Origin of the sequence: Variovorax sp. M-6 (assembly GCF_052114385.1) — a bacterium.
Lineage (GTDB): Bacteria > Pseudomonadota > Gammaproteobacteria > Burkholderiales > Burkholderiaceae_C > Variovorax.
In genome coordinates, this window is sequence record NZ_JBFREQ010000027.1 from 55,733 (window position 1) to 97,496 (window position 41,764).

30 protein-coding genes and 1 rRNA gene (1 of these 31 only partly in view) are annotated in these 41,764 nt (G+C 69.8%); 20 read left to right on the forward strand and 11 right to left on the reverse strand.

Annotated features, from left to right (window positions below; translation table 11 throughout):
- The 3 genes in view from AB4Z46_RS25955 to hemC are tightly spaced (at most 19 nt apart) and all read right to left on the reverse strand, a layout consistent with a single transcriptional unit that may run on beyond the window.
- Nucleotides 1-853, reverse strand: the 5' portion of a protein-coding gene (locus AB4Z46_RS25955; RefSeq protein WP_442286428.1) for a uroporphyrinogen-III C-methyltransferase. Its footprint begins 227 nt before the window's first position; the window shows 853 of its 1,080 coding nt (coding positions 1-853); the start codon lies at nucleotides 851-853; its stop codon lies off the left edge, out of view.
- On the reverse strand, nucleotides 850-1,608 hold the full coding sequence (locus tag AB4Z46_RS25960) for a uroporphyrinogen-III synthase (protein ID WP_442286429.1): 759 nt from the start codon (nucleotides 1,606-1,608) through the stop codon (nucleotides 850-852). Before AB4Z46_RS25960 ends, AB4Z46_RS25955 begins: the two co-directional genes overlap by 4 nt.
- A 19-nt stretch (nucleotides 1,609-1,627) precedes the next feature.
- Entirely contained in the window at nucleotides 1,628-2,521 is an 894-nt protein-coding gene (gene hemC, locus AB4Z46_RS25965) for a hydroxymethylbilane synthase (protein WP_442286430.1), read from the reverse strand.
- Nucleotides 2,522-2,616: 95 nt separating this feature from the next.
- On the opposite strand from hemC, the gene ppc reads away from it, so the two are divergent.
- The 3 genes from ppc to AB4Z46_RS25980 all read left to right on the forward strand — a co-directional run bounded on the left by ppc (nucleotide 2,617) and on the right by AB4Z46_RS25980 (nucleotide 14,000).
- A complete protein-coding gene (gene ppc / locus AB4Z46_RS25970) occupies nucleotides 2,617-5,463 on the forward strand; it encodes a phosphoenolpyruvate carboxylase (RefSeq protein ID WP_442286431.1) in 2,847 nt (948 codons plus the stop codon).
- Between the two features lie 150 nt (nucleotides 5,464-5,613).
- Nucleotides 5,614-5,832, forward strand: a complete 219-nt coding sequence (locus AB4Z46_RS25975) for a hypothetical protein (RefSeq protein ID WP_442286432.1) — start codon at nucleotides 5,614-5,616, stop codon at nucleotides 5,830-5,832.
- Complete coding sequence (locus AB4Z46_RS25980; protein ID WP_442286433.1) at nucleotides 5,829-14,000, forward strand: GH36-type glycosyl hydrolase domain-containing protein; 8,172 nt, start codon at nucleotides 5,829-5,831, stop codon at nucleotides 13,998-14,000. The genes AB4Z46_RS25975 and AB4Z46_RS25980 overlap by 4 nt, the downstream gene beginning before the upstream one ends.
- 13 nt (nucleotides 14,001-14,013) lie before the next feature.
- Here AB4Z46_RS25980 and AB4Z46_RS25985 read toward each other — a convergent pair whose 3' ends face one another.
- The 3 genes from AB4Z46_RS25985 to AB4Z46_RS25995 are packed head-to-tail and all read right to left on the reverse strand — an operon-like array spanning nucleotide 14,014 to nucleotide 17,020.
- Nucleotides 14,014-15,180 (reverse strand): AI-2E family transporter, encoded by a 1,167-nt coding sequence (locus tag AB4Z46_RS25985; protein WP_442286434.1) that lies wholly within the window; start codon nucleotides 15,178-15,180, stop codon nucleotides 14,014-14,016.
- On the reverse strand, nucleotides 15,177-15,929 hold the full coding sequence (locus AB4Z46_RS25990) for a LytR/AlgR family response regulator transcription factor (protein WP_442286435.1): 753 nt from the start codon (nucleotides 15,927-15,929) through the stop codon (nucleotides 15,177-15,179). The genes AB4Z46_RS25985 and AB4Z46_RS25990 overlap by 4 nt, the downstream gene beginning before the upstream one ends.
- Before the next feature lie 2 nt (nucleotides 15,930-15,931).
- Nucleotides 15,932-17,020 (reverse strand): sensor histidine kinase, encoded by a 1,089-nt coding sequence (locus AB4Z46_RS25995; protein WP_442286436.1) that lies wholly within the window; start codon nucleotides 17,018-17,020, stop codon nucleotides 15,932-15,934.
- Between the two features lie 52 nt (nucleotides 17,021-17,072).
- Between AB4Z46_RS25995 and argH the strand changes: the two genes are divergently transcribed.
- The 5 genes from argH to AB4Z46_RS26020 all read left to right on the forward strand — a co-directional run bounded on the left by argH (nucleotide 17,073) and on the right by AB4Z46_RS26020 (nucleotide 22,766).
- A complete protein-coding gene (gene argH / locus AB4Z46_RS26000) occupies nucleotides 17,073-18,470 on the forward strand; it encodes an argininosuccinate lyase (protein ID WP_442286437.1) in 1,398 nt (465 codons plus the stop codon).
- A 182-nt stretch (nucleotides 18,471-18,652) separates the two neighbouring features.
- Nucleotides 18,653-19,495, forward strand: a complete 843-nt coding sequence (locus tag AB4Z46_RS26005) for a glycosyltransferase family 2 protein (protein ID WP_442286438.1) — start codon at nucleotides 18,653-18,655, stop codon at nucleotides 19,493-19,495.
- 22 nt (nucleotides 19,496-19,517) lie between these two features.
- Nucleotides 19,518-20,492, forward strand: a complete 975-nt coding sequence (locus tag AB4Z46_RS26010; RefSeq protein ID WP_442286458.1) for a UDP-glucuronic acid decarboxylase family protein — start codon at nucleotides 19,518-19,520, stop codon at nucleotides 20,490-20,492.
- A gap of 4 nt (nucleotides 20,493-20,496) precedes the next feature.
- A complete protein-coding gene (locus AB4Z46_RS26015; protein ID WP_442286439.1) occupies nucleotides 20,497-21,870 on the forward strand; it encodes a UDP-glucose dehydrogenase family protein in 1,374 nt (457 codons plus the stop codon).
- A 149-nt stretch (nucleotides 21,871-22,019) separates the two neighbouring features.
- Nucleotides 22,020-22,766, forward strand: a complete 747-nt coding sequence (locus tag AB4Z46_RS26020; protein WP_442286440.1) for an SGNH/GDSL hydrolase family protein — start codon at nucleotides 22,020-22,022, stop codon at nucleotides 22,764-22,766.
- On the opposite strand, the gene opgC is transcribed toward AB4Z46_RS26020, so the two are convergent.
- Nucleotides 22,743-23,891 (reverse strand): OpgC domain-containing protein, encoded by a 1,149-nt coding sequence (gene opgC, locus AB4Z46_RS26025; protein ID WP_442286441.1) that lies wholly within the window; start codon nucleotides 23,889-23,891, stop codon nucleotides 22,743-22,745. The two genes, AB4Z46_RS26020 and opgC, sit on opposite strands and share 24 nt — an antisense overlap.
- Nucleotides 23,892-24,019: 128 nt before the next feature.
- Between opgC and AB4Z46_RS26030 the strand changes: the two genes are divergently transcribed.
- From AB4Z46_RS26030 to pbpC, 7 genes are all read left to right on the forward strand, one after another.
- The gene (locus tag AB4Z46_RS26030) at nucleotides 24,020-29,995 is read left to right on the forward strand and encodes an alpha-2-macroglobulin family protein (protein ID WP_442286442.1); all 5,976 of its coding nucleotides are present in this window, start codon (nucleotides 24,020-24,022) and stop codon (nucleotides 29,993-29,995) included.
- 77 nt (nucleotides 29,996-30,072) lie between these two features.
- Nucleotides 30,073-30,348, forward strand: coding sequence for a DUF2277 domain-containing protein (locus AB4Z46_RS26035; RefSeq protein WP_442286443.1), 276 nt, complete (start codon nucleotides 30,073-30,075; stop codon nucleotides 30,346-30,348).
- Between the two features lie 18 nt (nucleotides 30,349-30,366).
- Nucleotides 30,367-30,771: a PaaI family thioesterase gene (locus tag AB4Z46_RS26040; RefSeq protein WP_442286444.1), complete on the forward strand. Its 405-nt coding sequence runs from the start codon at nucleotides 30,367-30,369 to the stop codon at nucleotides 30,769-30,771.
- 12 nt (nucleotides 30,772-30,783) lie between these two features.
- Nucleotides 30,784-31,128 (forward strand): TfoX/Sxy family protein, encoded by a 345-nt coding sequence (locus AB4Z46_RS26045; protein WP_442286445.1) that lies wholly within the window; start codon nucleotides 30,784-30,786, stop codon nucleotides 31,126-31,128.
- On the forward strand, nucleotides 31,125-31,721 hold the full coding sequence (locus AB4Z46_RS26050) for a class I SAM-dependent methyltransferase (protein WP_442286446.1): 597 nt from the start codon (nucleotides 31,125-31,127) through the stop codon (nucleotides 31,719-31,721). The genes AB4Z46_RS26045 and AB4Z46_RS26050 overlap by 4 nt, the downstream gene beginning before the upstream one ends.
- A gap of 91 nt (nucleotides 31,722-31,812) precedes the next feature.
- On the forward strand, nucleotides 31,813-32,439 hold the full coding sequence (locus AB4Z46_RS26055) for a LysE family translocator (RefSeq protein WP_442286447.1): 627 nt from the start codon (nucleotides 31,813-31,815) through the stop codon (nucleotides 32,437-32,439).
- A 38-nt stretch (nucleotides 32,440-32,477) separates the two neighbouring features.
- Nucleotides 32,478-34,628, forward strand: coding sequence for a penicillin-binding protein 1C (gene pbpC, locus AB4Z46_RS26060; RefSeq protein ID WP_442286448.1), 2,151 nt, complete (start codon nucleotides 32,478-32,480; stop codon nucleotides 34,626-34,628).
- Here pbpC and AB4Z46_RS26065 read toward each other — a convergent pair.
- Complete coding sequence (locus AB4Z46_RS26065; RefSeq protein WP_442286449.1) at nucleotides 34,579-35,271, reverse strand: TetR family transcriptional regulator; 693 nt, start codon at nucleotides 35,269-35,271, stop codon at nucleotides 34,579-34,581. The two genes, pbpC and AB4Z46_RS26065, sit on opposite strands and share 50 nt — an antisense overlap.
- 138 nt (nucleotides 35,272-35,409) lie before the next feature.
- On the opposite strand from AB4Z46_RS26065, the gene AB4Z46_RS26070 reads away from it, so the two are divergent.
- From AB4Z46_RS26070 to AB4Z46_RS26085, 4 genes are all read left to right on the forward strand, one after another.
- The gene (locus tag AB4Z46_RS26070) at nucleotides 35,410-36,357 is read left to right on the forward strand and encodes a tripartite tricarboxylate transporter substrate binding protein (RefSeq protein WP_442286450.1); all 948 of its coding nucleotides are present in this window, start codon (nucleotides 35,410-35,412) and stop codon (nucleotides 36,355-36,357) included.
- Nucleotides 36,358-36,374: 17 nt separating this feature from the next.
- The gene (locus AB4Z46_RS26075) at nucleotides 36,375-36,947 is read left to right on the forward strand and encodes a cupin domain-containing protein (RefSeq protein WP_442286451.1); all 573 of its coding nucleotides are present in this window, start codon (nucleotides 36,375-36,377) and stop codon (nucleotides 36,945-36,947) included.
- Nucleotides 36,948-37,110: 163 nt separating this feature from the next.
- On the forward strand, nucleotides 37,111-37,263 hold the full coding sequence (locus AB4Z46_RS26080; protein WP_442286452.1) for a hypothetical protein: 153 nt from the start codon (nucleotides 37,111-37,113) through the stop codon (nucleotides 37,261-37,263).
- Between the two features lie 130 nt (nucleotides 37,264-37,393).
- Nucleotides 37,394-38,551 carry an alpha-hydroxy acid oxidase gene (locus AB4Z46_RS26085; protein WP_442286453.1) on the forward strand — a complete coding sequence of 386 codons (1,158 nt, stop codon included), beginning with the start codon at nucleotides 37,394-37,396 and terminating at the stop codon, nucleotides 38,549-38,551.
- Nucleotides 38,552-38,607: 56 nt separating this feature from the next.
- On the opposite strand, the gene AB4Z46_RS26090 is transcribed toward AB4Z46_RS26085, so the two are convergent.
- Entirely contained in the window at nucleotides 38,608-39,168 is a 561-nt protein-coding gene (locus tag AB4Z46_RS26090; protein WP_442286454.1) for a putative glycolipid-binding domain-containing protein, read from the reverse strand.
- Between the two features lie 43 nt (nucleotides 39,169-39,211).
- Between AB4Z46_RS26090 and AB4Z46_RS26095 the strand changes: the two genes are divergently transcribed.
- Nucleotides 39,212-40,501, forward strand: coding sequence for a Y-family DNA polymerase (locus AB4Z46_RS26095; protein ID WP_442286459.1), 1,290 nt, complete (start codon nucleotides 39,212-39,214; stop codon nucleotides 40,499-40,501).
- On the opposite strand, the gene AB4Z46_RS26100 is transcribed toward AB4Z46_RS26095, so the two are convergent.
- Nucleotides 40,498-41,442, reverse strand: coding sequence for a purine-nucleoside phosphorylase (locus AB4Z46_RS26100; RefSeq protein WP_442286455.1), 945 nt, complete (start codon nucleotides 41,440-41,442; stop codon nucleotides 40,498-40,500). The genes AB4Z46_RS26095 and AB4Z46_RS26100 overlap by 4 nt on opposite strands.
- Before the next feature lie 229 nt (nucleotides 41,443-41,671).
- Nucleotides 41,672-41,764 (reverse strand): 5S ribosomal RNA (gene rrf, locus AB4Z46_RS26105); the annotation flags it as partial.

The window sequence follows — 41,764 nt, forward strand, 5'->3', positions numbered from 1 at the left end:
TGAGCTTGAGGTTCTCGCGCAGGAAGAAGGTCTGCTCGGGGGTCAGCAGCACCGCCTCGGGCCGCTCGATGCGCCCGACGCGCAGCAGCGAGCGGGCCTCGGTGCGCACCATCACCAGGAAGCGCTGCCACCAGGGCGCATCGGCCGGCAGCGGTTCGGCCTGCAAGGTGTCCGACCCGCCGCGACGCAGCGCCACGGCGTTGAGCGCCGGCAGGTCGTCCACGCCGCGCATGAGTTCGTCGAGCTTCTGCAGCGCATCGCTGTTGTCGACGCTGGCGCTGCTGCGAAGGCGGTCGGCGTCGTGCTGCATGGCGCGCTGCAGCGGCGCGAGGCGCGGTTGCGCCGCGCGCGCAATACGCAGATCGCCGGCCTTGAGCGCGGCCAGCAGCGGCTGCACATTGCCGGTGACCTGCGCCTGCTGCAGCGCCAGCCGCACGGCGGCCTCGATGTCGATCACCAGGTTCTCGTCGCGCGAACGCGAAAGGCTCTGCATCAGTTCTTCGAGCTGGGAGCGTTGCAGTGCGACCTCGCCGACCCGGGTTTCGGCCAGCGCCAGACGGGCTGCGGTGTCGCGCACGACTTCCTGCGCCTGGCGCGCCAGGGTGCGGGCCTCCAGCGACTGGGCCAGGGCATCGGCGCTCTGGCGGGCCAATTGCTCCTGCATGCCGCTGACCTTCTGCCAGAGTGCCAGCGCGATCAGCAACGCGACCACCGCGACGATCGCAAGCAGGCCGAACGCCAGCCGCGCCAGCAGCGCCGCTGCGGCCGAATGGCCGGCCGGCACAGGGGTCGGGGTCGGCGCGCGCAGCGCGGGTTCCGGCACGGGCTCGTTGAAGACGGGAGCGTCGCTCATGCGAAGGATTCTATCGACGCGATCAGCGCCGCAAGCGTTGGCCGCGAGACCTGGACGCGGCCGAATCCCGCGTCGCGCGCGGCATCGGCAATGCGATCGTGCGTGACGAGCGCGCGTGCCGCCCCCCAGCCGACGCCAGGCATCAGCTGGCGCAGGTTGCCGATCGCCTCCGAACTGCTGAAGAGCCAGGTCGCGGCACCGCTGGCGCCGTCGATGGCCAGCCTGCGCTCGGCCTCGCCGAAGGGCGGCGGCAGCCGCCGGTAGGCCGCCACGGCATCGCAGGCGCCGCCGGCGGCCGCGATTTCGCGGGCCAGCCAGTCGCGCCCCGTGGCTTGGCCCGCGGCGTTACCGCCCCGGACGATCAGGATCCGCACGCCCGGACCCACCTGCGCGCGGGCGAGAGCCCACAGGTTTTCGGAATCGAACTGCGCCGCATCGGCCGGTGGTGCGTCGATCGCCGATGCCGGCACCCCGGCCTCGCGCAAGCCGCGGGCGGTGCCCGGGCCGGTGGCCCAGAAGCGCAGGTGCGTCGGCAGGCGAAGGTCGATGCCGCGAAAGAAATGCTCGGCCGCGGCAGCGCTCACGAACATCAGCGCGTGGTAGTCGGAAAGGCGCCGCCAGGCGGCGTGAAGCGGCGCCGGATCTTCGAGCGGCTCGATCGCGATCAATGGCAGCGCCACGGCCTCCAGCCCCGCCGCGTGCAGGTCGTCCACCCATCGCGCGGCCTCTCTGGCCGGCCGTGTGATCAACAGCATGGGCAAGCCTGGCGACGCCTCATGTCTGGAGCAGGCGCGCCACCGCTTCGCCCAGCGCCGTCGCTTGCGCGGCGTCGGCGGCCTCGGCCACCCGATGCACGCGCACCAGCGGCGCCACGCCTTCGGGATCGCCCAGGGCGGCGTCAATGCGCAGGCGGCCGTCGGCCTGCCAGCGCGCGTGCGCGGCCAGCGGCATCGAGCAGCTGCCGCCGAGGGCGCGGCTGACGGCCCGTTCGGCCGCGGTCGCGAGGCCGTCGCCGCCGCTGGCCAGGGGCGCCAGCAGCGTAAACAGGTCGGCGCGGTCGGACCGGACCTCGATGCCCAGCGCGCCCTGCCCGGCGGCGGGCAGCATCGTGTCGGGTTCGAAGCACTCGCGGATGCGGCTCTCCAGACCGAGCCGCTTGAGCCCGGCGGCGGCGAGCACGATCGCGTCGTACTGGCCCTCGTCGAGCTTGCGCAGCCGGGTGTCGAGGTTGCCGCGCAGGGGCTCGATGCGCAGATCGGGCCGCAGCGCGCGCAGCAGCACGACGCGGCGCAGGCTGGAGGTGCCGACCACCGCACCCTGCGGCAGGGCGGCCAGCGAGGCATGGCGCGGCGACACCAGCGCGTCGCGCGGATCTTCGCGCTCGAGCACGCAGGCCAGCGCGAAACCCTCGGGCAGATCCATCGGCACATCCTTGAGCGAATGCACCGCGATGTCGGCGCGCCCTTCCTCGAGCGCGAGTTCGAGTTCCTTGACGAACAGCCCCTTGCCGCCGACCTTGCTGAGCGAGCGGTCGAGGATCTGGTCGCCGCGGGTGGTCATGCCGAGCAGTTCCACCGCATGGCCCTGTTCTTGCAGCAGCGCCTGAACGTGTTCGGCCTGCCACATGGCCAGGCGGCTTTCGCGCGTGGCGATCACGATGTTGCTCAAGACCGTTTTCCGTATGAAAGAGAGACCCGTGGGATGCTAGCATGTTGCGCCGCAGCAACGTCGGCATGTCCCCTGTCCACGAGGAGAAGTTTCGAATGAAGACGAGCCCCGCACCGGTTGCCGCGAAGCGCCGGACCCGTGACGAAGACCTGCCCCTGGTCGCCGACATCCGGCTCCTGGGCCGCATCCTCGGCGACGTGATCCGCGAACAGGAGGGGGAGGACAGCTACGCGCTGGTGGAGAAGATCCGCACCCTGTCGGTGGCCTTCCGGCGCGATGCCGACCATGCGGCGGACCGGGCGCTGAAGAACCTGCTGAAGGGACTGAGCGCGGCCGAGACGGTGAGCGTGATTCGCGCCTTCACCTATTTCAGCCACCTGGCCAACCTGGCCGAGGACCGGCACCAGATCCGCCGCCACACCGAGGCCGAACGCGCCGGCGAGAGCGCCGAAGGCAGCCTGGAGACCGCGCTGGCGCGCATCCGCAAGGCCGGCATCAAGCCCGAGGCGGTGGTCGAGTCGCTGGCCCGCAGCTACGTCTCGCCGGTGCTCACCGCGCACCCGACCGAGGTCCAGCGCAAGAGCATCCTGGACGCCGAGCGCGCCATCGCGCAGCTGCTCGCCGCGCGCGACGAGATCGCATTGCGGCAGCGCGCCTTCGCTGCGGCCAAGGATGCCCTGACGCCGCTGGAGTACGCCGACAACGAGCGCCAGATGCGCACGCGCGTCACCCAGCTCTGGCAGACGCGGCTGCTGCGCTTTTCCAAGCTCACGGTGGCCGACGAGATCGAGAACGCACTGAGCTACTACGAGGCGACCTTCCTACGCGAAATCCCGCGGGTCTATGCCGAACTCGAGAAGGCCCTGGCCCAAGGCGCCAGCGTGCCCTCGGTGGCCCCCTTCCTGCGCATGGGCCAATGGATCGGCGGCGACCGCGACGGCAACCCCAACGTGACCGCCGACACGCTGGAGTACGCACTGCGCCGGCAGAGCGAACTGGCGCTGCGCCACTACCTGACCGAAGTGCACTACCTGGGCGGCGAGCTGTCGCTGTCGGCCACGCTGGTGGACGTGTCGGTCGAGATGCAGGCGCTGGCCGAGCGCTCGCCCGACAGGAACGAGCACCGGGTCGACGAGCCCTATCGCCGCGCGCTGACCGGCATCTATTCGCGGCTGGCCGCCACCCTGCGCGAGCTGACCGGCGGCGAAGCCGCGCGCCATGCGGTGGCGCCGCAGAACCCGTATGCCACGGCCGAGGAGTTCCTGGCCGACCTGCACACCATCGAGGAGTCGCTGGCCGACAAGCACGGCACCGTGCTCGCCGCCCCGCGCCTGCATCCTCTGATCCGCGCGGTGGAGGTGTTCGGCTTCCACCTCGCGACCGTCGACCTGCGCCAGAGCTCCGACAAGCACGAGGCGGTGGTCGCGGAGCTGCTGGCCACGGCGCGCATCGAGCCCGGCTATGCGGCGCTGGCGGAAGAGGACAAGCAGGCGCTGCTGCTGCGCCTGCTCGACGATGCGCGCCCCTTGCGCGTGCCCGACGCCGACTACTCGGCGCTCGCCAGGAGCGAACTCGCGATCTTCGCGGCCGCACGCACCGCCCGCGCGCGCTTCGGCGCGGCGGCGATCCGCCACTACATCATCAGCCACACCGAGACCGTGAGCGACCTGTTGGAGGCGCTCCTGCTCCAGAAGGAAGTGGGATTGCTGCGCGGCACGTTGGCCGACAACGCCACCTGCGACCTGATCGTGGTGCCGCTGTTCGAGACCATCGAGGACTTGCGCAACGCGGCGCCGATCGTGCGCGCTTTCTATGCGCTGCCCGGCATCCATGCGCTGGTCCAGCGCTCGGGCGCCGAGCAGGACGTGATGCTGGGCTACAGCGACAGCAACAAGGACGGCGGCATCTTCACCAGCAACTGGGAGCTGTACCGCGCCGGGCTGGCGCTGGTGACGCTGTTCGACGACTTGAATGCCCATGGTGGCGTGGCGATCCGGCTTCGCATGTTCCATGGCCGCGGCGGCACGGTGGGACGCGGCGGCGGCCCGAGCTACCAGGCGATCCTGGCGCAGCCACCGGGCACGGTGCGCGGCCAGATCCGCCTGACCGAGCAGGGCGAGGTGATCGGCTCGAAGTACGCCAACAGCGAGATCGGGCGGCGCAACCTCGAGACGCTGGTGGCCGCGACGCTCGAGGCCACGCTGCTGCCGACCGCCAAGGCGGCGCCCGCCACCTTCGTCGCCGCAGCGGCCGAGTTGTCCGCAGCCAGCATGGCGGCCTACCGGGCACTGGTCTACGAGACGCCGGGCTTCGGCGACTACTTCTTCAGCGCCACGCCGATCCGCGAGATCGCCGAGCTCAACATCGGTTCGCGCCCGGCCTCGCGCAACCCGAGCCGCAGCATCGAGGACCTGCGCGCCGTGCCCTGGAGCTTCAGCTGGGGCCAGTGCCGCCTGACGCTGCCGGGCTGGTACGGCTTCGGCTCGGCCATCGAGCGCTTCCTCGCCCAGGCCGCCAACCCGGCCGCGCGCAAGGAGCGCCAGGCGCTGCTGCAGCGCATGTACGCGCAATGGCCCTTTTTCCGCACGCTGCTGTCGAACATGGACATGGTGCTGGCCAAGAGCGACCTGGCGCTGGCCTCGCGCTACTCGGAGCTGGTGGCCGAGAAGAAGCTGCGGCAGAAGGTGTTCTCGATGATCGAAGCGGAATGGCACCGCACCTCCGAGGCGCTGACGCTGATCACCGGCGCGAAGCAGCGCCTGGAGGGCAATGCCGACATGCAGCGCTCGATCCGGCATCGCTTTCCCTACATCGACCCGCTGCATCACCTGCAGGTCGAACTGATGCGCCGCTACCGCGCGGGCCAGGTCGACGAGCGGCTGCAGAAGGGCATCCACATGTCGATCAACGGCGTGGCGGCGGGATTGCGAAACACCGGCTAGCGGATCGGCGCAGGAGATGTACGCCATCTCCTACACCAATTCACGGCGAAGGCGATAAAAAGGCCATTGGCGCAAGAGTACCCTGTCCCCTACGTTCACAGCTCTCGCGATCGCGCGGCGGCTCGAGGGTCGTTCACAGGAATCTTCGCCATGTCTTCCCCGCAATCGCTTGCCCGTTCCCAGATCGACTTCGTCAGCGGTGACTTCGAAGCGCTGGCATTGCACATGCGACATTGCGCGCTCGCTCAGGGACGGTGGTTCGCGCTACGGAACAGCCTGCAGCGGGTGCGCTCGGTCGCCGCTGGCCGCATCGTGACGATGGCGTGCGTCGCCGTGGTGCTCGCCATCGGACTGTTCGCGTTCGCTTGAGCGCCGCGGCGGTCGTCGACCGGCTCGACTCCCTCAGCCAGTACGCGCGCAACCTTCTCCTCGCTCCGCACGAACCGGTCGAAGCACCGATCCGCGCCGAGTTGTTCGGCGCGCAACGCTTCGAGCAGCACGGCCACAGCCTGGCGCGCGCGCAGGCGGTGCATCAGGGCCCCTCCGGCGGCGACAGCACACCCTTCTTCCCGCGGGTCCACGAGAACCTGGAATCGCTGCGCGACGCCTTCGACTACATCGCGCTGATCTCGCAGAGCGGCCGCTACGTGACGCCGGCCGCCGAATGGCTGCTCGACAACTTCCACCTCGTGGAGGCGCAGCTGCAGCAGATCCACGAAGGCGTGCCGCGCAGCTACTACGCGCGACTGCCCAAGCTCGCGGCGGCGCCGCTGGCAGGGCTGCCGCGCGTGTACGGCATCGCCTGGGCCTATGTGGCCCACACCGACAGCGTGCTGAACAAGGCGCTGTTCACCGCCTTTCTCAACGCCTACCAGGACATCGACGAGCTCACCCTCGGCGAGCTGTGGGCACTGCCGACCACGCTGCGCGTGGTGCTGCTGGAGAACCTGCGGCGAGTGGCCGAGAGCATCGCCGTGAACAAGGTGGCGCGCGAGGTCGCGCATGCCGTCTGGGACACGGCCGACACCCTGTCTGCGCAGGACCTCGACGTGCTCTACCGGGCGCTGCAGAGCCGCGGCATGCAGGAGAGCTATCTCACCCAGCTCTGGCAGCGGCTGCCGGTGGAGCACGGCGAGCAGGCGCCCGCACTCGTCAAGTGGACCGAACAGCACTGCCCGAGCGGGCCGGCGCTGATCGCCGACGCCCAGACCGCGCAGGCCGCCGCCAACCTCACGGTCGGGAACATCATCACCACGCTGCGCATGATCGGCCAGGTCGAATGGGCCGACCTGATCGAGCCGGTCAGCCGCTCCTTGCGCGTGCTGCGCGAGCTCCCCAGCTTCAGCCGCGAGAGCGAGCTCACGCGCCAGCAGATCACGCACGCGATGGAACAGGTGGCGCGCAGCAGCCGTCGGCCGGAGCGCGAAGTGGCGCAGGCAGTGGTCGGCCTGGCGTGGCAGGCGGCCGGCGATGCCACCAGCGCGCAGGACGAGGAGGCGCGCTGGTCGCAGGCCGAGCGCACGGCGGGCTACTACCTCTTCGGAGAAGGCCGCCCGGCGCTGATCGCCGCGCTCGCGCCGGCGCGCGTCGGCGGTGCGGCAATGGCCGTGCGGCGCCGGATCCTGCCTCGCAACTGGCGTCTCATGCTGTACATCGCCACGGTCCTTGCCGGCACCGCGCTGCTGCTCGCCGCGGCGGTGCAGGGCCTGGACCGTCGCGGCTGGCCCGAGGCCGGATGGACCTCGGTGGTGGCCCTGGGGCTGCTCGCCTGGCCGCTGTCCGAAGCGGTGATCGCGCTGGTGCACCGCATCGTGGCCGAGTCGACCCGGGTCCGGCCGCTGCCGCGGCTGGATTTCGCCGCCGGCATTCCCGAGATGCACCGCGTGCTGGTGGTCGTGCCTTCGATGCTGAGCTCGATCGAGGCCAACGCCCAGCTCGCGCATCGCCTCGAACTGCATTGGCTCGCGAACCGCGAGGACCATGCGCAGTTCGCGCTCCTGACCGACTGGAACGACGCCGCCCAAGCCTCGATGCCCGGTGACGCGGCACTGCTCGACGACGCGACGCACCGAATCGCCGCGCTCAACGACAGCTACCCTCCTCCTGGCGGCGCCGGCAGCCCGCCACGATTCGTGCTGCTGCACCGGCCGCGCAGCTGGTCCGACACCGAGCGGCGCTGGATGGGCTGGGAGCGAAAACGCGGCAAGCTCGAGATGCTGCTGCGCCTGCTGGCCACGGGCGACGCGAGCGGCTTCGTGCCGATGGACGGCGGCGAACAGCTGGCCGCACGGATCCCCTACGTGATGACGCTCGACAGCGACACCGGCCTGCCACCGGGCACGCTGCGCGAGCTGGTCGCGGTGGCGGCGCATCCGCTGAATGCGCCGCAGATCGACGCTGCAGCCCGTCGCGTGACGGCCGGCTTCGGCATCCTCCAGCCGCGCATCGTCACCCCTTTCCCCGAGCGTGAGGAGCGCTCGCACTTCCACTGGATGTTCGCGGGCCAGTGCGGGCTCGACCCCTACAGCAACAGCGCCTCCGACATCTATCAGGACGTCTTCGGTACCGGCTCCTTCACCGGCAAGGGCATGCTCAACGTGCAAGCCGTGCACGCCACGCTCGACCGGCGCCTTCCCGAAGGCGCGGTGCTGAGCCACGACCTGCTCGAAGGCACGGTGGCGCGCTGCGCCGTGGTGAGCGACCTGGTGCTGATCGAGGACCATCCGCACCATGCCGGCGTCGCCGCCTCGCGCGTGCACCGATGGACCCGTGGCGACTGGCAGCTGCTGCCGCTGATGCTGCGTGCGCGACGCTTCGGCATCGACGCGCTGGGGCTCTGGAAGATGAGCGACAACCTGCGCCGGGCGTTGGTCGTGCCGGCCTCGGCCGCCCTCCTCGCCTGGGTCGTCTTCACGGATTCGCTGCCGCTGTCCTGGGCGCTCGCGGCAGTGGCCGCCGCCCTCGCGCTCGGGCCGCTGCTGGGCGCCCTGGCAGGGCTGGTGCCGACACGGCGCTCGATCGAGCTGCCGCACTTCTTCGACGTCGGCGCCACCGAGCTGCTGCGCGCGATGGCCGGCGCCGCCTGGCAGTTCGTGCAACTGGCCGCCCAGGCGCGCCTGCTGCTCGATGCGAGCGCACGCGCGGCCTGGCGCCTGCTCGTGACCCGCCGTCATCTGCTCGAATGGACCACCGCCGCGCAGGCCCAGGCGCAGGCGCGCTACGAGCTCGACGGCTTCCTGCGTGGCGCGGCGCTCACGAGCCTGGCCTGCGTCACTCTCGCCGTGGCGTCGTTCTGGAGCCCGCATCCCTGGCTGGGCGCCTCGGTGTTCGTGCTGTGGGCGCTGGCGCCGGTCGCCGCCTGGTGGAGCAGCCGCACGCCGACCGGGACCCCGAACGAACTCGGCGCCGAGCGCCGCGACTACCTCGAGACACTGGCACGCGACACCTGGCATTTCTTCGAGCATCTGGTCGGGCCCGAGGACAACCACCTGCCGCCCGACAACCTGCAATTCGAACCCGAACGGACCGTCGCGCACCGCACCTCGCCGACCAACATCGGCGTGTACTTGCTGGCCTGCTGCTGCGCGCGCGAGTTCGGATGGATCGACACGCGGGTGCTGCGCGAACGGCTCGCCGCGACGCTCGACACGATCGACCGCCTCGACAAGCACGAGGGCCATCTCTACAACTGGTACGACACGCAGTCGCTGCGGATGCTGCCGCCGGCCTATGTCTCCAGCGTCGACAGCGGCAACCTCGCGGGTCACCTGATCGCCGTGGCGCAGGCCTGCCGCAGCTTCGCCGCCGCGCCTGCCGACGCAGCCGACAGCGCCGCCCTCGAAGCGCTGGCACAGCGCTGCGAGACCCTGTGCGCCGGAATGGATTTCCGCGGCCTCTACGACACCAAGCGCCACCTGTTCCACATCGGCCTGCGCGTGGAAGACAACCTGCTCGACGCCAGCTACTACGACCTGCTGGCCTCGGAATCGCGGCTCTTGAGTTTCCTGGCGATCGCCAAGGGCGACGTGCCGCGGCGCCACTGGATGGCGCTCGGCCGGCCCTTCCTGTCGGTCGGCGTGAAGCCCGGGCTCAAGTCCTGGTCGGGCTCGATGTTCGAGTACCTGATGCCGACGCTGGTGATGGCCGAACCCGTGGGCGGCCTGCTGCAGGTCGCGAACCTGGCCGCGATCGGCGAGCAACAGTCCTTCGGCAGCGCCCAGGGCCTGCCCTGGGGCGTCTCCGAATCGGCCTACTTCGCGCGCGACCATTCGCTCGCCTACCAGTACTCGCCCTTCGGCGTGCCGCGGCTCGCGCTGCGCCGCACGCCGCCGGCCGACCGGGTGGTGGCGCCCTACGCGAGCGCCATGGCGGCCGTGCTCGTTCCGGGCGACGCGGTCGTGAACCTGCGGCTGCTCGAATCGCTCGGCGCACGCGGCGAGTTCGGCTTCTATGACGCGATCGACTTCACCGTCTCGCGGCAGCCGGAGGGCCAGGCCTTCACGGTGGTGCGCAACGTGATGGCGCACCACCAGGGCATGACGCTGGTGGCCCTTTGCAATGCGGTGCGCGACGGCGCGCCGCGCCGCTGGTTCGGCAGCGCGCCGTTGGTGCAGGCGCACGCATCGCTGCTGCACGAGCGCACGCCGCGGCAGATCATCGGCAGCGCCGATCCGCGCACGCCGCCCGAGCCGGCGACCGGCGAGGCACCGCCGGTCTTCCAGCCGCGCACGGTCGACCCGATGGCCACCGGCTTCCAGCCCAGCCACCTGCTGTCGAACGGCCGCTACACCGTGGCGCTGCGTGCCAACGGCGCCGGCGTGAGCCGCTGGCGCTCCTTCAACGTCAGCCGCTGGCGAGACGATCCGCTGCGCGACGGCTACGGCACCTTCTTCTACGTGCGCGATACGCAGACGCACGCGCTCAATTCCCTGACCGCCCTGCCCGCGCCCGGTCCCGGCTGGCGCTACCGGGCCCGCTTCCTGGCCGACCAGGTGCAGTTCGACGCCAGCGGCCCCGGCCTGCAGGCGCGGATCACCGTGCTCATCAGCCCTGAGGACGACACCGAGCTGCGCACGATCGCGCTGCACAACACCGGCGACGAGACCCGCACGCTCGAACTGATCTCCTACTTCGAGCCGGTCCTGTCCAACCCGAAGGCCGACGAGGCGCATCCGGCCTTTGCCAACCTGTTCGTCGAAAGCCGCTGGGAGCCGGGCTGGCGCGCGCTGCTGATGGTGCGCAAGCCCCGCCTGCACGGCGACCCGGTGGTGGCCGCCGCGCATTTCGTCGCCGCGGTCGACGCGCAGGTGCTGGCCGTCGACTGCATGACCGACCGCCGCGCCTTCATCGGGCGCAACCGCACGCTGGCCGCGCCCGCGCTCGACGCCCAGCCGCTGGCCGCCGACGGCACGCAGATCAACGGCCTCGATCCGATCGCCTGCCTGCGCGTCACGCTGTCGATCGCGCCGGGCGCCACCGCGCGCGTGACCTTTGCCACCGCGGCCGACGACAACGTGGAGGCCCTGATGCCCAGCATCGACCGCTACCTGCAACCGATGCACGTCGAGCGCGCGACCCGCATGGCCGCCACGCTGGCGCAGGTGCGGCTGCGCGACCTCAGCATCGATCCGGCCAAGAACCTGGCGCTGCAGGACCTCACGACCATCCTGACCTACACCACGCCGCGCGTGATGCGCGATCGCGGACTGATCGACCTGCGGCAGATCTGGCGCTTCGGCATTTCCGGCGACAAGCCGATCGTGCTGGTCACCATCCATTCGATGGCCGGCAAAGGCCTGGTCGACACGCTGCTGCGTGCCCAGCCCTGGTGGGGCTTCGGCGGCGTGGCCTGCGACCTGGTGGTGCTCAACAGTGAGCCGCACTCCTACCTGATGCCGTTGCAGCGCGAAATCGAGGCGCTGCGCAGCCGAGTCGCGCAGCAGACGCAGAACAGCTTCCCGCGCAACGACGCGGCCGGCTTCTACCTGCTGCGCGATGCCGAGGTCGCGCCCTCCGAGAAGGCGGCGCTGTCGAGCCTGGCGCGGGTGGTCTTCACCGCCGACGGACGTGCGCTCGAGGCGCAGGTGGCGGCGCTGCGCGAGGCCACGGCCGCGCTGGTCGAGGAGCCCGGCAGGCCGGCGCGCTCCGCGCCGCCGCCGGCCGCCCTTCCGGCAGCCGCACCCGTGGCGCCGCAGGGCGACTTCGACGCCGCGAGCGGCGAGTTCCGTTTCGAGGTCGACGCCGGGCACCGCACCGCCAGGCCCTGGATCAACGTGATCGCCAATGCCGGCTTCGGCTTTCAGATCTCCGAATCGGGCACCGGCTACACCTGGGCCATCAACAGCCGGCTGCACCAGGTCACGCCCTGGTCCAACGACCCGGTGCAGGACCCGGCCTTCGAGCACTACCTGCTGCAGGATCTCGACTCGCTCGAACTGCTCCCGCTCACGCCGGCGGCCCGTGGCACCAGCGCGGCCACGCATCGCGTGCGCCATGGCCAGGGCTACACGGTGTTCGAATGCCAGCACCGCGACGTCGCGCTGACGACCACTTTCTTCGCCGATCGCGACGAGCGGATCAAGCTGGTGCAGGTGAAGGTGCGCAACGACGGCACGGCGGTCCGCCGCCTGCGCGCGCTCGCGATGGTCGAGTGGCAGCTCGGCGCGGCCCGCGGCGAGCGCCGCACGGTCCACACCTGGAAGCCCGAGGAGCTGCCGGCCGTGTTCGGCCAGCAGCGCGAATCGAGCGCCGGCTTCGGCGGCAGCACCGGCTTCGTCGCCATCGCCGGCCTCAACGGGGCGACGCAATGGACCTGCGACCGCAGCGAGTTCTTCAACGGCCGAGGCACCATCGAGTTGCCCGACAGCCTCGCAGCGCGCGGCGGCAGCGGCCTCGACGCCTGCGCGGCAGTGGCCGGCGAATTCAGCCTCGCTGCCGGCGCGAGCGCCAGCTTCAGCTTCATGCTGGGCCAGGCCGACGATGCCGAGGCCGCCATGCAGCTGGCGCGCCGCTGGCAACAGCGCGACGTCGCCGAAGCCCTGGCGCAGGCGCGCGGCTTCTGGGATGAACTGCTGGGCCGGCTGCAGGTGCGCACGCCCGATCCGCTCTTCGATGCGATGGTGAATCGCTGGCTGATGTACCAGACCCTCGCCTGCCGGCTCTGGGCCAAGGCCGGCTTCTACCAGGCCGGCGGCGCCTTCGGCTTCCGCGATCAGCTGCAGGACGCGATGGCCTTCGCGCTGACCGATCCGGCCCGGCTGCGCGAGCAGATCCTGGTCAACGCGGCGCGGCAGTTCCCCGAAGGCGACGTGCAGCACTGGTGGCACATGCCGGGCGGCGCCGGTGTGCGCACCCATTTCTCGGACGACCTGCTGTGGCTGCCCTATGCCGCGGCGCATTACGTGGAAATCACGGCGGACCGCTCGGTGCTGGACGAGCGGGTGCCCTTCGTCGAAGGCCCCGAGATCCCGGCCGGTGCCGAGGACGCCTACTATCCGCCGCGCACGAGCGAGCAGAGCGCGAGCCTCTACGAGCACGGCGCGCGCGCCATCGACAAGAGCCTTGCGACCGGCGTGCACGGCCTTCCCCTGATGGGCACCGGCGACTGGAACGACGGCATGAACCGCGTCGGCCACGAGGGCCGCGGCGAATCCGTCTGGCTGGCCTGGTTCCTCTGCAGCGTGGTCGAGCGCTACGCGCCCTTCGCCGAGGCGCGTGGCGAGCGGGCGCGGGCGCAACGCTGGCAAACGGCGCGGCAGGGCTGGATCACGGCGCTGCACGCAGCCGGTTGGGACGGTGCCTGGTTCCGGCGCGCCTTCTTCGACGACGGCGCGCCGCTGGGCTCGGCGCTCAACGACGAATGCGCCATCGACCTGATCGCGCAAGCCTGGTCGCAGCTCTCGGGGGCCTCGGACGAGGCGCACACGGCGCAGGCGCTGGCGTCGATGAAGCAGCACCTGCACGACGAGCCTCTCGGGCTGATGCGGCTGCTGGATCCGCCGTTCGCGCAGGCATCGAACAACCCCGGCTACATCCAGGCCTATCCGCCCGGGGTGCGCGAGAACGGCGGCCAGTACTCCCATGCCGCGGTGTGGGCCCTGATGGCGCAGGCGCAGCACGGCGACGTCGAGGCCGCCTGGCAGACCTTCGAGGGCCTGAGCCCGGCACACCGCGCGCGCCATCCGGAGCGCGGACCGGCCTACGAGATCGAGCCCTATGTGATGGCGGGCGACGTCTACAGCGCCGCGCCCTATGCGGGTCGCGGCGGCTGGAGCTGGTACACGGGCTCGGCCGCGTGGCTGCACCGCGCGGCCGTCGAGACCCTGCTGGGCCTCGCGGTGCGCGGCGACCAGCTCTCGCTGACGCCGCGGGTGCCGGCGCACTGGCCGGGGTTCGAGATCGTGCTGCGGCTGGCCGGGAAGCGGATCACCCTGCGCCACGGAGAGTCCGGACCGCAGCCCGCCACGCACCACGTGGGCGTCGGCGACTGGGTGATCTGGCGCGTGTGGCCGGACGGGGCGGTGGTGCAGGTGGGCTAGATCGTCGCGCCCATCAGTCTCCCAGCAACTCCCCGATCGACTCCAGGTCTTCCACGTGGTCGCAGACCGCCTTCGCGACCATCATGATCGGAATGCCCAGCAGCAGGCCCCAGATCCCCCACAGCCAACCCCAGAAGATCACGCCGACGAAGACCGCGACCGGGTTCATGCGGCTGCTCTTGCTGGTGAGGAAGGGCACCAGCAGGCTGCCGACCAGCGTATGGATGAGCAGCGAGGTGCCGCCCACCAGCAGGGCCATCTCGACGCCGTTGAACTGCAGGAAGGCCACCAGCGCCGCGGCCGCCATCACGATCAGCGAGCCGATGTACGGGATCAGGTTGGTCACCGCCGCCAGGATGCCCCACACGGCCGCGTTCTCGAGCCCGATGCCCCAGAAAGCGAGGCCGGTCGCGACGCCGACCAGCGCGCTGGTGAGGATCTGCACCAGCAGGTAGCGCTCGATGTGGCCCGAGATGTCGTCGAGCACGTGCACCGTGATCTTCTTCTTCTGCAGGCTGGGCCCCGTGATCTTGACCAGCTTGCGGCGAAAGGTGTCGCCCGAAGCCAGCGCGAAGAAGGTCAGGAAGGCGACCAGCGTGAGCTGGCCGGCGGCGCCGATCAACCCCACCGTGCCGCTCCACAGGTAGTCGCGCACGTTGAACGAGGGCCGCTCGACCACCACCCGCGCCACGCCCTTGCGCGCCGCCACCTTGGCCGAGCTCTCCTCGGCCGCCTGCTCGAGCTGCGCCGCGGCCTTCTGCACGGTGTCGAGGGTGTTGGCATCGGCGGTACGGCTGCTGGTGCGCATCGCCAGGCGCAGCTTCTGCGCCGCCACCGGCAGCGAATCGACCAGCTCGGAGGCGCTGCCGGCGAGCGAATAGCCGGTCCAGCCGAAGGCGCCGCCGATGCCGAGCAGGATCACGGCCGCGCCGATCCAGCGCGAGATCTTCCAGCGTTCGAGGCGGTCGACCAGCGGCGCCAGCGCATAGGTCAGCATCAGGCTCACCATGAGCGGAATGAAGACCGCCGCCGCCCAGCGCAGCGCAAACACGCTGGCCAGCACCGCCAGCACCACCAGCGAGGCGCTGCGCACGTCGACCGGCATGTGCAGCAGCACGCGCTCGGGCTCCTGCGGCGGCTCGACCGCGGTATCGACGCTCGGCTCGGCGGCGTCGTTCACCGCGCGTCCTTGAGCGCTTCGCGCACGGTCGACAGCTGGCGGCGCGACACCACCACCGGTTCGGGGATGCCGTCGAGCCGCAGCGCCCAGCCTTCGGCGTCTTCGCCGTCGTCGTATTTCTCGAGAGCGCGAATGGCGGAGCGCGCCACCAGCGCGTTGCGATGCACCCGGACGAACTTCGCCGGATAGCGCTCCTCGAGCTCGGCCAGGGAGCCGTCGAAGATGTGGCTGCGCGCTGCGGTGCGCACCGTGAGGTACTTGAGCTCGGACTTCAGATAGAGGACCTCCGACAACGGGACCCTCTCGGTGCGGCCGCGGTCCTGGATCAGCAGCACGTCCTGCGGCTCCGGGACCAGCGCGCGCCGCTCCTTCAGGTAGCGCTCGGCCTTCTGCAGGGCCTGCTGAAGCCGCTCGGCACGAACCGGCTTGGTCAGGTAGTCGACCGCCTCGAGTTCGAAGGCCGTGACCGCGTGGGCCGCATAGGCGGTCACGAACACCACGGCCGGCRCGGCCTCGTGATGGCGCAGCCGGCGCGCCAGTTCGAGGCCGTCGAGGCCGGGCATGTGGACGTCCAGCAGCACCAGGTCGTAACGCGCGCTGGCGAGCTGCTTGAGGGCGCCCTCGCCGTGCGCCGCCTCGGCCACCACCTCCGCGGCCGGCGAGCGGCAATCGGCCAGCAGGGCGCGCAGGCGCGAACGCGCCAGGGCCTCGTCGTCGACGATCAGGGTGCGAAGAGGAAGAGGATTCATGCTCATGACTCGGCAGGAATGGCGATGCGGACGCGATAGCTCTTCTGGTCCATGCCGGCGTTGAACTGCGCCTGCATGTCGTGCAGCAGCCTCAGGCGGTCGCGCACGTTCGCCAGTGCGATGCCATGGCCGCGGGGCAGCGGCGCATCGGCCCAGCGCAGCGGCGGCAGGCTGTTGACCACCTCGATCAGCACCATCGCGCCGCGGCGCTCGGTGCGGATGCGCAGGCGGGCGCCGTCCGGGCTCGGCTCGACGCCGTGCTTGACCGCATTCTCGACCAGCGGCTGCAGCAGGAGGGGCGGCAACCGGGCGTCGTCGGCGGCCGGATCGATATCCCAGCGGATGCGCAGCCGGTCGCCGAAGCGCACCTGCTCGATCGCCAGATAGCGCTCGGCCAGCGCAATCTCGTCCGCCAGCGTGACCGATTCGCCCGGATCGGCCAGCGCCTGCCGGAACAGCTCGCTCAGGTCTTCCAGCATGGCTTCGGCCTTGGCCGGCTCCTGTCGCACCAGGGCGATCGCGCTGTTGAGGGTGTTGAACAGGAAATGCGGCCGGATGCGCGACTGCAGTTCCTCGAGCCGCGCCGTGGTGGCCGCCGGCGTCTGGCCGCGCGCCCGCAGCACCAGCGCCGCCATCATCAGCCCCGCAAACAGGACGCCGGCCAGGGCACTGGCCAGCCAGGGCGCCTCGCCGACCACGCCGGTCAGCCGCAGCAGCCCGCAGCCATAGAGCGCCGACAGCGCCCCGAGCAGGGCCCCCGCCCCGTACTGCACCGGGACCGGCAGCCGGGCCAGCAGTCTCTTCAGCCCGCAGGTGGCCAGCAGCCAGACCAGCGTGGCGGGCAAGGCCCCGCCGGTGACGGTCGCGGCCAGCAGCAGCCACTCGGACAGCGTCGGGGCCAGGAACATCGTGGCCACCGCGACCACCACCTCGACGAACAGCACGGCGCGCAGCACGACGCCGATCTGGCAGGCGTCGAACAGCGGCCTGCCGGGACGCGCCGACACCCGCCCCTTGGCCTGCAAGGGCGAAGTTGAAGGCGTCACCGGCGACGCCGAAGGGGGGGCCGATAAAATCGACGGGTTGCGCATCGCAGAAACAAATGGGTGTCAAACCCATTATTGCCTCCCCTGATCGGTTCCCATGACCCAAAACCAACTCGACAAGAAATCCGAAGCCTGGTCCGCCCTGTTCTCCGAACCGATGAGCGACCTCGTGAAACGCTACACGGCCAGCGTGTTCTTCGACAAGCGGCTGTGGCAGGCTGACATCGAGGGTTCGCTGGCGCATGCCGGCATGCTCGCAGCCCAGGGGATCATCGGCGCGCAGGACCACGCCGCCATCCAGGGTGGGATGAAGCAGATTCGCGAGGAAATCGAATCCGGCGCCTTCGACTGGAAGCTCGACCTCGAGGACGTGCACCTGAACATCGAGGCCCGGCTCACGCAGCTGGTGGGCGATGCCGGCAAGCGGCTGCACACCGGCCGCAGCCGCAACGACCAAGTGGCCACCGACGTGCGGCTCTGGCTGCGCGGCGAGATCGACCTGATCGGAGGCCTGCTGACCGACCTGCAGAAGTCGCTGCTCGCGCTGGCCGAGAAGAACGTCGAGGTGATCCTGCCGGGCTTCACCCACCTGCAGGTGGCGCAGCCGGTGAGCTTCGGCCACCACATGCTGGCCTACGTGGAGATGTTCGCGCGCGATGCCGAACGGATGCTCGACGTGCGCAAGCGCGTGAACCGGCTGCCGCTGGGCGCCGCGGCGCTGGCCGGCACCAGCTACCCGCTGGACCGCGAGGCCGTCGCCCGCACGCTGGGCATGGACGAGGTCTGCCAGAACAGCCTGGATGCGGTGAGCGACCGCGATTTCGCGATCGAGTTCACGGCCGCGGCTTCGCTCGCCATGGTGCACATCAGCCGCCTGAGCGAGGAGCTGGTGCTGTGGATGAGCCAGTCCTTCGGCTTCATCGACATCGCCGATCGCTTCTGCACGGGGAGCTCGATCATGCCGCAGAAGAAGAACCCGGACGTGCCCGAACTCGCGCGCGGCAAGACCGGCCGCGTGGTCGGCCACCTGATGGCCCTGATCACTCTGATGAAGGGCCAGCCGCTGGCCTACAACAAGGACAACCAGGAAGACAAGGAGCCGCTGTTCGACACCGTCGACACGCTCAAGGACACGCTGCGGATCTTCGCCGAGATGGTCGGCGGCATCACGGTGAAGCCGGAGGCGATGGAGCGCGCCGCCCTGCGCGGCTACGCCACCGCGACCGACCTGGCCGACTACCTGGTCAAGAAGGGCCTGCCCTTCCGCGACGCGCACGAAACCGTGGCCCACGCGGTCAAGGCCGCGATCTCGCACCAGGTCGACCTGTCGGAGCTGCCGCTGGCCGTGCTGCAGACCTTCAACCCGAAGATCGAGAAGGACGTCTACGGCGTGCTGAGCCTGCGCGGCTCGCTGAACGCCCGCGACATCCTGGGGGGCACCGCGCCGGCGCAGGTTCGCCGGCAGATCGCCCGGCATCAGGCACGATTGGCCTGACCCGGCCGAGGCGACTTCACGGCGAAAACCGTGAAGTTCTGCGGCAATAGGCCAATGGACGGAGGGGGTCGACCGTCCGTTGTGTTCCTAAATGTAAGAATGTAGTGCTAAAGTTTGGCATGCTTTGCGCTTACGGATCAGGGTGAACCCTGAACCGAAGCTGTTACCGAGCGCCGAACTCCATGGAAAAACCCCGCTGCGTCGTCGTCATCCTGACCTTCAATTCCGCTTCCATCATCCGGGAAACCGTGTCCGAGGCGAAGAAAGTCAGCCCGCACGTGTTCGCGGTCGACTCCCATTCGTCCGACGGCACGCCCGCGATCCTCGAGGAACTGGGCTGCACCGTGGTGCAGCGCCCGTTTTCCAACTACAGCGACCAGCGCAACTGGGCCATTTCGCAGATCGAGACCTCCTTCGAGTGGCAACTGCACCTCGATGCCGATGAGGTGCTCGACGCCCGCGCAGTGGCCGACATCAATGCGCTGCTGTCGGGCACGCCCGGGTCGGACGCCTACCTGATCCGCCGGCGCGACTACTTCATGGGCAAGATGCTGCGCTTCAGCGGCCTCAACCCCTGGCACCTGCGGCTGTTCCGCTCGGGCGCGGGCCGCTGCGAATCGCGGCTCTACGACCAGCACTTCATCAGCCCCGCGACGCCCGGGCGCATCGGCGGCTTCATGCACGACAAGAACTCGGCCCGGCTGAGCGACTGGATCGCGAGCCACAACCGCTGGAGCGACGCCGAGGCGAAGGAGAAGCTCGGTCCCCGCGTCGCCGCCGACAACGTGCTGAAGCCGCGGCTCATGGGCGATGCCCGGGAGCGCACCCGCTTCATCAAGGAGCTCTACTACAAGCTCCCGATCGGCATCCGCTCGCTCGGCTATTTCGTCTATCGCTACGTCTTCCGCCTCGGCTTCCTGGACGGCAGGACGGGCTTCTACTTCGCCTTCTTCCAGGCGCTCTGGTTCCGCATGCTGGTCGACGCGAAGATGTACGAGCAACGCAACCAGCAGCCATCGAACTGACATTTACGGAGTGATCACGCGCATGCGCAAATACAACGCCTCCAAGCGAATCCTGGTCACCGGCGGCGCCGGCTTTCTCGGCAGCCACCTGTGCGACCGCCTCATCGAACAGGGCCACGACGTGCTGTGCGTCGACAACTTCTTCACCGGCAGCAAGCGCAACGTCGAGCACCTGTTCGACCATCCGCGCTTCGAGCTGATGCGGCACGACGTGACCTTTCCGCTCTATGTCGAAGTGGACGAGATCTTCAACCTCGCCTGCCCGGCGTCGCCGATCCACTACCAGCACGACCCGGTGCAGACCACCAAGACCAGCGTGCACGGCGCCATCAACATGCTCGGCCTGGCCAAGCGCGTGCGCGCCAAGATCCTGCAGGCGTCCACCAGCGAGGTCTATGGCGACCCGGAGATCCATCCGCAGGTCGAGGCCTACTGGGGCCGCGTCAACCCGATCGGCATCCGCAGCTGCTACGACGAGGGCAAGCGCTGCGCCGAGACGCTGTTCTTCGACTACCACCGCCAGCACCAGCTGCGCATCAAGGTGGTGCGCATCTTCAACACCTACGGGCCGCGCATGCACATGAACGACGGCCGCGTGGTGTCGAATTTCATCGTCCAGGCGCTGCGGGGCGAGGACATCACGATCTATGGCGATGGCCAGCAGACCCGCAGCTTCTGCTACGTGGACGACCTGGTGGAAGCGATGCTGCGCATGATGGCCACCGGCGACGAAGTACCCGGCCCGATCAACATCGGCAACCCCGGCGAGTTCTCGATGCTCGAGCTGGCCAACAAGGTGATCGAGCTCACCGGCTCGAAGAGCAAGCTGATCAAGCAGCCGCTGCCCGCCGATGATCCCAAGCAGCGCCGGCCCGACATCTCGCTGGCCCAGAAGGAGCTCGGCGGCTGGACGCCGCGCACCCAGCTCGAGGAAGGCCTGCAGAAGACCATCGCCTATTTCGACAAGGTCCTGTCGGAACCCACCGCGGCGGCCTGAGCTCATGAACATCTCGATCATCGGCACCGGCTACGTCGGACTGGTCACCGGCGCCTGCCTGGCGGACATCGGCAACAACGTCTTCTGCCTGGACCTCGACCCGCGCAAGATCGCAACGCTCAACGCCGGCGGCATTCCCATCTACGAGCCCGGCCTCGAAGCCGTGGTGGAGTCGAACGTGGCCGCCAGGCGGCTGTCGTTCTCGACCGACATCGAAGCCTCGGTGGCGCACGGCGACATCCAGTTCATCGCGGTGGGCACGCCGCCCGACGAAGACGGCAGCGCGGACCTGCAGTACGTGCTGGCCGCGGCCCGCAACATCGGCCGCTTCATGAACGGCTTCAAGGTCGTGGTCGACAAGTCGACCGTGCCCGTGGGCACGGCCGATCGCGTCAAGGCCGTGATCCAGGAAGAGCTCGACAAGCGCGGACGCTCCGACCTGCGCTTCTCGGTGGTGAGCAACCCCGAGTTCCTGAAGGAAGGCGCGGCGGTCGAGGATTTCATGCGGCCCGACCGGATCGTGATCGGCTACGCCGACGACGAAGACGGCCGCGAGGCGCTGGGCTGGATGCGCAGGCTCTATGCGCCGTTCAATCGCAACCACGAACGCACGCGCATGATGGACGTGCGTTCGGCCGAGTTCACCAAGTACGCGGCCAACGCGATGCTCGCCACCCGAATCAGCTTCATGAACGAGCTGGCCAACCTGGCTGACCGCGTCGGCGCCGACATCGAGGCGGTGCGCCAGGGCATCGGCTCCGATCCGCGCATCGGCTACAGCTTCCTGTATGCCGGCACCGGCTACGGCGGCAGCTGCTTTCCGAAGGACATCCAGGCGCTGACCCGGATCGCGCGCGACAACGGGCAATCGCTGCGCGTGCTCGAATCGGTCGAGGCGGTCAACGACGAGCAGAAGCGCGTGCTGACCAACAAGGTGCTGGCCCGCTTCGGCCCCGACCTGTGCGACCGCACGTTCGCGCTGTGGGGACTGGCCTTCAAGCCCAACACGGACGACATGCGCGAGGCGCCGAGCCGGGTCGTGCTCGACGTGCTGCTGCGCGCCGGCGCCCGCGTGGTGGCGCACGACCCGATCGCGGTCGACGAGACGCGGCGAGTGCTGAAGCTCGACTTCGCGGACGCGCCGGCGCTGCTCGAACGCATCACGTTCAGCGCCGCCAAGGATCCCATGGAGGCCCTGGACGGCGCCGACGCGCTGATCATCGTGACCGAGTGGAAGGCCTACCGCAGCCCGAACCTCGAACGGCTCAAGGCGCTGATGAAGACGCCGGTGATCTTCGATGGCCGCAATCTCTACGAACCGGCCACCCTGAAGGAAGCCGGCGTCATCTACCACGGCATCGGCCGCAATAGCTTCTAGCTCGCCCCCAGGTCGGGCTCACTGCGTGTAGCCCTCCCACCCCCTGCCGGGGGCAACACCAGCGGCCCGGCAAAGCCGGTTCCGCGGTGTTTCACCAACGGGCCTGGCAGCGCCGGCCGGGCCGCTGTGTTTGGTTAACATGGATGTCGATGAAAGCTGCCGTCCGCGTCGCCCTGGTTTCGCTCGCGTTTCTGAGCCCGCTGGTCTCGCAGGCCGAGCCGGACTCGAAACCGGCAGAGTCCGCCGCCTACGTGGCGGCCCACGCACGCTGGCAACGCGAACTGAACGCCTTCGACGCCGCCGACGCGCAGCGCATGCCGGACCCCGGCGGCGTGCTCTTCGTCGGCAGTTCCACGATCCGCATGTGGCCGCGGCTGGCGCAGGACTTCCGGCAGCAGCCGGTGGTCATCAACCGTGGCTTCGGCGGCTCGACCATGGCCGACTGCGGCCTGTTCGCGCACGATCTCGTGGTGCGCTACAAGCCGCGCATGGTGCTCGTGTACGCCGGCGACAACGACCTGGCCGAAGGCCGCACGCCGCTGCAGGTGCTGGAGAGCTTCGCCCAGTTCGCCAACACGGTGCGCGCCCAGCTGCCCGGCACCCGCATTGCCTACATCTCGATCAAGCCCAGCCCTTCGCGCGAGAAGCTGCTGCCCGGCATCCGGGAGACCAACAACGTCATCGGCGCCTACCTCCAGCGGCTGCCCAACAGCGCCTACATCGACATCTTCACGCCGATGCTGGGCGCCGACGGCCGGCCCCGGCCGGAGCTGTTCCGGGGCGACCAATTGCACCTCAACGACGAGGGCTACCGGCTCTGGCAGTCGGCGATCGCCCCGCACCTGCAGGATCAACCCGCACCCGCCGAGGCCTCAGTCGCCCAAGGCACGCGGTAGCGACTGACGCTGCGGCGGCTTCGGCCGGTCGTCCCACCACAGCGTGAGGCGAGCGACACCGTAGAGCCAGCCGAACACCACGCCCAGCAGCAACCCGTCGCCCCACCAGGGGCGGGCCGTCTGGCTGTCGCCGTAGATCGCGAGCACCGACAGCACGGCCACCAGGTGGGCGCAGAAGACCGGCAGCGAGGCGCGGCCCAGATCCTCCAGCCCGTGCAGGCGCGGGATGCGCCGCATGAAGCCCGGCCCGAAACGCACCGCCACGATGCCGAGCACCGCCAGGTTGACGAGGCGCAGCGGCCCGAGCTGCCACTTGTCGAACAGCAGGTTGAGCTCGACGTCGCCACCGAAGGGCGCCTGGCCGTGGATGCCGTGGTGCCGCCACCAGAATCCGTAGAGCGCCGCCGCGCCGGCCAGCACGACCAGCCAGGACGGGAAGTTCAGGGGCTTCGCATCGGGCGCGTTGCGGCTGGCGCCCATCCACAGTCCCGCGAACCACAGGAACTGCCAGGCGAAGGCATTGAACGCCCCCATCTCGTGGAAGGGCACCGCCAGGCCCAGGTAGCGCACGGCCAGCGCGTAGAGCCATTCGCTGAGGCCGAACTGCGCCAGCGCCCACAGGGTTGCGCTCGCCACCATCACGCCGGTCCAGCCGTGGCGCAGCGCGAAGGCCAGCACCCAGGGACTCAGGAGCATGAAGAAGATGTACATCGGCAGGATGTCGAGCAGCGCCGGCTCGTAGACCAGCAGCAGCGAGTAGAGGAAGCCCTCGCGCGGGCTGGCCAGGTAGAAGGACAGCAGGTTCTTCACCGCCGGCTGGTCGATGCGCAGGCCCACCGCCGAGATGATCGTGAAGAGGAACAGCAGCGTCGCCGCCTGGCTCAGGTAGACCTTGAGCGCACGGCGCCAGAAGGCCCGGCGCATCGAGTCGACGCCCCGGGTGCGCGCGATGCGGCTGTAGACCAGCCCCGAGACGAAGGCCGACAGCAGCACGAAGCCTTCCGCCGCCGAGACGAAGCCGAAAGGCTGCCCCAGCGGGTCGGTCAATCGGGTCGGCAGGTGGGTGACGGTCATCAGCACGAGCATGAGCCCGCGCAATGCATCGATTTCCCAGTAGCGTTTCATCGGTCGACGTGTTCGGTGAGCGGTCCGCGCGAGACACGCACGACGAGTGCGGAATTGTAAGGAGCGGGCCGACGGCGGGCCGCTTGGCGGGGGGCAAATGGGCTACGCTCGACGCGCCGAGAATTTGGATGGAGAACCCCCGCTTGAGCCGAACGATACCCGCCTTCCTGCTGGCCGCCAGCGCCCTGCTCGCGACCGGAGCATCCCACGCGCTGCAGATCACCAGCCTGACGCCCCAGGGCGAGGTCTCGCGCGTGCGCCAGGTGGTCGCCAAGTTCGACCAGCCCGCGGTCCGCTTCGGCGACCCCAAGGCGCCGGCGCCGCTCGGCGTCAGCTGCGCCGACGCCGAGGCCGGCAAGGGCACGGGACGATGGACCGGCGAGAAGCAATGGGTGTTCGACTTCGAGAACGACCTGCCGCCGGGCGTGCGGTGCAGCGTGACGCGCGTGGCCGGCTTCAAGTCCGCCACAGGTTCGGAACTGACCGGACCGGAAAGCTACCGCTTCAACAGCGGCGGCCCGTTCGTGCGCAACTGGCAGCCCAGCTACGGCAAGATCGACGAGCAGCAGATCTTCATGCTGGAGCTCAACGGCCCGGCCACGCTGGAGAGCGTGCAGGAGAACGTCTGGTGCGCGGCCGCCGGCATCGGCGAGCGCATTCCGGTCAGGCAAATCGACGGCGAGCAGCGTGCCGGGCTGCTGAAGGCGCTGGGGCGCGACAAGGAAGCCGAGAAGGCGCCACTGCGATTCCTCACGCTCCAGTGCAATCGCACGCTGCCGCCGGCCAGCCGGGTCCAGCTGGTCTACGGCAAGGGCGTCGCGACACCCTCCGGCGTGGTCAACAATGTGGAGCGGCGCCTCAACTTCGATGTGCGCGAACCTTTCGCGGTCTCCTTCAGCTGCGAGCGCGAGAACGCGCAATCGGCCTGCCTGCCGCTCAAGCCCATGACGTTGCGGTTCAACGCGCCGGTCGCGCGCAAGCTGGCCGCCGCCATCACGCTCAAGGGCGCCGGCAAGACCTTCAAGCCGGTCTTCGACGACAACGCCGCCAGGGACGACGATGGCGTGGTCGAGTCGCTGAGCTTCCCGGCCCCGTTCGCAGAGCAGACCCCGTTCACGATCGCGCTGCCGCCGAAGTTCGAGGACGCCTCGGGCCGCGCGCTGGCGTCGCCCGACAGCTTTCCGCTCCAGGTCGCGACCGGCGCGATGCCGCCGCTGGCCAAGTTCGCGGCCTCGCCCTTCGGCGTGGTCGAGCGCCTGGCCGAGCCCGGCGGGGTGGCGCTGATGCCGGTCACGGTGCGCCGCGTCGAGCCGGCCCTGCAGGTGCAGGCACTGACGCTGGGATCGGCGCCCGGCCAGGTCAGCGACCTGAACCCGAAGAGCGACGCCGAGATCATCGCCTGGTTCCGCAAGGTGCGCCGCTATGACGGCAACTACACGGTGTCGCGCAAACTCGCGGCGCGCGACGTCAAGGGCGCGCTGCCGAAGGTGATCGACAAGGACGACCGCGACCAGATCCAGACCCGCATGGTGTCGCTGCTCGGCGGCCAGGCCGGCGTGCGCACGCTGGACATGCCCAAGGCCGAGGGCGGTGATCCGCGGCCGTTCGAAGTCGTCGGCATCCCGTTGACGCCCGGCTTCCACGTGCTGGAGATCGCGTCGCAGAAACTCGGCGACGCACTGCTCGACGAGCGCTACGGCAGCGGCCGCACGATGTACGTGCGCACCACCGCGCTGGCCACCAACCTCGCGGTGCATTTCAAGCTGGGCCGCGAGAACGCGGTGGCCTGGGTCACGACGCTGGACAAGGGCCGCGTGGTCGCCAACGCCACGGTGCGCGTGTCCGGCTGCGACGGCCGCGAAGTGGCGAGCGGCACCACCGACGCGAACGGGCTGGTCAGGTTGTCCGGCATTTCCCCGGACGCGCCGTCCTGCGCCACCGAGGACGACTACAGCGCAGGGGCCTACTTCGTCAGCGCCCGCGCCAAGGACGCGCAAGGCGTCGAGGACCTCGCCTTCACCTGGAGCGACTGGCAGCGCGGCATCGAGCCCTGGCGCTTCAACGTGCCCACCAGCCTCGACGCCCAGCCCGACCGTATCGCCCACACGGTGTTCGACCGCACGCTGCTGCGCGCCGGCGAGACCGTGTCGATGAAGCATCTGCTGCGCACGCAGACGCAGAAGGGCCTCGGCCTGCCCGAACTGCGGCCCGACACGCTGGTCGTCACCCATGTGGGCAGCGGCCAGCAGTTCGAGCAGCCGCTGAAATGGCGCAAGACCCCCACCGGCGGGCTCAGCGGCGAGAGCAGCTTCGCGATCCCGCCCGCCGCCAAGCTCGGCGTCTACCAGGTCGAGCTGAGAAGCGGCAAGGAGGGCCGCGCGAGCGCCGAAGAAGGCGGCCCGGGCAGCTATGCCACCGGGCAGTTCCGCGTCGAGGAGTTCCGCCTGCCGGTGCTCGCGGGCCGGATCTCGCCGACCGACGGCAAGCCGCTGGTCGCGGTCGGCTCGCTGCCGGTCGAGGTCCAGATCAACTATGTCGCGGGCGGCGGCGCCGCGGCGCTGCCGGTGCGCGTGTCGGCGCTGGTGCGCGGCAAGCAGCCGTCCTTCGCCGATTTCGATGCCTTCAGCTTTGCCGCCCCCAGCAAGGACGGCGACAACGACGCGGAGAGCGCGGAAGACGCCCGCGTGATCGCCGACAAGCTCCCGCTCACGCTCAACCGGGAAGGCGCCGGCAAGCTCACGATCGACAAGATCCCGGTCGCCAAGGCCACGCCGCGCGAGTTGCTGCTCGAAGCCAGCTACGCCGACCCCAACGGCGAAGTGCAGACGCTGCGCAGCACCCACACGCTGTGGCCGGCCGCGGTGGTCGCCGGCATCAAGACCGAGGGCTGGGTGTCGGCCAGCCAGAAGCTCAGGTTCCAGGCCCTGGCCCTGGACCTCGCGGGCAAGCCGCAGGAAGGCGTGACGCTCAACGTGCGCGCCGTCGCCCGCATCACCACCACCAGCCGCAAGCGCATGGTGGGCGGCTTCTACACCTACGACAACAAGACCGAGGTGAAGGAGATCGGCACCGTCTGCAGCGGCAAGAGCGACAACCGCGGCCTGCTGTTGTGCGAGATCGAGCTCAAGGAGCCGGGCCAGGTCGAGCTGATTGCCAGTGCCACCGACAAGGAAGGCCGCGACAGCCGCGCCGCCAGTTCGGTCTACGTGACGCGGCAGGGCGAGCTCTGGTTCGGCGGCGAGGACCACGACCGGATCGACGTCCTGCCCGAGAAGAAGAGCTACCAGCCCGGCGAAGTCGCCAGGTTCCAGGTCCGCAGTCCGTTCCGCTTCGCCACCGCCCTGGTGTCGGTGGAACGCGAGGGCGTGATCGAGACCCACGTGGTGCAGCTCAACGGCCAGGACCCGACCGTGAGCCTGCAGGTCAAGCCCGAGTGGGGGCCGAACGCCTATGTGAGCGTGCTGGCGCTGCGCGGCCGGCTGCGCGAGGTGCCCTGGTACAGCTTCTTCACCTGGGGCTTCAAGGCGCCGCGCGAATGGTGGACTGCCTTCTGGTACGAGGGCAAGGAGTACGTGGCGCCGACCGCGCTGGTCGACCTCAGCAAGCCGGCCTACCGGCTCGGCCTGGCCGAGATCCGGGTCGGCACGCAGTCGCACCGCATCGAGGTCAAGGTCGCGAGCGACAAGCCCGCCTACCCCGTGCGCAGCCAGGCGCAGATCACCATCACCGGCCGGCTGCCCGACGGCAAGCCCGCGGCCGGGGCCGAAGTCGCCGTGGCGGCGGTCGACGAAGCGCTGCTCGAACTGCTGCCCAACGACAGCTGGAACCTGCTCGAAGCCATGCTGCAGCGGCGCAGCTGGGGTGTCGCCACCTCGACCGCGCAGATGGAGATCGTCGGCCGCCGGCACTACGGCCGCAAGGCCGTGCCCGCGGGGGGCGGCGGCGGCAAGAGCCCCACGCGCGAGCTGCTCGACACCCTGCTGCTGTGGAAACCCGCGGTGGTGCTCGACGCCAACGGCCAGGCCACGCTGAGCGTGCCGCTCAATGACGCGCTGACCACCTTCCGCATCGTCGCGGTGGCCGATGCCGGCACCGGCCTGTTCGGCACCGGCCAGGCCTCGATCCGCGCCACCCAGGACCTGCAGATCATCAGCGGCCTGCCGCCGCTGGTGCGCGAGGACGACCAGTTCCGGGCCCAGATCACGCTGCGCAACACGACGCAGCAAGCGATGAAGGTCGAGGCGACGCCGCGTGCCACGCTGCTCACGCTGGAGCCGCAGACGATCGATATCCCGCCCGGCGAGGCGCGCGAACTGGCCTGGCCCGTGACCGCCCCCGCGCAGCTCGCGCAGACGCGCGCCGAAGCCATCCTGTGGGAGATCGAGGCCCGCGACACGCTGGGCGGCGCGCGTGACGCGCTCAAGGTGCGCCAGCGCATCCTGCCGGCGGTGCCGCTGACGGTGCAGCAGGCGACGCTGGTGCAGCTCGACGGCCCCTTCACGCTCGATGTCGGCCCGCCCGCCGACGCCCTGCCCGGCCGCGGCGGCCTGCGGATGTCGCTGCAGCCGCGGCTGGCCGAAGGCCTGACCGGCGTGCGCGACTGGTTCGCGGCCTACCCCTATGCCTGCCTCGAACAGAAGGCCAGCAAGGCGATCGGCCTGCGCGACGGCAAGGGCTGGCAGGCGCTGGTGGCGCAGCTGCCGAGCTACCTCGATGGCGACGGACTCGCCAACTACTTCCCGCCGCGCGATGGCGAGGCCAACCGCGGCAGCGACATCCTGACCGCCTACCTGCTGGCATCGACGCACGAGGCGGCTTCGCTCGACCCGGCCTTCGCGCTGCCCGAAGCGGCCAGCGCGCCGATGCTGCAGGGTCTGGTCGCCTTCGTCGAAGGCCGCATCCAGCGCGAGTTCTGGAGCCCGCGCAAGGATCTCGACGTCCGCAAGCTGGCAGCGCTCGAAGCGCTGTCGCGCTACGGCAAGGCCCAGGGCCGCATGGCCGGCAGCATCACGATCGCGCCCAACCAGTGGCCGACCAGCGCGGTGATCGACTGGCTGCAGATCCTGCAGCGGGTGCCGGACGTGCCGCAGCGCCAGCAGCGCCTGGACGAAGCCGGCAATGTGCTCAAGGCGCGCCTGAGCTACCAGGGCACGCGGCTGGTGTTCAGCACCGAGCAGGACGACAACTGGTGGTGGCTGATGGCCAACGGCGACGTCAACACCGCGCGGCTGCTGCTCGCGGTGATGGACGACCCGGCGTGGAAGGACGACATCGGCCGCCTCGCCAGCGGCTTCATCGGCCGCCAGCAGAACGGCGCCTGGCGCACCACCACGGCCAACCTGTGGGGCGGCCTGGCGCTCGAGACATTCTCCAGGCGCTTCGAGAGCGCACCGGTCAGCGGCATCACGGCGGCCAGCCTGGGCCCGGCCAAGGCACAGGTGGACTGGAGCAAGGTCGAGCGGGTGAAGGCAAGCGACACGGGCGGCGCCCCGAACCAGGCCAGCGCCTTCGGCGCGCCGGCATCGCCGGGCATGCTGCGCAACAACACCCTGTTCGTCCCCTGGCCGGCCGCCACGGGCCGCGACACGCTGCTGGTCACGCAGAGCGGCAGCGGCAAGCCCTGGCTCACGCTGCAGTCGCTCGCCGCGGTGCAGCTCAAGGCGCCATTCGCCGCCGGCTACGCGATCAAGAAGACCGTCACGCCGGTCGAGCAGGCGGTGCCCGGCGTCTACACGCGCGGCGACGTGCTGCGCGTGAGCCTGGAAGTCAACGCCAGCGCCGACATGACCTGGGTCGCGATCACCGATCCGGTCCCCGGCGGCGCGACCATCCTGGGCGGCGGCCTGGGCCGCGACTCGCAGATCGCGACCCAGGGCGAGAAGCGCTCGGGCAGCGGCTGGCCGGCCTTCGAGGAGCGCAGCTTCGAGGCCTTCCGCAGCTACTACGAGTACTTGCCCAAGGGCGTGGTCAAGATGGAATACACGCTGCGCCTCAACAATGTCGGCGACTTCGCGCTGCCGCCGAGCCGCGTCGAGGCGCTGTACGCACCCGAGATGTTCGGCGAAATGCCGAATGCCAGGGTCAAGGTGGAGGCGGCGAAGTAGCGCGGCGGCAGGCTTGAGCTTGCGCTCGATCTTGCGCACACTGCGGGCTCGCCCTTCGGGCCTCGCATGGAGACATGATGTGTAGAAGTATCAAGACCTTGTTCAACTTCGACCCGCCCGCGACCGACGAAGAGATGCGCGCCGCATCACTGCAGTTCGTGCGCAAGCTCAGCGGCTTCCATCAGCCCTCCAGGGCCAACGAGGCGGCCTTCGAGCGGGCCGTGGAAGACGTCACGGCCGCGGCCCGCGCGCTGATCGAATCGCTGGTCACCACCGCCGATCCGCGCGATCGCGAGATCGAGGCCGCGCGAGCCCGCGCACGGCTGGCGGTTCGCTTCGGCGCGCAAGGCTGACCGAGACAGGAACCACCGATGCCCACCATCGAACAGCTCCAGCAGATCCTGGAACCGCTCTTTCCCGGCTTGATGGGCGTGCGCCTCGTCACGCTGGAGCCCGAGCGCGTCGTCGCCGAACTCGCCGTGCGACCCGACCTGTGTACCGCCGGCGGCATCCTGCACGGCGGCGCCTGCATGGCTTTCGCCGACACGCTCGGCGCCGTGGGCACGATCCTCAATCTCCCGCAAGGCAAGCGCACCACGACCACCGATTCCAGCACCAAGTTCATCGGCGGCGCGCGCAGGGACACCACGGTCGTCGGCGAATGCCTGGCGCTGCACCGCGGGCGGACCACGATGGTGTGGCAGACCACGATCAGGTCGGCGGAAGGCAAGCTGTGCGCGGTCGTCACGCAGACGCAGCTGGTGATGGATGCGTAGTCCCAAGGCACCGTGAAGAACTCGCAGGATTTCGTCGACTTCGTGAAGGACCAGCTGGACGCCTTGCGCGACCTGCAAGGCGCCCGCCTGTTCGGTGGCGTCGGGTTGTCCGCCCACGGCGTGCAGTTCGCGATGATCATCGGCAACGTGCTCTATTTCGTGGTCGACGACACGACGCGCCCGGCCTACGAAGCCATGGGCAGCCAGTGCTTCTCCTACACCACGCGGGTGCGCCGCGTCGAGGTCCGGCGCTACTTCGCGCTGCCGGCCGAACTGCTCGAGGATCGCGAGCGGCTGATGGCCCTGGCGAGGGAGTCCATGGAGATTGCCGCCAAGCCGAGGAAGACCAAGGCGTGACGCAGCCAGCCCCCTCGCCCACCGACCCCTGGCTTGAACGCTGGCTGTCCCTGGTGGCCGAGCGCGCCGGCGGCCAGCCGATCCTCGAGCTCGGCTGCGGCAGCGGCCGCGACACCGAAACGCTGGCCGGTGCCGGACTCGCGGTGGTGGGCATCGACCTCAGCAACGAAGCCATCGAAGCGGCCCGCGCCCGCGCGCCCTCCGCGCAGTTCCATTGCCAGGACATCCGCGAGCCTTTCCCTCTGCCGCCCGGAAACATGGGCGTCGTGATCGCGAGCCTCTGCCTGCACTACTTCGACTGGCCAGAGACTGTCGCACTCGTCGAGCGCATCCGCCAGCAACTGCGGCCCGGCGGCGTGCTGCTGTGCCGCCTCAATTCGACGCACGACTTCCATCACGGCGCCAGGCGCGATCCCGAACGCACGGACAACTTCTATCTGGTGGACGGCATGCCCAAGCGCTTCTTCGATCGCGCCGCGGTCGACCGCCTGTTCGCCACCGGCTGGCGGACGCTCGGCGTGGAAGAGCAGGTGGTCGAGCGCTATGCGCAATCCAAGGCGCTTTGGGAGGTTGTTGTCGAGCGGCTGCGCTGACGCGGCCGCGTCCCAGCGCTTCGGCCCGGCGCCGATTACATTCCACAACGGGTCGACGTCACGACGACCCGCCATACAAGGAACAACTGTCATGTCCATCCAGCTCTGGCTCGCCTTCGTCGCCGCATCGGCGGTGCTCCTGATCATCCCCGGGCCGACGATCCTCACGGTCATCAGCTACTCCGTGACCCACGGCCGCCGTGCCAACGTGCCGCTGGTGGCCGCGGTCGCGCTCGGCGATTCGACCGCGCTGGTGGTGTCGCTGCTCGGGCTCGGCGCGCTGCTCGCGACCTCAGCCTTCTGGTTCACCGCGATCAAGTGGGTGGGCGGGCTGTACCTGCTCTACCTCGGCATCAAGCTGCTGCGCGCCGGCATCTCGCCCGCCGTTCTTGCCGCCCCCGCGACCCCCGGCTCACGCTGGCGGCTGTTCGCCAATACCTACCTGGTGACGGCGCTCAATCCCAAGGGCATCGTGTTCTTCGTCGCCTTCCTGCCGCAGTTCATCGATGCGCGCACCGGCGTGACGCAGCAGTTGTGGGTGCTGGCCCTGACCTTCGTGGCGATGGCCGCGCTCAACGCCACGCTCTATGCGGTGTTCGCTGGCTCGGCGCGTCGCCTGCTGGCATCGCCGCGCGCGCAGCGGCGCTTCAACCTCGCCGGCGGCTCGCTGCTGTCGGCCGCAGGAATCTGGGCCTTGCTCGCCCGGCGCCCCGCCTGAAGTCTGCAGACCGGCGGGGACGCGGTGCCCGAGTCGACATGACCTCCTTTCGTTGTCCCCTGCTCGCGCTGGCGCTGGCCGCGGTGCTCGCGGCGCCGGCCTGGGCGATCCCCGGCTTCGACGAGGTCCGGCGCGACTTCCGCCCGTCCGACACCGCGGTGCTGGACCGCGACGGCGTCCTGCTGCAGCGCGTGCGCACCGACGCGCACGTGCGGCGCGGCGACTGGATCGCGCTCGCGGACATCTCGCCGGCCTTGCGCAGCGCGATGCTGCTGAGCGAGGACAAGCGCTTCTACGAACACAGCGGCGTCGACTGGCGCGCGGTCTCCGCCGCGGCCTGGGGCAACGTCTGGAACACCCGCACGCGCGGCGCCTCGACGATCACGATGCAGCTCGCCGGCCTGCTCGACGATGACCTGCGGCGCGCCGGCGGCGGCCGCAGCCTGGCGCAGAAACTCGGCCAGACCGTGGCGGCCCAGCAGCTGGAGCGCGGCTGGCGCAAGGACCAGATCCTTGAGGCCTACCTGAACACGGTGCCCTTCCGCGGCGAGATCGTCGGCATCGACGCCCTGTCGCGCACGCTGTTCGGCAAGGCGCCGCACGGGCTCGATGCGCGCGAGGCGGCGGTCGCCGCAGCACTCGTGCGGGCACCCAACGCCAAGCCCGCGCAGGTGGCGCAGCGCGCCTGCGAGCTGATGCGGGCAATGGAACCTGCCGGCAAGCCGGACTGCGATGCGCTCGACATGTTCGCCAATGCGGCGCTGCAGCGGCGCGCCTTCGATCCAAGCGAAGGGATCGCGCCGCACCTGGCCCGGCGCGCCTTGAAGGACGCCGGCACGGCCCGGCCCGTTCGCACCACGCTGCGGGCACCGCTGCAGCGCTTCGCGCTCGATGCGCTGCAGCGCCAGCTGCGCGAACTGCGCGGGCGCAACGTCGAGGACGGCGCGCTGGTGGTGCTCGACAACGCCAGTGGCGAGGTGCTGGCCTGGGTCGGCTCCTCGGGCACGCTGAGCCGCGCGGCCGAAGTCGACGGCGTGCTCGCGCAACGGCAGCCTGGCTCCACCCTCAAGCCCTTCCTGTACGCACAGGCGATCGCCGAGCGCAGGCTCACGGCGGCCTCGCTGCTGGACGACTCGTCGGCGCAGATCAACACCGCCGGCGGGCTCTACATCCCGCAGAACTACGACCGGCAGTTCAAGGGCTACGTCTCGGTGCGCACCGCGCTGGCGGCCTCGCTCAACGTGCCGGCGGTGCGCACCCTGGTGATGGTGTCGCCCGAAGCCTTCGCGCGGCAGTTGCGTGCAGCCGGGCTGCCGCTGGCGCAGAACGGCGACTACTACGGCTACAGCCTGGCGCTGGGCAGCGCCGAGGTGTCGCTGCTGACGCTCACCAACGCCTACCGCACGCTGGCCAACGGCGGGCGCTTCGGCGACACGCGCTATCTGCCCGGCCCCTCGCCCGCAGCGAGAGACAACGGCAACGCCATCGATGCGCGCGCCGCCTTCATCGTCGGCGACATCCTGGCCGACCCCAACGCCCGCGCCCGCACCTTCGGCCTCGACAGCGTGCTCGGCACCCGCTTCTGGAGCGCCGTGAAGACCGGCACCAGCAAGGACATGCGCGACAACTGGGCCATCGGCTGGTCCGGTCGCTACACCGTCGGCGTCTGGGTCGGCAACGCCAGCGGCGCGCCGATGTGGGAGGTCAGCGGCACCAGCGGCGCGGCGCCGGTCTGGGCCCAGCTCATGGGCTTCCTGCATCGCCACGAACCGAGCCGGGCGCCGGCGCCGCCGGCAGGCGTGGTGCAGGCGCGGGTGCGCTTCGGCGACGACCTCGAGGCGGCGCGCGCCGAATGGTTCATTGCCGGCACCGAGCAGCCGGTGTTCGCGATCGCGCCCGACGCATCGTCGGCCGAAGCGGCGCCGCGCATCACGGCGCCGTCCGACGGCACCATCATCGCGCTCGACCCCGACATCCCGCCCAACCGCCAGCGCGTGCGCTTCGAGGCCCAAGGCCGCGGCGTGCAATGGCGCATCGACGGCAAGCCCTTCGCGCGCGGCCCCAGCGCGCAATGGCTGCCCTGGCCGGGGCGGCACGTGGTGGAACTGCTCGATGCGCGCGGCCAGGTGGCCGACCAGGTCAGGCTCGAGGTGCGCGGGGCCGGCGTGGTGGCGGGCGCGAAACGCTGAGACCGGCGCGGAATCCCGCGGCCGTGAAAGTGACGAGCTGGTCGAGCACCACCTCGACCGACCGCCGCGCCTCGCCCTTGCCGAGCAGGTAGCTCACGCGCCCGTTGTCGGCGCGCAGGTACATCATGCTGCCGAACATGCATTCGAGCCGCCAGTGGAAATCGGTATCGGCCAGCCAGGGCGTGGCCCGGCGCAGCAGCGCGGTGAAGCGTCGCGCGACGTCGTCGTAGGCCGCGAACACGATTCTTCGCACCTCGGGGTCGGGATCGACCGAACACAGCGCGGACACGCGGTTGAAATCCGCGCCGGCGGCCGAACGCGCGAAGCGCAGGGCCGGCGCGAAGAACGCCCGCAGCACCGCTTCGAGCTCGGGCGCGGCGCACGGGTCCTGCGGCTCGCACTGCGCCAGCAGGGCGTGGCGCTGCGCATTCATCTCCGTCACCCGCATCGCGAACAACGCCTCGAGCAGGCTCTGCTTGGTGCGGAAGTGATAGTGCACCGAACCGGTGTTGACCTCCGCCTCGCCCATGATCGCGCGCAACGAGGTGCCGCCGTAGCCGTGCCGGGCGAACAGCCGCTCGGCCGCGAGCAGGATGCGCTCGCGGGTGGGGGTTTCGTCGCCGGACGGCAGGGCTGAACTCATCGAAACGCGGACTGAAGCGCCGAGGGGCCGGCGGGAGTTCGATCATAGCCGGCCGATTCAGTCACTTGATTGATTCAGTCAGATGACTGAACTATGATCCGGCGCGCCATCCCATCCCGAACCACGGAGAACCATCGAATGAAAAGAACCATGCTGGCAGCGCTGCTGGCGCTGCAGGGCCTTGCCTGGGCCCAGGACGGCTTTCCCGCCCGGGCGCTCACCATCATCAATCCCTGGGCGGCCGGCAGTTCGACGGACCTGATGGCGCGCACGCTGGCCGACCAGTTCCAGAAGCAGTGGGGCCAGGGCGTGGTCGTGGTCTCGCGCGAGGGCGGCTCCGGCGTGATCGGCATGACCGCGCTCTCCCAGGCTCCGGCCGACGGTCTCACGCTGGCCTTCACGCCGATGACGCCCATCACGGTGCAGCCGCACTACATCAAGGGGCTCAAGCTGCGGCCCGACACGGTGCAGCCCCTGTGCGGCGTGACCGAGAACATCCTCGGTGTCTCCGTGCGCAGCGACAGTCCTTTCAAGACGATCGGCGAACTGATCGCGGCCGCCAGGAGCCGGCCGCTGAACTACGGCTCGCCCGGTCCCAATTCGGCCCCCTTCCTCGCGATCGACCAGCTCACGCGCGACCAGAAGCTCGACCTGGTTCACATTCCCTACAAGGGCGACGCCGCCTCGATCCAGGAATTGCTCGCCGGCCGGCTCGACTTCGTGAGCAGCATCGCCGCCTCGGCGGCACCGCAGATCCAGGCCGGCAAGCTGCGGCTGCTCGCCGTGGCCTCGGCGCGCCGCCATCCGGCCTACCCCGAAGTCCCGACCTTCAAGGAACTCGGCCTGCCGGTGCTGGAGGAATCCTTCGCCGGCCTGTTCGTGCCGCGCGGCGTGCCCGAACCGATCCTCGAGAAGCTCGATGCGGCCTGCGCACGCGCGGCCGCTTCCGATGCCGTGCGCGAGGCTGCGGCACGCGGCAACCAGGTCGTGGCCTACCAGCCGCGCGCCGCCTGGGAACGCCGGATCGACGAGCAATTCCGCAAGCAGGGCGAAGCCTTCCGCCGCACCGGCGCGGTGGCCCAATGACCTTCCAGGAGCCCAGCTTGACCACACCCACGCCCTCATCCCCCGCCCTTTCCGCTTCGGGCCTCGCTCCGATTCGCCGCGTCGTCACGGGCGACGGCACCAACGGCCGCTCGCGCATCGTCGAAGACGGCCCCTCGCCGGCCGTGCGCGTCGTGGCCGAACGTCCGGGCTACCGCGTCACCAACCTCTGGTGCACGGGCGCAGCGCCTTCTGCCTTCGCCGCGCCCGATGCCATCGAGGCGCACCAGGGCGTGGCGCCGCCACCGAACGGCACGGTGCTGCGCATCATCGACATCCCGCCGGAGCCGCAGGATCCGCAGGCGCTGCAACGCGCGCTCGAAGCCACCTTTGCGAACATGTACCGTGACGCGCACCGGGAAGTGAAGCCCGGCGAGCACCCGGGGATGCACCGCACGGACACCGTGGACTACGCGCTGATGCTGGAGGGCGAACTGATCGCGATTCTCGACGACGAGGAAACGGTGTTGCGAGCGGGCGACGTGCTGATCCAGCGCGGAACGCGCCACGCCTGGGCCAACCGGTCGGGCGCCCCGGCGCGCATTGCCTTCGTGCTGGTGTCGGCGCGCTGAAGGGACGGCCCGGCCCGCGGCTCGGACGCTGTCCGACACCTGTCAGCCGGAACCGATGGCCACCCATCGGCAAACGGCGTACAGGCATCCCGCGCCGCGGCCCACGGCGTCGCAGCGTGCGGGCTGCTGTGCGGGCACGCCCGCCGGGCCTATACCTTCATCCATGGGAGTTCGCTCCACCACTTCCACGGAGGCCGTGATGCTGATCAAGATGACAACCGTGCCGCAGGGACAAGACCCGCATGTCGTGGTCGCCTGGATCCGCGCCTGCATCTGGGCCAGCGTCGAAGGCTGGCCGTTCTGCAGACTGAAGTAGGAAGCTCGGGCGAGTCCCGACGCCCGGGTCCGCCGGGACTCGCAGGCCAACAGGAACGACCGGAAAGGGCGCTCGGGCGCGCCGCCGATAATAGGCATTGCGCAGCCACAGAACCCAGGAGCCCTTTCCCGTGCCAGACCTGTCCAAGATCACGACCATCGAAGACCTGCGAGTCATCGCCAAGAGTCGCGTGCCACGCATGTTCTACGACTACGCCGACTCCGGCGCCTGGACCGAGGGCACCTATCGCGCCAACGAGAGCGACTTCCAGAAGATCAAGCTGCGGCAGCGCGTCGCGGTCAACATGGAAGGCCGCTCGACCCGCACCACGATGATCGGCCAGGAGGTCGCGATGCCCGTGGCGATCGCCCCGACCGGCCTGGCCGGCATGCAGCATGCCGACGGCGAGATCCTCGGCGCGCTCGCGGCCAAGGCCTTCGGCATTCCGTTCACGCTCTCGACCATGAGCATCTGCTCGCTCGAGGACATCGCCGAGAAGACCGACCGCCATCCGTTCTGGTTCCAGCTCTACGTGATGCGCGACCGCGACTTCATCGAGCGCCTGATCGAACGCGCCCGCGCCGCCAACGTCTCGGCGCTGCAGCTCACGCTCGACCTGCAGATCCTCGGCCAGCGCCACAAGGACATCAAGAACGGCCTCACCGCGCCGCCCAAGCCCACGCTCAAGAACCTCATGAACCTGGCCACCAAGCCGCGCTGGTGCATGGGCATGCTGGGCACCAGGCGCCGCACCTTCGGCAACATCGCGGGCCACGCCAAGGGCGTGAAGGATCTCTCCTCGCTGTCCTCCTGGACCGCCGAGCAGTTCGACCCGACGCTGAGCTGGGCCGACGTCGAGTGGATCAAGAAGCTCTGGGGCGGCAAGCTGATCCTGAAGGGCATCATGGACGTGGAAGACGCGCGCCTCGCGGCGGCCAGCGGCGCCGATGCGCTGATCGTCTCGAACCACGGGGGCCGCCAGCTCGACGGTGCACCCTCCTCGATCGCCGCACTGCCGGCGATCGCCGAGGCGGTCGGCACCGAGATCGAGGTCTGGATGGACGGCGGCATCCGCAGCGGCCAGGACGTGCTCAAGGCGCGCGCACTGGGCGCCCACGGCACCCTGATCGGCCGCAGCTTCCTCTACGGCCTGGGCGCCTTCGGCCAGGCTGGCGTGACCCGCGCGCTGCAGATCATCCAGCGCGAACTCGATCTCACCATGGCCTTCTGCGGCCGCACGCAGATCGACGAGGTCGACTCGAGCATCCTGCTGCCCGGCACCTTCTGAAGGCGCACGCGTCGAGCGACCTGCGCCACGACCGCTGACCCGCTGACGGCGGCGATTCAGTCCTCGGCTTCCCAGATCGCCGGGTAGCGGCGCACGAAGCCATCCGGGGTGACTTCCAGCATGGCCTCGTAATCGAAGCGCGGCGCGGTGTACCAGTAGTCGCTCTCGCTGCGCCGCTCGTAGCGCTGCTGCAGTTCGCTCAGCCCGCCGCCGTCCAGGTCCAGCCAGGCCACCGGGGCATCCGCGGCCTCGCCGGGCGCCAGGTGCAGCCTTCGAAGCTGCGGCAGGTTGGTCGCCGGCGTGAAGCCCAGGTCCAGATCGACGCAATGACCGAGCTCCATCGCCGGCGCATCGTTGAGCTTCCACCCGCCGTGCGCATCGCGCACGATCGACAGGTCGATCGCCTCGCCGCCGAGCCAGCCGCGCACCGTGCCCCATTGCGTGTGCCAGGCGCGATCGCAGCGCACGCGATAGTGCAGCTGCGCGACCCTTCCGTCCTCATGGCGAAACGCCGCCCCGCCGTCGATCTGCCAGTTGTCGCCCTGGCGCTCGAGCCGGCAGACGTCATGCCCCGGCTGGCCGAGCCGGCGCCAGAGAATCGAAGCGAGGGTCTGCATGGGGCGGATCATGGCACCGGCAGCCTGCGCAGCGCAAGCGTCGATGGAGCGCCGGTCGGACGCGGCCGCAGCGACGACAATTGCAGGGGTGACGACCGCACCGATCCGCCGCATCGCCCACCTCGACATGGACGCCTTCTACGCCTCTGTCGAACTGCTGCGCTACCCGCAGCTCAAGGGCCTGCCGATGGTGATCGGCGGCGGCCGCCGCAAGGTCGACGAGGCCCTGCGCGCGGTGCCCGAGGGCGGTACGCTGGCCGACATCCCGGTGGCCGCCTTTCCACTGCTCAAGGACTACGCGGGGCGCGGCGTGATCACCACCGCGACCTATGCAGCGCGGCAGTTCGGCATCGGCTCGGCGATGGGGCTCATGAAGGCCGCCAAGCTGTGTCCGCAGGCGCTGATCCTGCCGGTGGACTTCGACGAGTACCGCAGGTACTCGCGCCGCTTCAAGCAGGTCATCACCGAGATCGCGCCGCTCATGGAAGACCGCGGCGTCGACGAGGTCTACATCGATTTCACCGAGGTCCCCGGCGGCCAGCGCGAAGGCGGGCGGGTGCTCGCGCGGCTGATCCAGAAGTCGATCCTCGACGCCACCGGGCTGACCTGCTCGATCGGCGTGGCGCCGAACAAGCTGCTGGCCAAGATGGCCAGCGAGTTCGACAAGCCCAACGGCATCTCGATCGTGTTCGAGAGCGACCTGCAGGCGCGCATCTGGCCGCTGCCCTGCCGCAAGGTCAACGGGATCGGCCCGAAGGCCGACGAGAAGCTGCAGCAGCACGGCATCCGCACCATCGGCGAGTTGGCCTCGAAGGACCGCGACTGGCTGGTCGCGAACTTCGGCAAGGCCAGCGGCGCCTGGATGCATGAAGTCGCCTGGGGCCGTGACAACCGGCCCGTGGTGACCGAGAGCGAGCCGGTGTCGATGAGCCGCGAGACCACCTTCGAGCGCGACCTGCACGCGGTGCGCGACCGCGCCGAACTCGGCGCCATCTTCACTCACCTCTGCGAGAAGCTGGCCGAAGACCTGCAGCGCAAGGGCTACGTCGGCAAGACCATCGGCATCAAGCTGCGCTACGGCGACTTCAAGATCGCGACCCGCGACCAGACCATCGAGGGCTTCACGGCCGATCCGAAGGCGATCCGCCGCATCGCGGGCCAGTGCCTCAAGCGGGTGCCGCTGGAACGCCCGCTGCGCCTGCTCGGGGTGCGCGTGGGCACGCTCGCCAGGGCCGGCGAGGTCCAGGTGGAGGCGGCGTCCCAAGGCGGCCCAGCACACCGCGGCAGGTCATCGGCCGACGCCGCGGCAGCCCAGACCGCCTCGCTGTTCTAGCGCTGCGCAAGCGCCGGCACGCCGGCCTGCCACTGCGGCCAGTTGACGACGATGTGATCGACCACGCGGCTGCCGACGAGCTCGATGTTTTCGACCGTTTCGGCAAAGCCGCCCGCGGTTTCGCCGGGCGCCGGATCCAGGTGCTGCAGGGTGGTCTCGCGCGGATTGCCCTGGTCGAAATTGACCGCGCCGCGCAGGCTCATCACACGATCGGTGCCATGCTGGCGCTTGATCACCAGCGTGATCGCGGCGGCTTCCATCTCGGTGATCACGTAGTCGTCGGCGCCATACAGCTTCGCGATGTACTGCGCCTGGTTCGACAAGCCCGGGCCATGGAAGAAGGTATCGCCGGTCATGTGGGTGCCCGTGCCGACGAATGGCGCGCGGCGCGCAGCCGCCTGCGGATAGCGCAGGCGGTAGGCCTTGGCCGAATCGGAATCCTTCAGCGGCGTGTCGGCCGAGAGCTTCATCGCCCAGGCGACCAGTTCGGGATTGAGCTTGAAGCGGCGGTACTCCTCGTAGCCCTTGCGCGGCATGAAAGTCGGCTCGCCGGCCTTGTTCTCCTCGGGCGCCCAGCGATGGCCGAGGTCGTAGTCGACCAGCCAGGTGGCCCAGCTGACCTCACCGATGGTCCCGCGCGAAGGCGGCGTGCCCGCCACGCCCGAGATCACGTAGTAGGCCTTCGAGAAATCGAACTTCGGACTGGTCAGGATGGCCTGCATCGACGAAGACGAATTGACCTTTCCCATGCCGAGCACCGACCCGCAGACGCCGTCGGCATTGCAATACACGGGCTGCAACGCACCGGGCACGGTGACCGGCGTCGAGCCCTTCCAGTAGCGCTCGTACCAGTGCTGGAATTCACCGGCGCGGTCGCCGGTGTTCTGCCCGATCTCGAACATGGCGGCCACGAACACCTTGACCTTCACGGGCTCGGCCACGGACGGCTGGGGCGTTGAAGCGCAACCCGCGGCGAGGGCGACAACGGCAGACAGTGCCACCCAACGGGCACGACGGGACCAGACAGCGAACATGGGAATACTCCGGTGGGAAATGGCGTGATTGCTGCAAAGCCCGTGCCCGACAATATCTGGGCTGCCGGCAGCATGGTGAAACCCAAACGCAAAAAGCCCAGCCTTTTGAGGGGCTGGGCTATTTGGGGCTGTAAGAGCCTGACGATGACCTACTTTCACACGGGAACCCGCACTATCATCGGCGCTGAGTCGTTTCACTGTCCTGTTCGGGATGGGAAGGAGTGGGACC

What these genes read in the sequence shown, in the direction of transcription:
- AB4Z46_RS25960 (WP_442286429.1), bottom strand. Translation starts at nt 1,608, where the DNA reads ATGCTGTTGATCACACGGCCGGCCAGAGAGGCCGCGCGATGGGTGGAC.
- ppc (WP_442286431.1), top strand. Translation starts at nt 2,617, where the DNA reads ATGAAGACGAGCCCCGCACCGGTTGCCGCGAAGCGCCGGACCCGTGAC.
- AB4Z46_RS25975 (WP_442286432.1), top strand. Translation starts at nt 5,614, where the DNA reads ATGTCTTCCCCGCAATCGCTTGCCCGTTCCCAGATCGACTTCGTCAGC.
- AB4Z46_RS25995 (WP_442286436.1), bottom strand. Translation starts at nt 17,020, where the DNA reads ATGCGCAACCCGTCGATTTTATCGGCCCCCCCTTCGGCGTCGCCGGTG.
- argH (WP_442286437.1), top strand. Translation starts at nt 17,073, where the DNA reads ATGACCCAAAACCAACTCGACAAGAAATCCGAAGCCTGGTCCGCCCTG.
- AB4Z46_RS26005 (WP_442286438.1), top strand. Translation starts at nt 18,653, where the DNA reads ATGGAAAAACCCCGCTGCGTCGTCGTCATCCTGACCTTCAATTCCGCT.
- AB4Z46_RS26010 (WP_442286458.1), top strand. Translation starts at nt 19,518, where the DNA reads ATGCGCAAATACAACGCCTCCAAGCGAATCCTGGTCACCGGCGGCGCC.
- AB4Z46_RS26015 (WP_442286439.1), top strand. Translation starts at nt 20,497, where the DNA reads ATGAACATCTCGATCATCGGCACCGGCTACGTCGGACTGGTCACCGGC.
- AB4Z46_RS26020 (WP_442286440.1), top strand. Translation starts at nt 22,020, where the DNA reads ATGAAAGCTGCCGTCCGCGTCGCCCTGGTTTCGCTCGCGTTTCTGAGC.
- opgC (WP_442286441.1), bottom strand. Translation starts at nt 23,891, where the DNA reads ATGAAACGCTACTGGGAAATCGATGCATTGCGCGGGCTCATGCTCGTG.
- AB4Z46_RS26030 (WP_442286442.1), top strand. Translation starts at nt 24,020, where the DNA reads ATGGAGAACCCCCGCTTGAGCCGAACGATACCCGCCTTCCTGCTGGCC.
- AB4Z46_RS26035 (WP_442286443.1), top strand. Translation starts at nt 30,073, where the DNA reads ATGTGTAGAAGTATCAAGACCTTGTTCAACTTCGACCCGCCCGCGACC.
- AB4Z46_RS26040 (WP_442286444.1), top strand. Translation starts at nt 30,367, where the DNA reads ATGCCCACCATCGAACAGCTCCAGCAGATCCTGGAACCGCTCTTTCCC.
- AB4Z46_RS26055 (WP_442286447.1), top strand. Translation starts at nt 31,813, where the DNA reads ATGTCCATCCAGCTCTGGCTCGCCTTCGTCGCCGCATCGGCGGTGCTC.
- pbpC (WP_442286448.1), top strand. Translation starts at nt 32,478, where the DNA reads ATGACCTCCTTTCGTTGTCCCCTGCTCGCGCTGGCGCTGGCCGCGGTG.
- AB4Z46_RS26065 (WP_442286449.1), bottom strand. Translation starts at nt 35,271, where the DNA reads ATGAGTTCAGCCCTGCCGTCCGGCGACGAAACCCCCACCCGCGAGCGC.
- AB4Z46_RS26070 (WP_442286450.1), top strand. Translation starts at nt 35,410, where the DNA reads ATGAAAAGAACCATGCTGGCAGCGCTGCTGGCGCTGCAGGGCCTTGCC.
- AB4Z46_RS26080 (WP_442286452.1), top strand. Translation starts at nt 37,111, where the DNA reads ATGGGAGTTCGCTCCACCACTTCCACGGAGGCCGTGATGCTGATCAAG.
- AB4Z46_RS26090 (WP_442286454.1), bottom strand. Translation starts at nt 39,168, where the DNA reads ATGCAGACCCTCGCTTCGATTCTCTGGCGCCGGCTCGGCCAGCCGGGG.
- AB4Z46_RS26095 (WP_442286459.1), top strand. Translation starts at nt 39,212, where the DNA reads ATGGAGCGCCGGTCGGACGCGGCCGCAGCGACGACAATTGCAGGGGTG.